Annotated in this window: 50 protein-coding genes; 24 read left to right on the top strand and 26 right to left on the bottom strand. The window is 61.7% G+C overall.

What is annotated here, in order from left to right:
- Window positions 1–207: 207 nt before the first annotated feature.
- On the bottom strand, window positions 208–1,047 hold the full coding sequence (locus PMI34_RS06505; RefSeq protein ID WP_008052543.1) for an AraC family transcriptional regulator: 840 nt from the start codon (window positions 1,045–1,047) through the stop codon (window positions 208–210).
- 97 nt (window positions 1,048–1,144) lie between these two features.
- On the opposite strand from PMI34_RS06505, the gene PMI34_RS06500 reads away from it, so the two are divergent.
- Window positions 1,145–2,062: a LysR family transcriptional regulator gene (locus PMI34_RS06500; protein WP_008052544.1), complete on the top strand. Its 918-nt coding sequence runs from the start codon at window positions 1,145–1,147 to the stop codon at window positions 2,060–2,062.
- Window positions 2,063–2,116: 54 nt separating this feature from the next.
- Here the strand turns inward: PMI34_RS06500 and PMI34_RS06495 are convergent, their stop codons facing one another.
- A complete protein-coding gene (locus PMI34_RS06495; protein WP_008052545.1) occupies window positions 2,117–3,031 on the bottom strand; it encodes a LysR family transcriptional regulator in 915 nt (304 codons plus the stop codon).
- Window positions 3,032–3,102: 71 nt separating this feature from the next.
- On the opposite strand from PMI34_RS06495, the gene PMI34_RS06490 reads away from it, so the two are divergent.
- Together PMI34_RS06490 and PMI34_RS06485 are read left to right on the top strand one after the other, a co-directional pair.
- Entirely contained in the window at window positions 3,103–4,143 is a 1,041-nt protein-coding gene (locus PMI34_RS06490) for an AraC family transcriptional regulator ligand-binding domain-containing protein (protein ID WP_008052546.1), read from the top strand.
- 122 nt (window positions 4,144–4,265) lie between these two features.
- Window positions 4,266–5,039 (top strand): carbohydrate deacetylase, encoded by a 774-nt coding sequence (locus tag PMI34_RS06485; RefSeq protein WP_008052547.1) that lies wholly within the window; start codon window positions 4,266–4,268, stop codon window positions 5,037–5,039.
- A 72-nt stretch (window positions 5,040–5,111) separates the two neighbouring features.
- On the opposite strand, the gene PMI34_RS06480 is transcribed toward PMI34_RS06485, so the two are convergent.
- The gene (locus PMI34_RS06480) at window positions 5,112–5,918 is read right to left on the bottom strand and encodes a class I SAM-dependent methyltransferase (RefSeq protein ID WP_008052548.1); all 807 of its coding nucleotides are present in this window, start codon (window positions 5,916–5,918) and stop codon (window positions 5,112–5,114) included.
- A 172-nt stretch (window positions 5,919–6,090) separates the two neighbouring features.
- Between PMI34_RS06480 and PMI34_RS06475 the strand changes: the two genes are divergently transcribed.
- The gene (locus PMI34_RS06475) at window positions 6,091–6,471 is read left to right on the top strand and encodes a hypothetical protein (RefSeq protein ID WP_008052549.1); all 381 of its coding nucleotides are present in this window, start codon (window positions 6,091–6,093) and stop codon (window positions 6,469–6,471) included.
- Window positions 6,472–6,511: 40 nt separating this feature from the next.
- Here PMI34_RS06475 and PMI34_RS06470 read toward each other — a convergent pair whose 3' ends face one another.
- From PMI34_RS06470 to PMI34_RS06455, 4 genes are all read right to left on the bottom strand, one after another.
- Window positions 6,512–7,945, bottom strand: a complete 1,434-nt coding sequence (locus PMI34_RS06470) for a sigma-54-dependent transcriptional regulator (protein ID WP_008052550.1) — start codon at window positions 7,943–7,945, stop codon at window positions 6,512–6,514.
- Complete coding sequence (locus PMI34_RS06465) at window positions 7,914–9,407, bottom strand: ATP-binding protein (protein WP_008052551.1); 1,494 nt, start codon at window positions 9,405–9,407, stop codon at window positions 7,914–7,916. Before PMI34_RS06465 ends, PMI34_RS06470 begins: the two co-directional genes overlap by 32 nt.
- A 144-nt stretch (window positions 9,408–9,551) precedes the next feature.
- On the bottom strand, window positions 9,552–10,625 hold the full coding sequence (locus PMI34_RS06460; protein WP_008052554.1) for an SCO family protein: 1,074 nt from the start codon (window positions 10,623–10,625) through the stop codon (window positions 9,552–9,554).
- Window positions 10,626–10,809: 184 nt separating this feature from the next.
- Window positions 10,810–12,255, bottom strand: coding sequence for a sensor histidine kinase (locus PMI34_RS06455; protein ID WP_008052555.1), 1,446 nt, complete (start codon window positions 12,253–12,255; stop codon window positions 10,810–10,812).
- A gap of 279 nt (window positions 12,256–12,534) precedes the next feature.
- Here PMI34_RS06455 and PMI34_RS06450 point away from each other — a divergent pair, with 279 nt between their 5' ends.
- Both PMI34_RS06450 and PMI34_RS06445 read left to right on the top strand, forming a co-directional pair.
- Window positions 12,535–13,881 carry a hypothetical protein gene (locus PMI34_RS06450; RefSeq protein WP_008052556.1) on the top strand — a complete coding sequence of 449 codons (1,347 nt, stop codon included), beginning with the start codon at window positions 12,535–12,537 and terminating at the stop codon, window positions 13,879–13,881.
- Window positions 13,882–13,916: 35 nt separating this feature from the next.
- Window positions 13,917–16,163 carry an Ig-like domain-containing protein gene (locus PMI34_RS06445; protein ID WP_008052557.1) on the top strand — a complete coding sequence of 749 codons (2,247 nt, stop codon included), beginning with the start codon at window positions 13,917–13,919 and terminating at the stop codon, window positions 16,161–16,163.
- A gap of 442 nt (window positions 16,164–16,605) precedes the next feature.
- Here the strand turns inward: PMI34_RS06445 and PMI34_RS06440 are convergent, their stop codons facing one another.
- Window positions 16,606–18,012, bottom strand: coding sequence for an FAD/NAD(P)-binding protein (locus PMI34_RS06440; protein ID WP_008052558.1), 1,407 nt, complete (start codon window positions 18,010–18,012; stop codon window positions 16,606–16,608).
- Window positions 18,013–18,026: 14 nt separating this feature from the next.
- Window positions 18,027–18,590 carry a helix-turn-helix domain-containing protein gene (locus PMI34_RS06435; RefSeq protein WP_008052559.1) on the bottom strand — a complete coding sequence of 188 codons (564 nt, stop codon included), beginning with the start codon at window positions 18,588–18,590 and terminating at the stop codon, window positions 18,027–18,029.
- Between the two features lie 21 nt (window positions 18,591–18,611).
- Between PMI34_RS06435 and PMI34_RS06430 the strand changes: the two genes are divergently transcribed.
- The 7 genes from PMI34_RS06430 to PMI34_RS06400 all read left to right on the top strand — a co-directional run bounded on the left by PMI34_RS06430 (window position 18,612) and on the right by PMI34_RS06400 (window position 25,946).
- Window positions 18,612–19,610, top strand: a complete 999-nt coding sequence (locus PMI34_RS06430; protein WP_081498108.1) for a DMT family transporter — start codon at window positions 18,612–18,614, stop codon at window positions 19,608–19,610.
- Window positions 19,611–19,882: 272 nt separating this feature from the next.
- On the top strand, window positions 19,883–22,801 hold the full coding sequence (locus PMI34_RS06425) for a monovalent cation/H+ antiporter subunit A (protein WP_008052562.1): 2,919 nt from the start codon (window positions 19,883–19,885) through the stop codon (window positions 22,799–22,801).
- Window positions 22,801–23,145, top strand: a complete 345-nt coding sequence (locus tag PMI34_RS06420) for a Na+/H+ antiporter subunit C (RefSeq protein WP_007986256.1) — start codon at window positions 22,801–22,803, stop codon at window positions 23,143–23,145. The genes PMI34_RS06425 and PMI34_RS06420 overlap by 1 nt, the downstream gene beginning before the upstream one ends.
- Complete coding sequence (locus tag PMI34_RS06415; RefSeq protein ID WP_008052564.1) at window positions 23,142–24,827, top strand: monovalent cation/H+ antiporter subunit D; 1,686 nt, start codon at window positions 23,142–23,144, stop codon at window positions 24,825–24,827. Before PMI34_RS06420 ends, PMI34_RS06415 begins: the two co-directional genes overlap by 4 nt.
- Entirely contained in the window at window positions 24,824–25,312 is a 489-nt protein-coding gene (locus tag PMI34_RS06410) for a Na+/H+ antiporter subunit E (protein WP_008052565.1), read from the top strand. The genes PMI34_RS06415 and PMI34_RS06410 overlap by 4 nt, the downstream gene beginning before the upstream one ends.
- A complete protein-coding gene (locus tag PMI34_RS06405; protein ID WP_007986253.1) occupies window positions 25,309–25,587 on the top strand; it encodes a K+/H+ antiporter subunit F in 279 nt (92 codons plus the stop codon). The genes PMI34_RS06410 and PMI34_RS06405 overlap by 4 nt, the downstream gene beginning before the upstream one ends.
- Window positions 25,584–25,946 (top strand): Na+/H+ antiporter subunit G, encoded by a 363-nt coding sequence (locus PMI34_RS06400; RefSeq protein WP_008052566.1) that lies wholly within the window; start codon window positions 25,584–25,586, stop codon window positions 25,944–25,946. Before PMI34_RS06405 ends, PMI34_RS06400 begins: the two co-directional genes overlap by 4 nt.
- A 156-nt stretch (window positions 25,947–26,102) precedes the next feature.
- Here the strand turns inward: PMI34_RS06400 and PMI34_RS06395 are convergent, their stop codons facing one another.
- The 4 genes from PMI34_RS06395 to PMI34_RS06380 form a co-directional block, all read right to left on the bottom strand.
- Window positions 26,103–26,540, bottom strand: a complete 438-nt coding sequence (locus PMI34_RS06395) for a DUF3995 domain-containing protein (RefSeq protein WP_008052567.1) — start codon at window positions 26,538–26,540, stop codon at window positions 26,103–26,105.
- 118 nt (window positions 26,541–26,658) lie between these two features.
- Entirely contained in the window at window positions 26,659–27,672 is a 1,014-nt protein-coding gene (locus tag PMI34_RS06390) for an ABC transporter substrate-binding protein (RefSeq protein WP_008052568.1), read from the bottom strand.
- Window positions 27,673–27,790: 118 nt separating this feature from the next.
- Window positions 27,791–27,994 (bottom strand): hypothetical protein, encoded by a 204-nt coding sequence (locus PMI34_RS06385; RefSeq protein ID WP_008052569.1) that lies wholly within the window; start codon window positions 27,992–27,994, stop codon window positions 27,791–27,793.
- Window positions 27,994–28,443, bottom strand: coding sequence for a hypothetical protein (locus PMI34_RS06380; protein WP_172435400.1), 450 nt, complete (start codon window positions 28,441–28,443; stop codon window positions 27,994–27,996). Before PMI34_RS06380 ends, PMI34_RS06385 begins: the two co-directional genes overlap by 1 nt.
- Window positions 28,444–28,878: 435 nt before the next feature.
- Here PMI34_RS06380 and PMI34_RS29395 point away from each other — a divergent pair, with 435 nt between their 5' ends.
- The 3 genes from PMI34_RS29395 to PMI34_RS06370 all read left to right on the top strand — a co-directional run bounded on the left by PMI34_RS29395 (window position 28,879) and on the right by PMI34_RS06370 (window position 29,883).
- Complete coding sequence (locus PMI34_RS29395) at window positions 28,879–29,127, top strand: hypothetical protein (protein WP_008052571.1); 249 nt, start codon at window positions 28,879–28,881, stop codon at window positions 29,125–29,127.
- A 159-nt stretch (window positions 29,128–29,286) separates the two neighbouring features.
- On the top strand, window positions 29,287–29,517 hold the full coding sequence (locus PMI34_RS06375) for a hypothetical protein (RefSeq protein WP_008052572.1): 231 nt from the start codon (window positions 29,287–29,289) through the stop codon (window positions 29,515–29,517).
- A 129-nt stretch (window positions 29,518–29,646) separates the two neighbouring features.
- Window positions 29,647–29,883 carry a DUF2789 domain-containing protein gene (locus PMI34_RS06370; protein ID WP_008052573.1) on the top strand — a complete coding sequence of 79 codons (237 nt, stop codon included), beginning with the start codon at window positions 29,647–29,649 and terminating at the stop codon, window positions 29,881–29,883.
- 26 nt (window positions 29,884–29,909) lie between these two features.
- Here the strand turns inward: PMI34_RS06370 and PMI34_RS0127460 are convergent, their stop codons facing one another.
- The 3 genes from PMI34_RS0127460 to PMI34_RS06360 form a co-directional block, all read right to left on the bottom strand.
- On the bottom strand, window positions 29,910–30,092 hold the full coding sequence (locus PMI34_RS0127460) for a hypothetical protein (RefSeq protein WP_032829815.1): 183 nt from the start codon (window positions 30,090–30,092) through the stop codon (window positions 29,910–29,912).
- A gap of 129 nt (window positions 30,093–30,221) precedes the next feature.
- Window positions 30,222–31,829 carry a methyl-accepting chemotaxis protein gene (locus PMI34_RS06365; RefSeq protein WP_008052575.1) on the bottom strand — a complete coding sequence of 536 codons (1,608 nt, stop codon included), beginning with the start codon at window positions 31,827–31,829 and terminating at the stop codon, window positions 30,222–30,224.
- Between the two features lie 235 nt (window positions 31,830–32,064).
- Entirely contained in the window at window positions 32,065–32,469 is a 405-nt protein-coding gene (locus PMI34_RS06360; protein ID WP_007935965.1) for a TraR/DksA family transcriptional regulator, read from the bottom strand.
- Between the two features lie 370 nt (window positions 32,470–32,839).
- Between PMI34_RS06360 and PMI34_RS06355 the strand changes: the two genes are divergently transcribed.
- The 3 genes from PMI34_RS06355 (at window position 32,840) to PMI34_RS06345 (ending at window position 35,712) form a co-directional block, all read left to right on the top strand.
- Window positions 32,840–33,445, top strand: a complete 606-nt coding sequence (locus tag PMI34_RS06355) for a glutathione S-transferase (RefSeq protein WP_008052576.1) — start codon at window positions 32,840–32,842, stop codon at window positions 33,443–33,445.
- Window positions 33,446–33,647: 202 nt separating this feature from the next.
- Entirely contained in the window at window positions 33,648–34,331 is a 684-nt protein-coding gene (locus PMI34_RS06350; protein ID WP_008052577.1) for a response regulator transcription factor, read from the top strand.
- Entirely contained in the window at window positions 34,309–35,712 is a 1,404-nt protein-coding gene (locus PMI34_RS06345) for a sensor histidine kinase (RefSeq protein ID WP_008052578.1), read from the top strand. The genes PMI34_RS06350 and PMI34_RS06345 overlap by 23 nt, the downstream gene beginning before the upstream one ends.
- Window positions 35,713–35,859: 147 nt before the next feature.
- Here PMI34_RS06345 and PMI34_RS06340 read toward each other — a convergent pair whose 3' ends face one another.
- The 3 genes from PMI34_RS06340 to PMI34_RS06330 are packed head-to-tail and all read right to left on the bottom strand — an operon-like array spanning window position 35,860 to window position 38,113.
- Window positions 35,860–36,270 carry an SRPBCC family protein gene (locus PMI34_RS06340; protein ID WP_008052579.1) on the bottom strand — a complete coding sequence of 137 codons (411 nt, stop codon included), beginning with the start codon at window positions 36,268–36,270 and terminating at the stop codon, window positions 35,860–35,862.
- Between the two features lie 26 nt (window positions 36,271–36,296).
- A complete protein-coding gene (locus PMI34_RS06335; RefSeq protein WP_008052580.1) occupies window positions 36,297–37,094 on the bottom strand; it encodes an SDR family NAD(P)-dependent oxidoreductase in 798 nt (265 codons plus the stop codon).
- Between the two features lie 2 nt (window positions 37,095–37,096).
- Window positions 37,097–38,113, bottom strand: coding sequence for an aldo/keto reductase (locus PMI34_RS06330; protein WP_008052581.1), 1,017 nt, complete (start codon window positions 38,111–38,113; stop codon window positions 37,097–37,099).
- 116 nt (window positions 38,114–38,229) lie between these two features.
- Here PMI34_RS06330 and PMI34_RS06325 point away from each other — a divergent pair, with 116 nt between their 5' ends.
- Window positions 38,230–39,189, top strand: a complete 960-nt coding sequence (locus PMI34_RS06325) for a LysR substrate-binding domain-containing protein (RefSeq protein ID WP_008052583.1) — start codon at window positions 38,230–38,232, stop codon at window positions 39,187–39,189.
- A gap of 429 nt (window positions 39,190–39,618) precedes the next feature.
- Window positions 39,619–39,969 (top strand): DUF6124 family protein, encoded by a 351-nt coding sequence (locus PMI34_RS06320; RefSeq protein ID WP_008052585.1) that lies wholly within the window; start codon window positions 39,619–39,621, stop codon window positions 39,967–39,969.
- A 68-nt stretch (window positions 39,970–40,037) separates the two neighbouring features.
- On the opposite strand, the gene PMI34_RS06315 is transcribed toward PMI34_RS06320, so the two are convergent.
- The gene (locus tag PMI34_RS06315) at window positions 40,038–40,634 is read right to left on the bottom strand and encodes a DinB family protein (RefSeq protein ID WP_008052587.1); all 597 of its coding nucleotides are present in this window, start codon (window positions 40,632–40,634) and stop codon (window positions 40,038–40,040) included.
- Window positions 40,635–40,706: 72 nt separating this feature from the next.
- Window positions 40,707–41,816 (bottom strand): NAD(P)/FAD-dependent oxidoreductase, encoded by a 1,110-nt coding sequence (locus PMI34_RS06310; RefSeq protein WP_008052589.1) that lies wholly within the window; start codon window positions 41,814–41,816, stop codon window positions 40,707–40,709.
- Between the two features lie 118 nt (window positions 41,817–41,934).
- Here PMI34_RS06310 and PMI34_RS06305 point away from each other — a divergent pair, with 118 nt between their 5' ends.
- The gene (locus PMI34_RS06305) at window positions 41,935–42,255 is read left to right on the top strand and encodes a DUF2388 domain-containing protein (RefSeq protein WP_008052591.1); all 321 of its coding nucleotides are present in this window, start codon (window positions 41,935–41,937) and stop codon (window positions 42,253–42,255) included.
- 53 nt (window positions 42,256–42,308) lie between these two features.
- Here PMI34_RS06305 and PMI34_RS06300 read toward each other — a convergent pair whose 3' ends face one another.
- A complete protein-coding gene (locus PMI34_RS06300) occupies window positions 42,309–43,241 on the bottom strand; it encodes a pyridoxal-phosphate dependent enzyme (protein WP_008052593.1) in 933 nt (310 codons plus the stop codon).
- Between the two features lie 103 nt (window positions 43,242–43,344).
- The gene (locus PMI34_RS06295; RefSeq protein ID WP_008052594.1) at window positions 43,345–44,136 is read right to left on the bottom strand and encodes an SDR family NAD(P)-dependent oxidoreductase; all 792 of its coding nucleotides are present in this window, start codon (window positions 44,134–44,136) and stop codon (window positions 43,345–43,347) included.
- A 124-nt stretch (window positions 44,137–44,260) separates the two neighbouring features.
- On the opposite strand from PMI34_RS06295, the gene PMI34_RS06290 reads away from it, so the two are divergent.
- Together PMI34_RS06290 and PMI34_RS06285 are read left to right on the top strand one after the other, a co-directional pair.
- Window positions 44,261–45,205, top strand: coding sequence for a GlxA family transcriptional regulator (locus PMI34_RS06290; RefSeq protein WP_008052596.1), 945 nt, complete (start codon window positions 44,261–44,263; stop codon window positions 45,203–45,205).
- A 72-nt stretch (window positions 45,206–45,277) separates the two neighbouring features.
- On the top strand, window positions 45,278–45,937 hold the full coding sequence (locus PMI34_RS06285; protein ID WP_008052598.1) for a methyltransferase family protein: 660 nt from the start codon (window positions 45,278–45,280) through the stop codon (window positions 45,935–45,937).
- 134 nt (window positions 45,938–46,071) lie between these two features.
- Here PMI34_RS06285 and PMI34_RS06280 read toward each other — a convergent pair whose 3' ends face one another.
- The 3 genes from PMI34_RS06280 to PMI34_RS06270 all read right to left on the bottom strand — a co-directional run bounded on the left by PMI34_RS06280 (window position 46,072) and on the right by PMI34_RS06270 (window position 48,930).
- Complete coding sequence (locus PMI34_RS06280) at window positions 46,072–46,737, bottom strand: HAD-IA family hydrolase (RefSeq protein WP_008052600.1); 666 nt, start codon at window positions 46,735–46,737, stop codon at window positions 46,072–46,074.
- 60 nt (window positions 46,738–46,797) lie between these two features.
- Complete coding sequence (locus PMI34_RS06275) at window positions 46,798–47,205, bottom strand: response regulator (protein ID WP_008052601.1); 408 nt, start codon at window positions 47,203–47,205, stop codon at window positions 46,798–46,800.
- Window positions 47,206–47,319: 114 nt separating this feature from the next.
- Window positions 47,320–48,930 carry a GMC family oxidoreductase gene (locus PMI34_RS06270; RefSeq protein ID WP_008052604.1) on the bottom strand — a complete coding sequence of 537 codons (1,611 nt, stop codon included), beginning with the start codon at window positions 48,928–48,930 and terminating at the stop codon, window positions 47,320–47,322.
- Window positions 48,931–49,064 lie beyond the last annotated feature (134 nt).

Raw genomic sequence — 49,064 nt, forward strand, 5'->3', positions numbered from 1 at the left:
CTGCAGCTCTTGATCTTGATCCACCCGCCCCCTCGGCAGGCCTCGTTCTGGTGTTTATTCGGGGACAGGCGCGCAATGCCCCCGGATGAATACCGCAGCGAAGGAACGCCGAGCCTAAGCGAGGGGCCGTACGTAAGGGCGATACCATAAGCAGCCGTTACCGCAGCAACGGATATGTACTCCATCACCAAAGCCCTGTACCCCGGACTACAAACCAAGGCGAAACTGCTTAGGCGTAATCCCGAACTGCTTGCGAAACGCCCGAATGAAATTACTCGGCTGCCGATACCCCAACCGCTCGGCAATCCGTTCGATCGGCTGATCCCCCGCCGTCAACCAGTGCCGCGCCATCTCCAGGCTGTCACTGCGAGTATTTTGCACCGCCGCAGTCTGCCAGTGCCGCAACATGCTCTGATGCAAAAACCCATTGGCCCCGAGCAGAGGCTCATCGAGACAAGCTGCCGGAAGACTCAGACACGGATGTGAACCCGCAAGCACCTCGACACCAGCGCTACGCAACCACTGCCCGGCAGCCTGTTGCGGCGTCAGTTGGACCGCGACGAACACCTCGGCCGGCGCTCGCCCCAAACGTCGGGCGATGTTGCGCACCAACGTCAGGGTCGCCGCATCAAGGCCGAAAAAATGCGGCTGCCGGTCAACGCTGCGCAAATGCAAGCGGGCCTGCCCGTCACCCTCCTCCAGTTCCGCCACTACGTAGTTGGTCACCCGTGGCAGAAAATCGGTGAAACACGTAAGGCTCGCGCGCAGGGTCGGGGCGGAGTCCAGCAGAATGTTCAACCCCCGCAGCGTGGTGGTCGCCATGCCGTTGACCAGATCACAGCCAAACGACGCCCCCGCGCCCGCACGTTCGCATTCACTCCACAGGCGTTCGACCAGGTGCACGGGCACATGCAGGTCCTGCCCTTCGAGCAATGACAGGCAAATGCCGGCCCGCTCCAGCAATTGGTCCTGGCACAGTCCGGATTGCCGGGCATGGCTGAGAATGGTGCGGGTGAAAGCGCTGGAAATGAACGGTTGACTGGTCATGGCAAGTTACGGCGAGAAGACAGGCGTGTACTTATGCCAGTCTCTATGCTATCGATCCAATGCATTAAAAGTATCCGCTGAATGCAGGAGACGCATGATGGACCTACGACAACTCCGCCACCTTGTCGCCCTGGCCGATTACCGCAACTTCGGCCGGGCCGCCGAGGCGATCAACCTCAGCCAACCCGCCTTCAGTCGCAGCATCCAGACCCTGGAGCGCGACCTCGACTGCGCATTGGTCGAACGCAGCAGCCGCGAATTCCGCCTGACTGGCCAGGGTGAACTGGTACTGCAACATGCCCGGCGCCTGCTCGCCGGCAGCCAGGCCTTGCACAACGAACTGACGCAATACAACGGCCTGACCGGTGGCGAGTTGCACTTCGGCTGCGGTCCGTACCCGGCCCAGGTGCTGGTGCCCGAGGCGCTGGCGGAATTCATCCAGGCCCATCCGGCGATCCGCATCAGTTTCCACCAGGGCGACTGGGAGCAACTGGCGATCTGGCTTCGCGAACAGCAGATCGAATTCCTCGTGGCCGACGCGCGGTACTTCACCGGCGACCCGCAATACCAGGTTCAGCTGTTGCGCCCTCGACGTGGGCGGTTCTTTTGCCGAGTCGGTCATCCCTTGGCGCAGCAACAGAACCTGTCCCTGCGCGCCCTGCTCGACTACGCGGTGGTCGGCACGCGAATACCGCCGATGATCCGCAAGATCCTCGCCGACGCGCAGGGCGAGGCGGACTTCGACCCGAGCGTGGAATGCGCGCAATTCGATGCGATCCGCCGCGTGGTGATGCGCTCCGACGCGGTGGGTATCGCCACCGTGGAGGCCTTGGCCGAACTGGTCGACCAGGGGCTGATCCGCCTGCTGGAATTCGCCGATGTGCCCAAGGAGGACCCCGGCCTGCAATTGCACTACGGCATCGTCAGCCGTGCCGGCCACTCCCTGACACCGGCCGCGCTGGCGATGGTCGATGCGGTGCTGACGGTTGACCGGCGTTTGCTGGCGTCGAATTAGATGCATCTGAACTGCACGCGATCCCTGTGGGAGCGGGCTTGCTCGCACAGGGTTTCACGCACGCCGTGCCAGTGCCTGCAATGCCCGGGGCTCACCGAGAGCGCGCAGCAGGCAGTGCATCGCCTCCTCGCGGCTTCGCTCGAAGCGATAGCGCGACTCGATGTACAGCGCCAGTTTCAACTCCACCGGTTCGTCCAGGGGCAGCGGCACCTGTTGCAGGCCCAGCACACTGGCGACCCGGCTTGGCAGGCTGATGCCGAACGGCTGGCGATCGGCGATCAGCTTTGCCGCCAGGGTGCTTTGGGTACTCATCGCCACATTCCGGCGCAGACCTTTCAAGCCAAGTTGCAAGTCCACCGGACTGAGCCCGTCGCGGCGGCTCGACACCTGGACCTGCGGCTGCTCCAGATACGCCTGCAGGGTGCGCGGCGGTTCCTTGAGCGCGGCGCCATAGGCGAACACGTAATGGTCGGCGGGCAACGCCTGTTTGTGCAGGCCGGCAAGTCCGGCCAGAGGCTGGTCCAGGTCGATCAGGATATCCAGCTTGCCGCTGGCCAGGTCCTGCAAAGCGTCGCGACGCCGGGGCTGGAAATATCGTACCTGCCAATCGGCGTGGGGCGATTCGAGCAAGGCATCGAGCAACACCGGTTGCAGGCAATCCAGACAACTGATGCGCAGCAGCGGATTGTTCTGCCGCGCGGCGGGAATCATGCGCAAGCCATCGCGCAACGACTCGAGCGCGGCACGCACGTAGTCGGCCAGACGATGGGCGACCAGTGTCGGCGTCACCCCCAGGCGACTCTTGATGAACAGCGGGTCGCCGCACAATTCCCGCAGGCGACGCAACGCATTGCTCATGGCCGGTTGCGACAGGCACATCACCTCGGCCGCACGGGTGACGCTGCGCTGCTGGTAAATCGCATCGAAGGCAAGCAACAGGTTCAAATCGAGCTGGCGTAAATCAAGCATGGTCTTGCTCCGGCAAATCGCTTAACGTCGGGCAGCCTAACCAGTGTTCGGGAACAAGCTGTGAGCCCTACATGACAAAAAGCGATCAGCAACTGCACGATCGATCGATACCCAATGCGTTCTATGCGCCGACCCTGCTGCCGGCCATCGAAGAGCTGCTGGCCCGTGGCGTGGACCGGGACAGTATCGAAAGCCTGTTTCGTCGCAGCCTGTTCGAGTTGCGTACGCCATTCCTGCGCATTCCGCTGTTCATGTCGCGGCGCTTCTGGGCGTTTGCCCTGGAGCAGACCGGCGACCCGCTGATCGGCCTGGCGGCTGGCCGGCGTTTCGTTTCCACCGCCACCAATGGCCTGACGTACCTGTTCGACGTGGCCGCCTCACTGGACAGCGCCTGCCAGTATTTCGTGCGCTTCTTTCCGTTTTTCAACGGGCACTTCCAGGCCCGGATCGTGCGCGGCGACGACAGCGTCGAATTGCACCTGCTCGACCGCGGCAGCGTGAAAACCAGCGCGGCGACCACCGATTACATCCTCATCAGCCTGTGCAGCATGTTGCGGCGCAAATTCCTCGCCAGCGGCCTGGAGCGTGATCCGATTCTGGGGGTCGGGCTGGCCGGTGCTTGCACGGCCAATGCGCAGGAACATCAACAAGCCTTTCGCGCACCGGTGCATTGGGGGCAGGCGCAGCACTCGATCCGCCTCGATCCACAGCTGTTCGTCATCCCGTTGACGCCGGGCAATCATGACCTGGAACACACGCTGGTCGAGCTGTTGGAGCAGACCCGACGCAACAGCGAACCGACCCTGCTGGAGCAAGTCTGCGACCATTTGATCGGCGACCTCGCCGAGGCCAACTGGCAGCAATTCTGCACCACCCAGCACTTGCTCGAGCGCACCGCCGCCCGACGCCTGAAGGCCTTGGGCTGGAGTTTTTCAGAGTTGCTCGACGAGTACCGCCGCTACCGGGCCGAAGACTTTTTGCAGGGGACAGACCTGGAACTGGTGGAGATTTCCGATCGCCTGGGCTACAGCGATGTGCAAAGTTTCAACCGAGCCTGCCTGCGGTGGCTGGGGTGCGCGCCAGGTGCCTGGCGAACCCGGCAAGGTCAATGAAAAACCACGCTCGTGCGCCACGGGTGCTTTGGGGTTTTGCATCCCCCCGGTTTCCAGCTACAAATGATGAGTGGATTGAGTGTCCAAAATCTTGGCAGCGGGAAACCTCAAGGAGGGTAAACATGCCTCGGCAAGTGATAGTCAACGCTGACGATTTCGGCCTCAGTGCCTGCGAAAACGCGGTGATCCTGGGCGCATTCCAGGCCGGGCTCATCAGCTCCGCCACCGCCATGGCCAACATGCCGGCGTTCGAAACGGCCTGCCTGCTGGCCCGGCATCCATTGCTCGAAGGCCGCATTGGCCTGCACTTCAACCTGACCTACGGCCGGCCGCTGAGCCAGAGCATTGTGCAGCGCCCGACGTTTTGCGACGGTGCCGGCGTGTTCGATCTCAACCTGTCCCGCACCCGTCTCTGGCTCGGGCGCCGGGATCGCCATGCCGTACTGGAAGAACTCGAAACCCAGTGGCAGCGCTGCCTGGACAACGGCCTGCGCCCCAGCCACCTGGACTCCCATCAACAGGTGCACACTATCTGGCCGATCGGCGAGATCGTCGCTCGCTTCGCCGCCCGCCAGGGGATACCGGTGCGCCTGGCGCGCAACCTGGGGCAAAACCTCAGCCTGCCCAGGCGCGTGTTCAAGGACCTGCTCAACCGTCGCCTGAGCAACCTCGCCGGTGCCACCGCCGACTACGTATGCACCCCGGTGGATCTGCGCAACGCCGAGCCGCCACCCGACGGACTACTGGAAATCGTCGCCCACCCGAACCAGCTCGGCGCCGACTTCGGCGATGCCTACCTGGAACCGGGAGAGTCCTTGAGCGCACTGCTGGAACAGCGTTTGCCGGGTGTGCCGCGGGTGGCCTATACCGCGGCTCGAGATGCTGTTCTGGAGTAACACCATCCCCTGTAGGAGCGAGCTTGCTCGCGATGGGGCCAGCAGGACCCGCACACCATTGAGTTCAGGACATCAACTCTTCACCACCACCCACGTAAAACACAGCGGCAACTGCGCCACCTGCTGTTGATAGCGGTCATAGCATTCTTCGCGGTTGGAGTGTGGGTACTCCTTGAAGTGACGGATCTGCAACCCTGCCGCAATGGCGGCGCTGAAGAGATCGCCCAGGGTGTGGACGAACCAGTAGGACGGCGCGGCCGGCTGTTCGACCTTGCCTTCGTAGACGATCGGTTCGTGCTGCACGAAAGGTTCGCGGCGGAAGTATGAGCTGGCCGGGTGATAAGGATCGGCGGCCTCGGGGTCGAACATTTCCAGGAACGGGTGGGTTTCGTACACCACCAGCGCCCCACCCGGCTTCAGCGTGCGCGCCACATGGCGGAAGAATTCGCCGATGTCCGGCATCCAGTTCAAGACCCCGATGGTGATCAGCGCCAGGTCAAAGCGCTCCTGCAATCGGGCAGGCAAGTGGTGGATGTCCGCTTCGATGAATTGCGGCGCATGGGGCGAGCGGGACGCCAGTTCACGTGCCTGCCCGAGAAAGGCTTCAGACTGGTCGACGCCCACCACGCTGCGCGCCCCCAGAGCGAACAGCGACAGGCTTTCGCGGCCGTTGTTGCAGCCCAGTTGCACCACGTCCCTGCCGTCGACACCTGTCTGGGTCAGCAAAGCGGTCAGGGTGTCGTCCAGACAGGAAAAATCCCCGTGTGCCACGTCCTTCAACAAGGCTTGCCATTCGCAGGAGTCTTTGTGGTGACGGGCGGAGTCATTCCAGGCCTCGCGGTTACTGGCGATGGCTTGTTCTTTTGTCGGCATTTCCATTGCACGTTCCAGGGTCCGGGTCGTCGATTTGACCCGCCGGAGTCTAGATCAACCTCATCCTGGCAGGTGTTGCGAACTTGTAATCCGCGTAGCACCAACGGCTGTCCACGGCGCCAGCTATAGTTAAAGACCTTGGGGGGAATGTGGTTAAACCGATCTAGCAGGTGTTGCCATGAAAAAGTCCGACCTGACGCTGTTGCTCGCCGTCTGCCTGGGTGCAACCGCTGTCGTCCACGCCGACGACATGCCAAACACCACCAACTACAGCAGCGAATTCAACTATTACGGCGCCGACCAACCCTTCGCGCACCCCGCACCACCGTCCATGAACATCATCCCGCCAGGCTCGTACATCCCGACCGCACCCGGGGAATTCATCCCGGTTTCCAGCGAGCACGTGTTCTCGGACTCGCGCCTGCCGACAGTGGCCGACGCCACGGTTCGGGTGTTTATCCGCTCCTACGATCCGGAGCGTGGCGTATACGTGAACCAGGAAGTCGAGAACCCCGGCTGCATGATGTCCTGCCTGAGGCAGGGCCCGGTGTTGCAGTGAGCCTAGGGGGCGCGGCAGGGAAACCCATTGAGAACGCCCCCTACCACTGGCGCTTGTCGGGACGGGTGAGACCGAGTTTTTCGATCCGGTAGCGCAACATGTCACGGCTCAGACCCAGCAGGCGTGCCGATTTGGTGACGTTCCAGTCGGTCTTGTCGAGCATCTTGCGCACCATGTCACGCTCCACTTCCGGCAGGTTCATGGATTCACCGCCGTTGTAGGACGTACGCGGTTCGCTGAAGTGTGGCGGCTCGTGATGAACAATCGCTGGATCATCCATCAGGCTCAGGCAGACGTTCAACTGATGGGCGGCGATGGTGTCGCTTTGCGCCAGCAATACGGTTTGCTCCAGCATGTTGCGCAATTCGCGCACGTTGCCCGGCCAGCTGTAACTGAGCAGCAAATCTTCGGCCTGGTCGCTGAAATGCAGGTTCGGTTTGCCGTAGCGTTTGCCGTGTAGCGCCAGGAAGTGCCGGGCCAGCAGCAGGATATCGGCGCCACGGACATACAGGCGCGGCACCTTGATGGAAATGATGCGCAGGCGGAAAAACAGGTCGCGACGGAACTTGCCTTGCTGGACCATCTGTTCGAGGTTGCAGTTGGTGGCGCTGATCACCCGCAGATTGACCTTGCGCTCCTTCACCGAACCGACCCGGCGAATGGTCCGGTCTTCCAGCAACTTCAGCAACTTGGCTTGCAGCAGCAGGTCCATTTCACCGATTTCATCGAGGAACAGCGTGCCGCCGTCGGCCGCTTCCACCAGCCCCATGCGACGATCCTTGGCGTCGGTGAAGGCGCCCTTCTCGTGGCCGAACAGTTCCGACTCCACCAGATTGGACGGGATCGAAGCACAGTTGAATTCAATGAACGGGCCTTTGGCGCGCGGGCCGTCGAAGTGCAAGGCCCGGGCCACCAGTTCCTTGCCGGTGCCTGTCTCGCCTTCCACCAGGACCGGCGGCAGATCGCTGTTGGCCATCCGCCGTTCGGCGTCGAGCAACTGACTGATGGTGCCCTTGAGGTACGCCATCGGTGCCGACTCGCCAATCAGTGCCTGCACCCCCGACTTCTGGGCTTCGCGCTCCTGGTAAAACGACAGCGTGCGCTCCATGCGGTCGGTGGCCAGGGCCTTGTCCAGCAACTGCTTGAGCTCTGGCAGGGCCACGGGTTTGGTGACGTAGTGAAAAGCCCCCTCTTTCATCGCCACCACGGCGTCTTCGACGTTGCCGTAACCGGTCATCATGATCACTTTCAGATCCGGCGCGCTGATGCGCAGCTTCTGGATCAGGTCGTGACCACTCATGCCCGGCAACGAGTTGTCGGTCAGTACCACGTCAGGCGCAAAAGAACCCAATTGCTCCAGTGCATCTTCGGCCGAGTGGCAAACGGTCACCTCGAAGCTCTTGCGCTCCAGGTAAGTCTGAATATTCTCAGCGAGAATTTCGTCATCCTCGACCAGCAGAATGCTGTGCTCCATATGCCCCTCCCGTTGCCACTTTGAAATTGAGACAAACGCGGGTTCCTTCCTGCTCCCGGCTGGTCAGTTCGACCGAACCGTCAAAACGCTCCATTATTCTTTTGACCAAGGCCAGGCCTACACCCAGTCCACCTTGTTTGGTGGTGAAAAACGGCTTGAAGACCATTTGCTGCTGTTGTTTGGACATGCCCTTGCCGGTGTCGGTCAATGTCATGCTCACGTCGCCGGACACCGAGGAATCGATCTCGATCGTCAGCACGCCCCCCTTGGGCATTGCTTCCAGTGCATTGGCGAACAGGCTATTGAGTATTTGCGTAAGCAGCACTTGTTGGCTGACAACCGGTGGCACGCTGACAGGGGAAAATCGCACTTCGACGTCCGATCGCTTGATCAGGGACTCGAAGGCACTCAGGGTGTCTTCGAGGGCCAGCACCAGGTCGACCGTTTCACAATCGTCATTCATCGGTCGCAACGACACCAGCAATTCACGGACCCAACGCGACATGCGGTCGACCTGATTGATGATGTCGCCGATGTTTTTCTGTGCGGTCTGGCTGGCGATGTCCTGGGCCAGTTCGGCGCTGGAGCGGATATTGGCCAGCGGGTTACGCAAGCTATGGGCCACCGCCGAGGACATCTCGCCAAGGGCGACAAAGGTCTCGTTGGCGATCAGTTGTTTCTGCTGGCTCTGCAACAGCGTCGCCGCCCGTCGCACGATCCAGAACAGCCCCAGGTAAATGGCCGCCCCGCCGATCAGCGTGGCCAGCCAGATCGCCTTGAAGCCACGCTGGATGCGCTCCACCAGATCCAGCGGCTCCTTATAGATTTCCACCATGGCGACCACTTTGCTTCTGTCGGCGTTGAACATCGGAATGTAGTTCTCGACGAACAAATACTCCGGTTCGCGCAGCAGGCGCTGCTCGGGACGCTCCTCATCGATTTCGTGGTAGCTGGTGGACACCGGCGATTTCATTTCGAAGGATTCGTCCAGCTCAAAGTCATCTTCGATGCGCACACCAATCAAATCGGTGTTGGTCGACCAGACCACGGTGCGGTCCAGGGCGTACACCGTCGCCAGCAGGATGTCCGGCAGATGCCTCACATGGTCGAGAAACTCAACCCGCGCGGCGGCCCGGGATTCGGGGCTGACGTCGGAGTCGGCATGGTCCATGCGCGGGTCGAGCATTTCACCCATGGTTCGGCCCGGGGCAATGCCGGCATGCCGGACTTCGGCCTCGCCAATGGACTGGATGAACTGCGCGGTCAGCATCGAATCACGCTCGATACTTTCATCGACCACAAAGCGCGTGGAGATGTAACCCAGCCCCAGCGCCACCGCGGCAATGATGAAAAAGCTTGCCAGGGAGAACCAGCGCAGCAAGTTGAACTGCGGCCGCCACCCCTTGCGTTGTAGTGCCGGGGCCTGCGGCGCAGCTACTTTTTGTTGTTCGAGTATCTGCATGGCTGTGTCCTGGGTGTTTGAAATCGAGCCTGTTCAGCCGCTTTCAGAACCAGTGTAGGTGGCATTGATAGCCATTGGCTGGCCCGCGTAATTTTTTTGACACTATTGCACCCGGGGTGTCTCGGGTTGCGCGACCGAATGATGTTATTGAGGCTCCTCGTTACCACTGACCAATGGCGCCGCCGGCGGATGCTGACGGTCGGTTTCTTCTTTCAGGAAATCGATGATGGACTGGGCGGAATGCGGATCCAGCCGCAAGTTGGGCATCGAGATCCTGTTGTAGCGCTCGAACAGTTCCATCGCGATCGGGTCCTTTTCCGCGAGCATGCGGTCAGGTTCGCGGATCCAGCGGTTGAGCCAGGCGGGATCGCGCTGATAGGTCACGCCGATCAGGTCCGGGCCGATGCTGCGCAGGCCGATGCCCTGCCCGTCCAGCGGACCGAGGCTGTGGCAAGACGCGCAGCGGGTGCGAAACAGCTCTTCGCCATTACTCGGCGGGCGAATTTCCGGTGCATCGACATAGCTTTCTTCCACACTGGGCTGTTTCCAGTTATGCAGGGTATTGGCCAGTTGATCGGCCAGAATCCAGGGATTTTCGAACGGCGAGGATTTCATCCAGCGGCCCGTTGCCTGGTTGCCGATGATCAGGCTCAGGTTGTGGTCCTTGTTGCGCCCGTTATCGACGCCTTCGATGAACAGCCCCAGTTTTTTGCGCAGGTCGGTGACATCGGCGAACTCCCCGGTGAGGAATTTCCACCCGGGCCCGACCTGAAAGCGTTGCGCATAGGCCTTGAGCACCTCGGGGGTATCACTCAAGGGGTCGATGCTGATGGAGTAGAAGAAAATGTCCTTGCCTACCCGATCCCCCAGCAGTTTCTGCACCTGGCGCAGACGCGCGGTTTCCAGGGGGCAGGAATCGCTGCACGAGGTGAAGATGAAGTTGATCACCACCACCTTGTCTTTGATCAGGTCATCGAAAAAATGCAGCTGCTGTCCGTCCTGATCGGTCAACAGGGTGTTGGGGAAATACTCGGCACCCCACGGGGTGACGGCTTCAACGACAGCGGATTCGGCAGTGGATGCCGGAGCAGGCGCGGGGGTCGACGTCGGCTGGCTGGCGACCAGCAACTGGCTGGCCAGCAAACCGGTCACCAGCATCAGCACCAAGTGCATGCCCAAGGCTCGTGAGCGTGGTGAATGCATCTCTTTTTTTTCCATCACCAGCCGCCTCGATGTGGTGAAGGGGGGTGATGGTGGGTTTGCAAGGACCTCGCCAATCATGTGTTTTTTTTATAAAACGTACTAACACTCGCCAAAACAATGATTTATCAAATCAATGTGCGATGACCGGGGAAATGGCCGGGGATTGATACCCGTTATTGGGGGTAGATCATCCCCGTTTTCAGGGGGCCAAAACAAACGACAGGCGCACAGTGGTGCCCTCGCCTTCACTGCTGTCGAGGGTCACCGCACCGCCAAATCGCTCCATGATTCGCTTGACCAGCACCAGCCCGACTCCCAGCCCGCCCTGCTTGGTGGTGAAGAACGGCCGGAAGGCCATGGTGCGCTGTTCTTCGCTCATGCCTTTGCCGGTATCGCTCACCCTCACGCTGACGCGCTGGGCATCGCGCGGTTCGATCCGGATGGTCAGGGTGCCGCCACCGTCCATGGCTTCCACCGCATTGGACAGCAAGCTGTTGAGGATCTGGGTCAGTTGCACATGCTGGCTCAGCACCATGGGCGTCTGGTCCGGCTCGAACACCACCTTGACCTTGGCCCTGCTGATCTGATGCTCGTAAGCCATCAGGCTGTCATGCAGGGCCGCCACCAGGTTCACCGGTTCCGCCTCGTCATTGAGCGGTCGCAGGGACTGGAGCAATTCGCGTACCCATGTCGACATGCGATCGACCTGACCAATGATGTCGTTGATGTTCCCGTGCGCCGGACCGCTGTCGAACTCTATCGCCAGCTCGGCGCTTGACCGGATGTTCGCCAACGGATTGCGCAGACTGTGGGCGACCGCCGAGGACACCTCCCCCAGCGCCACAAAGGTTTCGCTGGTGATCAATTGCTTCTGCTGCGTCGCCAGCAGGATCGCCGCCCGCCGCACGATCCAGTACAGCCCCAGGTAAATCAGACCGCCGCCCAGGGCGGTTGCCAGCCAGATCAGCACCAACCCGCGCTCCATGCGGTTGATCAGGTCCTGCGGCTCCTTGTAGATCTCGACCATCGCCGTGACGGTGTTGCCATCGGCGTCGAACAGGGGAATGTAGTTTTCGATGAAGGTGTATTTGGGTGGTTCCAGGAACTTCTGCTCCATGCGGGTTTTGTCCACATCGTGATAACTGGTCGACACGGAAATTTTCGAGTTGAATGCCCGGTCGAGGTCTTCATCGCCATGGATCGTAGTGCCCATCAAGGCCGGGTTGGTCGACCAGATCACCATGCGGTCGGGGGCATAGATGTTGGCCAGGATCACGTCCGGCAAATTTGCGATATGGTCGAGGAAATCATCGCGGGCACTGGCACGGGACAGCGGGTCGACGTCAGGAAAGTCCTTGTCTTTGCGTGGGTCGAGTAACTCGCCCATGGTCCGGACGTTGGGAATCGACACTTGGCGCGCCTCGGTCGAGGCAATCGCCTGTATGAATTGTGAGGTCAGTAGCGCATCGCGCTGCACGCTTTCGGTAATCACGAACCGCGAGGACACCGCCCCCAGCGCCACCGCCACCGTGCCGATCACCACCATGCTGATCAGCGAAAACCAGCGCAGCAGATTGAACGGCTCCTTGCGCGTGTTCAAGCGAACTTCGCTGTCGGTCGCAAGTACTTTGGCGATTGTGTTCATGGACACGGTTCCCGGAAACCCCCTATAGGTTTATAGCCCAGCCATGGCCGTTTGCCCGAACCCGGGGACTGCGATACCCCACCCGCCCCGCGGCCTGATCCCCCCCAAAGTAGGGGACTGCTGCCCGCGCCATAACTTCCTCTTCTGCCGCCGGTGACTGCATCAACGCCTTTACTGCAGGCTTCTCACGGGCGTTTTCGCCGATTGGTATGGAAGTTGCCGAACTCCCTGCCAACTGCCCATCCCCAAGGGGCAGGTACTTCGACAGAGGGAATACTCATGCACCCGTTACTGTGCAAAACCGCGACCGCCCTGGTTATGACCGCTCTAGCCCAAGGCATGGCCCAGGCAGCGCTGTTTGCCGTAGACCCCGGCCCCTACCTGCCAGCCAATGGCAATTTCGCCGCCTGGTATCAGGACAGCCACGGCCGAACCCTTGACCTGTGTTTATCAAAGGCTGTCAGTTCCCGTGTTGCCAGCGCGCCAGGCGCCCCGACCTACATGTGCTCGCTGATTCCTGATCCCGGCATTTTCGATGACACCCAACCGTTGGTCTTCCCGACCAATTTCCCCGACGAAGCGTTCTGGGCAACAGGCGAAACGACCATCGTCGATGCCGCCCGAGGTATCGACCTGACCTATGTCTCGGCGCTCGAAGCAGCCTTCAGTGGTGGGGATCCACTGGAGGGCGACCAGATCAGCTTCGCCCGTATCCGTGTTCGCATCGACGTGCCTACCGCCGGCACTTACGTCATCACCCACCCCTACGGCGTCGAAGTGTTCAACGTCGACACTCCCGGCCGGCGGGCGATCAACATGACCCGGGACATTGGCATCGGTGCGCCAAAAACCTACAACGGCGCGCTCAAGGGCGACGTCGGGCCGTTCCTGCGCAGCGTCAATGGCCCCTACACCGAGACCAACCCGGGCACTGGCCAGGCCGAACAATTCGTCGGCGATCCGAACCTCACCGAAGCCGTCACCGGCAGCCCGTTCAACACCAACTACGTGCGCATCGAAGGCCCCAATGGCCTGGACTTGCGCACCGACCTCTTCGCCGTATCCGGCAAGTTGTCGAATGTGGCCCGGCCGACCCCGGTGATCGCCGAGCGCAGCACCTACTCGCGACAGGCCGGCACCAGCGCCCCGGTGGCCCAGCAGGACGTGTTCGTGCTGGCCCCGCCGCCACCGGCCACCGTGACCCTGGACAGCAACAACCCGGTGCTGAACTTCACCGAGGCGAACACCACCGGCCACTGGTATGCGCAGTCGCCGAACAATCCGACGCTGCCGAGCACCTTGCAGGTGACCGCCGACAACCACCTGGCCATCGCCAGCAGCACGCCGACCACTTTGCCCATGCCGCTGACCGACCTGGTGACGATCTCTCGCGCCGAGTACAGCCTGAGCACCGGGCAAATCACCATCGTGGCCTCGACCAGCGATGAAACGTCGCCACCGGTGCTCACCGCCACCTCCGGCACCGGTATCGCCATCGGCGCCCTGAGTGGTGACGGCGCCGTGAAAAGCCTGGCCACCGGCATCTCGCCGATTCCGCCAGCCCAGGTTCGTGTGTCGTCCTCCAATGGCGGCAGCGATACCGAAGAAGTGGTCATCGTGCAATGAACGCCCACATGCCCGGATCCTCATCAGGAGGCATCATGAACAAATGGCCACGCCTGGCGCTCAACGCCCTGGGACTGACTCTATCGCTGACCGGCAGTGCTTTGGCGCAACTCGCCGCCGTCGATCCCGGCCCTTACACCTTTGCCACCGGGAAATTCCCGATCTGGTATCAGGACAATAATCAACTGTCGATGGAGCTGTGCCAGTCCCGCGCTGCCAGCTCGCGGGTGGCAGCCAGCGTGCCACCGGCCTACATGTGCACCCTGCTGCCGACACCGGGCATTTTCGACGACACCCTGCCGATGGTGTTCCCGGATAACTGGCCGGACGAAGCCTTCTGGTTCCTGGCCGAGACCAGCATCCCCAACAACACCGCCGGCTATGGCATGGACGCCTATGTCGCCGGGATCGAGGCTGCATTTGCCGGTGGCAACCCCCTCGATGGCGACCAGATCAGCTTCGCGCGGATTCGTATGCGGGTGAACATTCCCGTTGCCGGGACCTACACCATTACCCACCCCTATGGAGTGGAAACGGTCAACGTCACCACCCCCGGCCGTCGTGCGATCAACATCACCAGGGACGTCGGCATCGGCGCGCCGGGGGTTTTCAGCGGTGCGGTCAACGGTGCGATCGGGCCGTTCCTGCGCAGCGTCAATGGCCCCTACACCGAGGTGAACCCGGACACTGGCGCCGTCGAAACCTTCGTTGGCGACCCCAACCTCACCGAAGCCGTGACCGGCAGCCCCAACAACACCAATTTCGTGCGCATCCAGGGGCCGGCCGGGACCCTCCAGACCAACCTCTTCACCCTGTCCGGCAAGGTGCTCGACAACCGCGCGCAAACCGCGGTGGACATGACCCGGGCCACTTACCGCCGCATAGCCGGCACCGGCGGCAACAACACCCGGGTCGAAGTGTTTGCCAAAGCCGCCATCGGCTCGACCCTGTGCTTTCGCGAAAGCATTGCCCTGTTCCCCGGCCCGCCTGTGTCGCCCTGCCAGACCAACATGGTGGGCGACAACAACGGCGTGTTCTTCGCCCAGCATCTGCTGGCCAACGGGACGGTGCCGCCGGTCGTGGTGGTCACCGCCACCAATCCCGCCGGGACCACCCGCCCGACTGCGGTGTCGAGCAAGCTCTCGGACATGGTAAAAATCCAGACCGCCCGTTACAGCTGGAGTAACCACAGCCTGCTGATCGAGGCCACCTCCACGGACGAAGTGGTGGTCCCGGACATGGTCGCCCAGGGTTACGGGCGGCTGTCGAAAACCGGCATCCTGCAACGCCTGACGGTGGCTGACCTGACCCAGCCCCCTGCAACCGTGACGGTGAAATCCGCCGCCGGCGGCAGTGACACCGAGCCCGTTGTCGTCGTGGGCACGGCGCCGGACAACGGCCAGAATCAGCGACCACTGGCGGTTGCCGACGCTGGCAGCACCAGCTTCGGTGTGCCGCTCACCCTCAATGTGCTGGCCAACGACAGCGACCCGGACGGCAATACGCCACTGAGTATCACGGCGCTGACTCCACCCGCCGCAGGCCAGGGCACCGTGGCATTGGCCGTCAACAACGTGGTCTATACCCCTCCGGCGGTTGTCACTGCACCGTTGACCGCGACCTTCACCTACAAGGCTCAAGACGCCAAAGGCCTGGCCTCGGCCAATCCGGCCACCGTGACCATCACGGTGGCACCTAACCGGCCTCCGGTGGCCGTCGCCGACAGCATTGCTACCCAGGGCGTGCCGGTCACGATCAACGTGCTGGCCAACGATACGGATCCGGAAGGCAACGTGCCGCTGGCTGTCGCCAGCGTCACTCCACCGGCAGCAGGCCGGGGCACGGTGGCAATCAACGGTACGGCGGTGACCTACACCCCACCGGCTGTGATCCTGACGCCATTCACCACGACCTTCACCTACATCGCCCGGGACAGCTTCGGCGCCCTGTCAACGTCGCCGGCCACGGTCACGGTGCAGGTTTCGCCACGGCCTGTTGCGGAAACCTTCGCAGTGACCAGCGCAACGGTGAGCACCCGCTCCAATAACCGCTTCACCTGGAACTTTGCCGGCACCTCATCGGTGACCACCGGCAACACCATCACCATCAAGGTCACCACGCCGACCGGACTGGTCACCCTGGGCACCACCACCGTCCCGGCGAATGGACGCTGGAAGTTGACGGTGAACAACACCACCACGGTGGTTCCGTCGGCGAACCCGACCGCCACGATCACCTCGTCCCAAGGCTCCGTGCGGACGGTGCCGGTGATCGCCAACTGAGCCCTCGCCCCATCAGCCACGTTGGTTGATGGGGCCGGCTTCAACCCTATGGAAAACCGCGGCCTCGGGTGGGGGACGCGGTTTTTTGCCGGGTGCATTGATGGATGCAATCCAGCGGTGGTCTGGCTGCCATCACTGGAGCGGTGCCCGACCAAGCTCAATCCAATGGGCTGGGACAACTGCACGTGAATGGTTGGCTCGCAAGCCGCCATTGTCGGAACGCCGCCCGGAGCAAGTTCGCTCCCACAGGTACTCAGTTCATCTGAAAGATTTCGATCGGCTGGCAGGCCGCCTTCGCGGGCAAGCCCGCTCCCACAGGTACTCAGTACATCTGAAAGGTTTCGGTCGGCTGGCAGGCAGCCTTCGCGGGCAAGCCCGCTCCCACAGGGGTTCGGCGTACACAAACGCTTCTCACCACTCAACAGGCCGAGCAAATGGACGACTAGCGCACCAGTCGCTCGGCCAGCGCCTTGGCCTGGCTCACCACGTCCGAGACGGCCGTACTTTCCCACCACATGCCGCGCAACGGCGGGCCTATGGCAAACAGCCGGCTGGCGGGCTGCCCCTCTGCGCTCAGGACCGCGCCATCGACCTCTGCGGCGATGCCCAGGGCCAACGGCCCCGGTCGGACCAGGCCACGGGCGAGCAGTTGCCGGGGCAACGGCCGCGCGACCCGGCGCCAGTCATATTCGATACCACTGGAGTTGATCAGGGCGCCAGCGCTGACGACACAGGTGTGTGCCTCACCGCGTCGCCGAAGGCGGATACTGACGCCGTCGCCCGCCGAACGCTCAAGTCCCTCGAACGAGGCGGCGTGAATACGTAACCGCCCTTCTTCATACAAACGCTCCACCAGTTCGGCACTCAGGGGTGACGAGCGGTGGTGATGGCTTTCCCACCACGGCCGCACATGCCGCACGAACTGTCGACGCTGCACGTCCGTCGCCTGTTGCCACAAGCGACCGATGTGTGGCCGCACCGTGTTCAGTGGCGCCTGCCAGTCGATACCCTGGGCGATGGCGTCCCGACAGTGCCGACGCAGTTCGCGCATCAACTGGCGAGGTGTGCGGATGCGCTGATCCTGCGCGAGAAAATCCACCCAGGCCGGTGGCTGGCGACGTACATGGGGCCGCAGGCCATGGCGGGAAAACACTTCGATGGGCCCGCGATGCCCGGCCTGATCCAGGGACACCACGGCGTCGACCATGGTCAGGCCCGAGCCGATGATCATGACCGTCGATTGCGGGTCGAGCCGCTGCATGGCCGCCACGTCCCACGGATCAAGGGCTGCAGCGTTCAAGCCGCAGGATCGGGTTTGTGGCGTGCACGCGGCGGGAAACATCCCGGTGGCCAAGACCGCAAAAGCGCCCTGCAAGCTTCGGCCATCACTCAAGGTCAACCGCACGGCGTCTGCATCGGCTTGCAAGTCGACCACTTCGGCCTGCACATGCTCGACCGTCGAACCGTTCAATGCGCCCAGCGCCTGCGCGTCTGCCAGGCGCTGGCGGGCGTACAGGCCGAAAATTCCCCGTGGCGGAAACAGTTCGCCGACCGGCACCTGCTGCTGATCCGATTCCGGCCAGCCGCCCGCTTCGATGTACTTGGTCAGCCATTGGGTAAAGTCGTCGGCGTTGTCCGGGTCGACACTCACCCGCGCCGCATTGCCATTGAGCGTATGGCCCAGTTCCACCGCGCTGTAGGCTACGCCCCGCCCCAACTCGGCCCGGGGCTCGATCACCAGCACCCGGCACCGGCCCGGCCGGCGCATCAACTGCGCCGCCAGCATCGCGCCACTGAGGCCACCACCGACAATCAGGATGTCGGCGTCATTGGTCAAGCTATGGCCCATCGTTCACTCCCTGTTTAGATCACCACATTACGCACAAACTTCGCCGCCACCGCCCCGTCGTTGCGATAACAGTGCGGCTGGTTGCTGGCGAACATGAAGAATTCACCCGCCGCGATACTCTGCGGCTGGTCGCCTAGCATAACGGTCAGGCAGCCTTCGAAGACATAAATCTGCTCGCTCCAGCCATCGGCGTCCGGCTCCGACGGATACACCTCGCCCGGTTGCAGGCACCATTCCCACTGCTCGACTTCGCGGCTGGCCTGGGCCTTGGAGAGCAACACCGCCCTGCTGCCGGGAATCGTGCCGGTCCAGGCAAGCTCGTTGATACGGCTGGGATCCCGGGCGTCGGGCGCCTGGATCAAATCACTGAAGGCAACGTCGAGGGCTTCGGCGACGCGGTCGAGGGTGGTCAGGCTGACGTTCTTTTCCCCCGCCTCGATCGCTACCAGCATTCGACGGCTGACACCGGACTTTTCCGCCAGCGCCGTCTGGCTCAAGTCGGCGGCATGACGCAATCGGCGGACATTTTGACTGACGTGCTGGAGGACCGATGCCCGTTGGGTAGAATCTTTGTGCACTATATTGCTCACTGAGTAGGGTTGGGCAGTATACTGCGCAACATTCGACGCATTGTGCGTCCCCCTCCAGTAGCGTGCAAGGTCATGACGTCGATGAACTCCCCAAAGGCTTCCTCCCGCTTTACAAGGTTCAGCAAGGCCGAATGTGTGCTGGTGCTGATCACCATGGTCTGGGGCGGTACCTTCCTGCTGGTACAGCATGCGATGACCGTCAGCGGCCCGATGTTTTTCGTCGGCCTGCGCTTTGCCGCCGCCGCTTGCATCGTCGCCCTGTTTTCCTGGCGTCACCTGCGCGACCTGACCCTGTTCGAACTCAAGGCCGGGGCGTTCATCGGCGTGGCCATCATGCTCGGTTACGGCTTGCAGACGGTCGGGTTGCAGAGTATTCCCAGCAGCCAATCGGCATTCATTACCGCGCTGTATGTCCCGTTTGTGCCGTTGCTGCAATGGCTGGTGCTGGGGCGGCGTCCGGGGTTGATGCCGAGCATCGGCATCATGCTGGCCTTTACCGGCTTGATGCTACTGTCCGGGCCGTCCGGTGCGTCGTTCAATTTCAGCCCCGGTGAAATCGCCACCTTGATCAGCGCCGTGGCCATTGCGGCGGAGATCATCCTGATCAGCACCTATGCCGGCCAGGTCGATGTGCGCCGGGTGACGGTGGTGCAACTGGCCGTCACTTCGGCGCTGTCGTTCCTGATGGTGGTGCCGACCAACGAGGCCATACCGGACTTCTCCTGGTTGCTGCTGTGCAGCGCGCTGGGTCTTGGGGCGGCAAGCGCGGCGATTCAGGTGGCGATGAACTGGGCGCAGAAAAGCGTGTCACCGACCCGCGCCACATTGATCTATGCCGGCGAGCCGGTATGGGCCGGGATTGTCGGGCGCATTGCCGGGGAGCGCTTGCCGGCCATTGCCCTGGTCGGGGCCGGGTTGATTGTGGCGGCGGTGATCGTCAGTGAGCTGAAGACCAAGGGTAAGGCTGCTGCGGTAGAAGAAGAGCTGGAGCGGGAAACACAGGGTTGAACCGCTAATTCAGCGGTGCATGATCGATTGCTTTCGCGGGCAAGCCCGCTCCCACAGGGTTCTGCGGTGTGCACACCGTTTTGTGTACATCCACAAACTCTGTGGGAGCGGGCTTGCCCGCGATGGCGTCCGAGAGGTTAAACCCAACCCTCTGAAACAAGGATAAACAGGGCTTTTCCGTCTACCGTGTAGGATTCTGCGACAGCTTGGCGTTTGGTGATCCAGGAGCTGGCACGTATGATGCTTCACAAACTTCCGCAGATTAGAAGCCTATGTCCCTGATAGTTCTACTGCTTCTGCCTTTCATAGGCAGCTGTTTGGCGGCCGTGTTGCCGCACAATGCCCGTAACGCCGAATCCCTGCTGGCTGGCCTGATCGCCCTGATCGGTACCGTTCAGGTCGCCTTCCTGTACCCGCGGATCGCCCATGGCGGCGTCATTCGCGAAGAGTTTTCATGGCTGCCCAGCCTGGGCCTGGACTTCGTCCTGCGCATGGACGGTTTCGCCTGGCTGTTCTCCATGCTGGTGCTGGGCATCGGCACCCTGGTTTCGCTGTACGCCCGCTACTACATGTCGCCGAACGATCCGGTGCCGCGATTCTTCGCGTTTTTCCTGGCCTTCATGGGCGCCATGCTTGGGCTGGTAATCTCCGGCAACCTGATCCAGATCGTTTTTTTCTGGGAGCTGACCAGCCTCTTCTCGTTCCTGCTGATCGGCTACTGGCACCATCGCGCCGATGCCCGGCGCGGTGCCTACATGGCGCTGATGGTGACCGGTGCGGGCGGTTTGTGCCTGCTGGCGGGGGTCATGCTGCTCGGCCATGTAGTCGGCAGCTATGACCTGGACAAGGTCCTGGCCGCCGGCGACCTGATTCGTGCCCATGCCCTCTACCCGATCCTGTTGCCCCTGATCCTGATCGGCGCACTGAGCAAAAGTGCGCAATTTCCCTTTCACTTCTGGCTACCCCACGCCATGGCCGCGCCGACGCCCGTGTCGGCGTATTTGCATTCGGCGACCATGGTCAAGGCCGGGGTCTTCCTGCTCGCGCGGCTATGGCCCTCGCTGTCGGGCAGTGAAGAATGGTTCTACATCGTCAGTGGCGCCGGTGCCTGCACCCTGTTGCTCGGGGCGTATTGCGCGATGTTCCAGAACGACCTCAAGGGATTGCTGGCCTACTCGACCATCAGCCATCTGGGCCTGATCACCCTGTTGCTCGGCTTGAACAGCCCGCTGGCCGCCGTCGCCGCGGTGTTCCACATTCTCAACCACGCGACGTTCAAGGCCTCGTTGTTCATGGCCGCCGGGATCATCGACCACGAAAGCGGCACCCGCGATATCCGCAAACTCAGCGGCCTGTACAAGCTGATGCCGTTTACCGCCACCCTGGCCATGGTCGCCAGCGCCTCGATGGCCGGCGTGCCGTTGCTCAACGGTTTCCTTTCCAAAGAGATGTTTTTCGCCGAAACCGTGTTCATCAATGCCACGCGCTGGGTCGAACTGAGCCTGCCGATCGTGGCAACGATTGCCGGTACCTTCAGCGTGGCTTACTCCCTGCGTTTCACCGTGGATGTGTTCTTCGGCCCGCCCGCGACCGACCTGCCCCACACGCCCCACGAGCCACCGCGCTGGATGCGCGCGCCGGTCGAATTGCTGGTGTTCGCCTGCCTGCTGGTGGGGATCTTCCCCGCCCAGATAGTCGGCCCGCTGCTCGCGGCGGCGGCGCAACCGGTGGTTGGCGGCACGCTGCCCGAGTACAGCCTGGCCATCTGGCATGGCCTGAACGCGCCGATGATCATGAGCCTGATCGCCTTGTCCTGCGGCTCCGTGCTCTACCTGCTGCTGCGCAATCAATTCAAGCGCGGGCGTTTCGACCGCCCGCCCGTCATCGGGCGCCTGGACGGCAAGCACCTGTTCGAATACGCGCTGGTCGCCATCATGCGCCTGGCCCGTCGCCTGGAACCGCGGATCGGCACCAAACGCCTGCAAATGCAGTTGTTCCTGTTGGTACTCGCCGCCGTGCTGGCCGGGCTGATTCCCATGTTGCACAGCAGTCTTCACTGGGGTGACCGGCCGAAAATCCCGGGGTCGATCGTCTTCGTCACCTTGTGGTTGCTGGCCATCGCCTGCGCCCTTGGCGCGGCCTATCAGGCCAAGTACCACCGGCTCGCGGCCCTGACCATGGTCAGCGTCTGCGGCCTGATGACCTGCGTCACCTTCGTCTGGTTTTCCGCGCCGGACCTGGCCCTGACACAACTGGCGGTCGAAGTGGTGACCACGGTGCTGATCCTGCTCGGCCTGCGCTGGCTGCCACGCCGGATCGAAGAAGTCTCGCCTTTGCCCGGCAGCTTGCGTCGGGCGCGGGTACGGCGTGTCCGCGACTTGCTGCTGTCGACCTCGGTCGGTGTCGGCATGGCATTGCTGGCCTACGCCATGCTGACGCGCCAGACCCCCAACGATATTTCCTCCTTCTACCTCAGTCGCGCCTTGCCCGAAGGCGGCGGCAGCAACGTGGTCAACGTGATGCTGGTGGACTTCCGTGGTTTCGACACCCTCGGTGAAATCACCGTGCTGGTGGCGGTGGCCCTGACCGTGTACGCCCTGCTACGCCGCTTCCGTCCGCCGAAAGAAAGCCTGCAACTGCCGGCCCAGCAACGCTTGCTCGCACCGGATGTGGTCACCGACCTGGTCAACCCGCGTCACGCCAGCGACACCGCGCTCGGTTTCATGATGGTACCGGCGGTGCTGGTGCGCCTGCTGTTGCCGGTGGCGCTGGTGGTGTCGTTCTACCTGTTCATGCGCGGGCACAATCAACCGGGCGGCGGCTTTGTCGCCGGGCTGGTGATGTCGGTGGCGTTCATCCTGCAATACATGGTCGCCGGCACGCAGTGGGTCGAGGCGCAAATGAGCCTGCGGCCACTGCGCTGGATGGGTACGGGACTGATGATTGCCACCGCCACGGGGCTGGGTGCGATGCTGGTCGGCTATCCATTCCTGACCACCCACACCTGGCATTTCTCGTTGCCGCTGCTGGGTGACATTCACCTGGCCAGCGCGCTGTTCTTCGACATCGGTGTGTACGGCGTGGTGGTCGGCTCGACCCTGTTGATCCTCACCGCCCTTGCCCACCAATCGGTGCGCGGCCACAAAACCGCTGCCCAGCCCAAATCCGTTACCGCCAAGGGAGCCGTCTGATGGAAGAAGTCATCGCAATCGCCATCGGCGTGCTGGCCGCGTCCGGCGTCTGGCTGATCCTGCGCCCACGGACGTTCCAGGTGGTCATGGGCCTGTGCCTGCTGTCCTATGGCGTCAATCTGTTCATCTTCAGCATGGGCAGCCTGTTCATCGGCAAGGAACCGATCATCAAGGACGGCGTGCCGCAGGATCTTCTGCACTACACCGACCCATTGCCGCAGGCACTGGTGCTGACGGCTATCGTCATCAGCTTCGCCATGACCGCGCTGTTCCTGGTGGTGCTGCTGGCCTCCCGGGGCCTGACCGGCACCGACCATGTGGATGGCCGGGAGCCCAAAGAATGATGGCGATGACTCACCTGATCGTCGCGCCCATTCTGCTGCCGCTGCTGACTGCCGCAATCATGCTGATGCTTGGCGAAAAGCACCGGCCGCTCAAGGCCAGGATCAATCTGTTCTCCAGCCTGCTCGGGCTGGGCATTGCCGTGGCGTTGTTGCAATGGACACAAACCACCGGCGTGCCCGGCTCCATCGGCGTGTATCTGCCGAGCAACTGGCAAGTGCCGTTCGGCCTGGTGCTGGTGGTCGATCGCCTGTCGGCGCTGATGCTGGTGCTGACCGGCATTATCGGCGTCAGCGCCCTGCTGTTTGCCATGGCCCGTTGGGACAGCGCAGGTTCGAGTTTTCACGCGCTGTTCCAGATCCAGTTGATGGGCCTTTACGGTGCGTTCCTCACCGCCGACCTGTTCAACCTGTTCGTGTTCTTCGAAGTGCTGCTGGCCGCGTCCTACGGCTTGATGCTCCACGGCTCGGGCCGGGCGCGGGTGTCGTCGGGGCTGCATTACATCTCGATCAACTTGTTGGCCTCGTCGCTGTTCCTGATTGGCGCGGCGCTGATCTATGGGGTCACCGGCACACTGAACATGGCCGACCTGGCGGTAAAAATCCCGCTGGTGACCGAAGCTGATCGCGGCTTGCTTCACGCCGGCGCGGGGATCCTGGCCGTCGCGTTCCTGGCCAAGGCCGGCATGTGGCCGCTGAACTTCTGGCTGGTGCCGGCGTACTCCTCGGCCAGCGCGCCGGTGGCGGCAATGTTCGCGATCATGACCAAGGTCGGCGTCTACACCTTGCTGCGCCTGTGGACGCTGCTGTTCTCCGCCCAGGCCGGGGCATCGGCGTTCTTTGCCGGCGACTGGCTGATCTACGGCGGCATGGCGACCATCGTCTGCGCCGCCATTGCGATCCTCGCCGCGCAACGCCTGGAACGCATGGCCAGCCTGAGCATCCTGGTATCGGCGGGCATTCTGTTGTCGACCATCGGTTTCGCCCAGCCGAACCTGGTCGGCGCGGCGCTGTTCTATCTGTTCAGCTCGACCCTGGCGTTGAGCGCGCTGTTCCTGCTGGCCGAGCTGATCGAACGCTCGCGTTCGGCCAACGAAATCCAGCTCGAAGATGAAACCGAACTGCTGCCCCGCCCACTGGAATCCCTGCATCCACCCAAAGGCACCAACCTCGACGACGACCAGAAAGCCGTGGTCGGCCAGGTGATTCCCTGGACCATGGCGTTTCTCGGACTGAGCTTCATCGCCTGCGCCTTGCTGATCATCGGTATGCCGCCGCTCTCCGGTTTTATCGGCAAACTCGGGTTGATCGGTGCCCTGCTCAATCCGCTCGGCCTGGGCAACAGCGGCGACACACCGGTTTCCAACGCCGCGTGGGGCCTGTTGGTGTTGTTGATTGTGTCCGGGCTGGCGTCGCTGATCGCCTTCTCGCGCCTGGGCATCCAGCGCTTCTGGACGCCAGCGGAACGGCCATCGCCCCTGTTGCGACGCCTTGAATGCATACCGATCTTCGCCCTGCTGGGCCTGAGCATTGCGCTGACCTTCAAGGCCGACCCGTTGCTGCGCTACACCCAGGCCGCCGCCGATGCCTTGTACAACCCCCAGCAATACGTGATGGCGGTGCTCGACACGCGCGTCGTACCGAACCCGTCGGCCGCAGCGGCCCCGCAGGAGGTGCAACCATGAAGCACCTGTTTCCGGCACCCTTGCTGTCGCTGGCCTTGTGGTTGCTGTGGCTGTTGCTGAACCTGTCGACAAGCCCCGGCAATTTGCTGCTGGGTGCCGTGCTGGGGTTCTGGGCGCCATTGATGATGCGCAGGCTGCGTCCGCTGCCGGTGCGTATCCGTCGCCCCTGGGTAATCCTGCGCCTGGTCCTTCTGGTCGGGCGCGATGTGCTGGTGTCCAACCTCGCCGTGGCCTGGAGCGTGCTCAATGCCGGTCGCCGCCCGCCCCGCTCGCAATTCATCAAGGTGCCGCTGGACCTGCGTGACGCCAACGGCCTGGCCGCGCTGTCGATGATCACTACGGTGGTGCCGGGTACGGTCTGGTCGGAGCTGGCACTGGATCGCAGCATTCTGCTGTTGCACGTCTTCGACCTGGAGGACGAGGCGCTGTTCATCCAGCACTTCAAGGCGACCTACGAACGTCCGCTGATGGAGATCTTCGAATGAGCCCCTTGCTGTCGAACGCGATCCTGCTGAGTCTGTTCTTCTTTTCCCTGGCGATGATCCTGACCCTGATCCGCCTGTTCAAGGGGCCGTCGGCCCAGGACCGGGTTCTGGCGCTGGACTATCTGTACATCGTCGCGATGCTGATGATGCTGGCGCTGGGTATTCGTTATGCCAGTGACACTTACTTCGAGGCGGCGCTGCTGATCGCACTGTTCGGTTTCGTCGGCTCGTTCGCCCTGGCGAAATTCCTGCTGCGCGGTGAGGTGATCGAATGAATACGCCAATGTCGATGTGGGTGGAAATCCCGGTGGCGATCCTGCTGGTGCTCGGCAGCCTGTTTGCGTTGATCGGCGCCACGGGCCTGCTGCGCATGAAGGACTACTTCCAGCGCATGCACCCACCGGCCCTGGCCTCGACGCTCGGGACCTGGTGCGTGGCGCTGGCTTCGATCATCTATTTTTCGGCGCTCAAGTCCGCGCCGGTCTTGCACGCCTGGCTGATTCCGATCCTGCTGGCGATTACCGTGCCGGTGACGACACTGCTGCTGGCCCGGGCGGCGCTGTTTCGCAAACGCATGGCCGGGGATGATGTGCCGGCCGAGGTGAGCAGCCGGCGGACCGAGAGCGGCAGTTAGACCAAGGATTTTTAGTGCCTGGACCGGCCTCTTCGCGGGCAAGCCCGCTCCCACAAGGGTGGGTGTCTAACTCAAAAGGTGTGTACACACCAGACACTGTGGGAGCGGGCTTGCCCGCGAAGAGGCCAGTACTGTCACTACAGAAATGTCGATCAATCAAATCCAGGCCACCGCCAACAACCCCGCCCCCAGCACCACACACAACGGCGAATAAACCCAGGTGTCGAGCCGGGCGAACTTCGAGCCTTTGACCTCCTTGAAAAACCCCACCAGCTCCGAATCGCCAATGGCCCGGGCGAACAGCAAAATCGCGATCGTGCTGATCACCCACTGCAACGACCGGTGATGCAAGGGTGGCAGGCACCAACCCACCCGCAAGCACACCAGCATGGCAATCAACAGCAACAGTCCGGCCACCACCAGCGTGATCCAGCCTCGCGGCTTGAACGCCGGCCTCAGTTGCGCACTGCCCTCCTGCGGTACTTGCGGGACCGCCGCCACCGCCGCCCACTCGCCACCCAACGCCCAATAAACATGCACCAGACTGATCACGGTGAAGATCGTCACCAGCGACTGAGCCAACAACAGGGTCATGGTTCAGAAATCCTTGAAAGGGATATGAACCGAACATTGTAGGAGCTACCGCAGGCTGCGATGTCGTGATTTTGCTTTTTCATGACAAAGATCAAAAGATCCCGACCTGCGGCAGCGCCTACAGGGCGGCGGAGACTTTATCCGCCACGTCCTTGGGCAACCAGGCCCGCCAGACGTCGGGATGGGCCTTCATGAACGCCTCTGCCGCCTGGCGCGGTGGCGTATGTTTCTCGCTCATCTCGGCCAGCGCCTTGTTCAGCGGATCGATCGGAAAATCGACCTTGGCAAAGAACTCGGCAATGTGCGGATATTGCTTCTGGAAGGGGGCGGACACACCGATCGACAGCTTGGAGGCCAGGGAACGGGTCGGCTGTGGATTGGGGTTGTCGGCGTCGGTCAGGGTCTTCCAGGCTTCGGCGTCGAACGGCGGCTCTTCCAGTTGAATCAGCTTGAAGCGGCCAAGCAACGGCGTGGGCGACCAGTAGTAAAACAGCACCGGCTTGCCACGATGAATTGACGAGCTGATCTCTGCATCCAGTGCCGCGCCCGACCCGCTGCGGAAATTCACGTAGCTGTCGTCCAGCCCATACGCCTTGAGCTTCTGCTTGTTGACCACTTCCGAGGTCCAGCCGATAGGGCTGTTGAGAAAACGTCCTTTTGTCGGGGCTTCCGGGTCCTTGAACACGTCTTTGTAACGCGGCAGGTCGCTGACGCTGCGCAAGTCCGGCGCCAGCGGCTTGATGCCCTTGGCCGGGTCGCCCTTGATCACATATTCCGGCACCCACCAGCCTTCGGTAGCACCCTTGACCGTGTCGCCGAGGCTGACGACCTTGCCTTCGGCTTCCGCCTTGACCCAGACCGGGCTGCGACCGGCCCACTCTTCGCCAATGACCTGGATGTCATTGTTGGCCAGCGCGGTTTCCAGGGTGATGGTGGTGCCCGGCAAGGTGTCGGTCGGCAGCCCGTAGCCCTTCTCGACTATGATGCGCAGGACATCGGTAATCAGGCTGCCGCTTTCCCAGTTCAGGTCGGCGAAGTGGATCGGTGCCTGGGCGGCAGACGCCGGGGCGGGTGTCGCCAGCAAACCGAAAGTGGCCAGGACCGCAGCCAGCAACCGTCGAAATCCGTTCATGCTTTTGCACCTCGTGCTGTTCACAGCAATAGCAGGATGGCCTGGCGGTAGACCGCGAAGCCTCTGAATACTCAGTCCAATGACTGTAGTAGAGGTTGCTGCTTTCGAGGTGCGCGGGTCAGTTTTCGCAAGTTTCCTGCAAACGCATCAGCTCTCGCCTGACCATGCTGGCGTATGGCGCCGGTTGCAGTTGGGAAAGCCGTGACGCCACCCAGTTCAGCCAGGCTCCTTGCAGAATGGTCTTCTGCCCGAACAACCGCCGCGCTTCGTCTTGAGCGCTGGCCAGGTTCTGTTCGTGGAAATCGGCGCGGGTCAGGGTCATCACTCGCTGGCCTTGAAGGTCACCAACTCGCCCTTGCGCCATTTGGCCGCCTTGGCGGTCACGGCCTTGAGGGTCTTGGTCAGGCCTTCCTGCAACTGTTGATGGGCGGCGAACACCATCACCACGCTGTGCCCTTCCTTGAACACGATCCCCTGACCGTCGGCCGTGGTCACGAAGGCGTAGTCGCCAATTCCGTAAACCGTCAGCTTGATGTCGCGGAACCTGATGTCCAGCTTGCCGCCTTCGCGACTGGGCAGCACGGACGCGCTGAAATGATCGCCGACCTTGAGCTTGAGACCGGGCTTGTCGTCCACCACCAGGGCTGATTCGGTGTCGATTTCGGCAATGTAAATGCCTTCAGCGTTCTGTTCGGTGATGTAAACGAAACGTGACTGAAACTGCTTGACCAGCTTTGCGCGCAAATCACCCAGCACGAACAAAGCATGCATATCGAGATTACTTACTGCCAAGGAAACATCCCCACATCTGAATAATGGTGCCGTGCGCGAAAAATGAACGCACAGCCAAAAAAGCGGCAATGCCGAAGGTGTAGCCAAAGAACCCGGGTTGAAAGTCCTGAATGAGCAGTGCACTCATTCATCACGAAGCTTGAGAAGACTACTGGAACGTCACTCGCGTCGTCCTGACTGGTATTCGTCACAGGCTGAAGGAAAACACCCTTCCTGCTGCCAGAAAATTATGGACTATCAACTTCAGGGAAAAATCTCATCGAGAAAAAAACTTTTCCTACATATCGTCCGCAAAAAATTGCTTTAGATAAACATCATTCACCCACCAGTGAGGGTGATTCTAGAGCAGCGATGCTCTTGGCGACTAGCCAAAACGACGTACATACGTCGGTAAAACAATGAAAAGGACTTCATATGTGCACGCTGACACACTTTGCCTATCCCTTGGTGCCTGACTCGAAAACAGCACAGAACCCGCCCCCGGCAGGGCCCGGCCTCCATGAACCAGCGCCCGATGCTCCGACCCGCCCGCGATTTCAGGTGGTAATGGCGGGCATTGCCTTCTTTCACATCAAGGATATTTCTACAGGCAGTGTAAGAGGTTTCCGAGCCAATCATAACGAAGCCTGTGCCCTCGCCCGGCTCCTTGAGTCACACGGTTGACATGCCCACCGCGCTCGCTTCCATCGACGTTTCGTCTGCCCGCCGACTTATCTCAGCCGTCGACGGGCAACTACTGCCATACTGCCCGCCCAATAAAACGGATCCGCAAAAATCGGGTGCGTTGACAACAACAATGTATTACCAAGGGAAGTCTGCAACGTGACGGAATTTGATATCGGCGAGTTTTTTATCCGGGGTGAAGCCAGAGAAGTCGAGGGTGAATTTCAGGCCGTGATTGTCATGCGCGCCAAACCACCGCTCAAGACCGTGACGTATCACCAGGTCGAAAAGGATCGCTGGTTCAAAACCCCGGATGTCGCCGCCATCGCGGCCCAGGAATCGGCCAGGGAACTGAAGGCCGCGGTCGATGCGGGCGCATTGAATGCCTGATGGTCGGGTTGGCAGTCTATGCTCATTGTTGCACTTGAACATCGCGATCGAACTCCACCGCTGCCGCGCCCTCGAATCCTGGGTGCGCCTCGTCCCTCGACCCGACTGATGACCTGCAAGGAGATGAAGATGGAATCACCGACCCACGACTTGAAAGGCCTGTTCGACCAACTCGGCCTGGACTCCAGCCAGAAAGCGATCGACGACTTCATTGCCGGCCATTCCCTGGCTGACGACAAGAAACTCATCGACGCCGAGTTCTGGTCACCGCAACAGGCCGGCTTCCTCAAGGAACAACTTCGCGAAGACGCAGACTGGGCGCGGGTGGTCGACGACCTGAACCTGCGCATGCACCAGACCCACTGACAACCTCAATGCAGGCTGCCAGGACTTCAGGCGCTCAATTGCGCCTGCCAGGCAGCCTTGCACTCTTGCGCTTCTTCGCGACTGGAGAACGCCGTGCCCCGGCGCTCGCCATTGAGCAACACGACCCAGCAAACCTTGCGCCCCATGGAGCGAAGATTGGCGGGTACCCCGCTGCCGATCATGACCGCGACATCAACTTTGCCTTGAATGCTGCCTCCCCGAACTTAATTAGCTACCTAATTAGTAGGCATGTTAATTAGTTTCTCGCCGAGGAAACAGCAAATCCCTGCACAGCTTAATTGCAGAACTTGCAACAATCATTCGGCAGACCGGATTTTTCAGCGCGGCTTTTCCGGTTTGTAGCCCAGGCGAAAACCACCCCAATGCCGGCCCTTGAGCATGATCGGCACCGAAAGATCGTGCATCAGCTCGCCGGTATCACGGGTATAGGTTTGCAGCAGCACGGCCTTCTGATGGCTGCCGCAGCGGATCCCGGCGCGGTCAGCGAACTTGCGTTTGGTCCGGTTCTGCAAGGCATCGACCTGCGCATCTCCCGTCAACGGCTGGCTGAACACCTTGTTATGGGTCGGCACATAACCCTGTTGGGTGCAGGCGATGGCGAACACCAATCCTTCGTGACGCGGTAACAACGGCTCTTGTATCGCTGGCAAAACCTGATCGGTGTAGCGGTCGAAACGCGTCTGGTACTTGGCCGGGCTGGTATCGGGGATGACCTGGTAATTGCGGTCGAACAGATCGTCGAGACTGATTCGACCGGCATCGATATCCGCTTCGAAACGCGCTGCAATCTGGCTCGCGGCGTCCCGGGCCAGGTCATAGATTCGCTGGTGATAGTCATCCAGCCCCACTTCGGCAAGACGCTCGCTGATGGTTTCGGCCTGCCCTTCCATTTGCACCGCCGCCAGGGCCAGGCGCTGAGTCTGCTGGTCGCTGACCACCAGATCGCTGCGCATCTGCTCGATGGCGTGAAACAGGCTGTCGAGTTGTACGCGGTTGGTGTCTGCCCCTTGGGCGATCTCTCCGACCTGGGATTCGACGCTGGCCGCCAGACGGGCAATGTTCTCCAGGTGCTGCCCCGTCCGCTCTACCTGCTCGACACCAGAGTCCAGGTCGCTGGACAGTTGGCGGATCTGCTCCACTACCTGCGCCGTTCGGTGCTGGATGTCGGCCACCATTTCGCCCACCTCCCCCGTGGCGGTCGCCGTGCGTGCGGCGAGCCCGCGAACCTCGTCGGCCACCACGGCAAACCCGCGACCGTGCTCCCCCGCCCGCGCCGCTTCTATCGCGGCGTTCAACGCCAGCAGGTTGGTCTGGCTGGCGATGGACTGAATCACCAGGGTCACCCGCTGGATATCATCGCTGCGCAGGCTCAAGGCTTCGATCAGTTCACGGCTGTTGCTGGCGCGCTGGCTGAGCTGATGCATGCGCGCGATGGACTCGATCAATTCCGTACGCCCGATCACTCCGCTTTGATGGGCTTCGCTGGCGGCACTGAGCGCCTGGCGACTGAGGGTCGAGGTGGCCTGTTCGGTGGTGATCATGACCTCGGCATTGCTGACGATCTGTGCCGCCGCCGTGAGCTGCGATTGCAGTTTGTCCGCCAGTTGCCGAACCGAAAACGCCACGCCGGCGGCCGACAGTGCGTTATGGCTGGTGGTGCAGGAAAGATCGCGAGTCAACTCGCCGATGGCATCGGGGTTGGCGGGGGCAGCAGCCTGCGGGGTCGCGCGCGAGCGCAGGCGAGGCAGCCAGACAATCAATACGGCCAGGGGCAGGCCAAAGTAGAGCGACCATCCGCCCAGCGTCATGCCACATAACAACAGCATCAGGGCGATGCTTTGCAGCGTTGGCGTCAACCAGCGGTTTTTCGGCAACAGCACGGGTGCGGGCACTGCCGCAACCAGAGACCCGTCTCTCGTCATCATCGTTACCCCGTAAAACTTCTAATTGTTGTCTTCGCATTAAACGCCACCATAAAGCCATTATCCATGAGCCTTTAGTCGCGAACGTTGCAGCAGATCAATAGAAGAACCGGGAAATCGAAGACGGCAGAAAACAAAGATCGCAGCCTGCGGCAGCGCCCTACTTCAATTGCGTAGGAACTGCCGCAGGCTGCGATCTTTTCAAAGGCAGTCCATCTTGATGGACTGCCTCGCGGAATCAGGCCTGACGCTGGTGCTTGTCGATTTGCTCGTGACGTTCCTGAGCTTCGATGCAGTACTTGGTGGTCGGGCTGATCAGCAGGCGCTTGAGGCCAATCGGCTCGCCGCTGTCGTCGCACCAGCCGAAGCTGTCTTCCTTGATGCGCTCAAGGGCTTGTTCCAACTGAGGCAGCATGCGCTGGTCGCGATCGATCGCGTTCACCAGCCAGGTGCGCTCTTCTTCGACCGAAGCCGCGTCTGCCGGATCGGCCGGGGTGTCCAGACTTTCGATGGCGATGCGGTTCTGTTCGATGCGCTCATGGGTTTCGACTTTCATGTTCTGCAACAGCTCGGAGAAAAAAGCATGTTGCTCGGCATTCATGTAGTCATCCGCCGGCATGGCCAGCAACTTGTCCTTTGTCATTGATATCTCTATAAAAAAACGTGCATTAAGGCGAATTAGGGAGCGTTCCGGCAGACCTGGGCAGGCCATCGGAAAGGCGCCGTTTGTTCCAAGCGCCACCCGGCACTCAATTTACGAGGGGCGGCAGTCTACGGCCGACTTGAGGCCTCAGCAACCGAAAAGACTGCGAATTTGTCCGACAAAGCCCGGAAAATGCTCTAAGGCAGGCTTTGAGGCGGTAATCGGAGTGCGTTTATAGCAAGAAATTCAATCGAGCGGCTGTATATAGAAGACAAACGGCTGGCACCGGGCATTATTCACGGTCATTTGCAGGGCCGCGAACCTCAGCTAAGGTTGTCCCTCCCGAAATGGCCATATAAAGGAAAGGACCATGAAGCTGATCGGTATGCTGGACTCGCCCTATGTCAGGCGCGCCGCCATTTCTGCCAAATGCCTGGGAATCGCGCTGGAACACCGATCGGTCTCGGTGTTCCGCCACTTCGAACAATTCCGTCAGATCAACCCGGTGGTCAAGGCGCCCACCCTGGTGCTGGATGACGGTGAGGTGTTGATGGACTCGACACTGATCATCGACTACCTGGAAACCCTGGCCGGCAACAGCCTGTTGCCCGTCGAGCCGAGTCAGCGTCTGCGCGCGTTGCGCCTGATCGGCCTGGCCCTGGCCGCCAGCGAAAAATCCGTGCAGCTTTACTACGAACGCAATCTGCGGCCGCAGGAGATTCAATTCGAACCCTGGGTGCAGCGGGTCGAAGGACAATTGACGGCGGCCTATTCGGCGCTTGAGCGGGATCTGGAAAAGCAGCCGCTGAAAACTGACGGTTCGATTGAGCAGGATGGCATTACCCTCGCCGTGGCCTGGAGTTTTACCAATCTGGTGGTACCGGATCAGGTGAATGCGGTGCAGTTTCCGCGGATTGCTGCGTTCACGGCGTATGCCGAAGGGCTTGATGTGTTTGTGAGTACACCGATCGATTAAAAAAAGGTTGCCTGATCTGGCCCCATCGCGAGCAAGCTCGCTCCCACAGGGGATTGCGTTCCCTTGTAGCAGCGACTTTGTTCAGCGGGTTTTATGCATTGACCGAAGCCCGGAATTTCCATGAACTTTTATTTAGAAAGCCTGCGGTCATTTCTTGGCAAAATGCCGCACAACGTTGTGAACATTTAATCAGGCCAGCCCTATGACCCGCATCTTGACCATCGAAGACGACGCCGTGACCGCCCGGGAGATTGTCGCCGAACTGAGTAGCCACGGCCTCGAGGTCGACTGGGTCGACAATGGCCGCGAAGGGCTGGAGCGTGCAGTCAGCGGCAACTACGACCTGATCACCCTCGACCGCATGCTGCCCGAGCTCGATGGCCTGGCGATCGTTACCACCCTGCGGACCATGGGCGTGGCCACACCGATCCTGATGATCAGCGCCCTGTCCGACGTCGATGAGCGCGTGCGCGGCCTGCGCGCCGGCGGCGACGACTACCTGACCAAACCCTTCGCCACCGATGAAATGGCCGCCCGGGTCGAAGTCCTGCTGCGTCGGCAGAACACCGTCACCGCCGAGGCCACCACGTTGCGGGTGGCGGATCTGGAACTGAACCTGATCAGCCACGAAGCCAGCCGCGACGGTCAACTGCTGACGCTATTGCCCACCGAATACAAACTGCTGGAATTCCTGATGCGCAATACCGGGCAAATCCTCTCGCGGATGATGATTTTCGAGGAAGTCTGGGGTTACCACTTCGACCCCGGCACCAACCTGATCGACGTACACATCGGCCGTCTGCGCAAGAAGATCGACCCGCCCGGCAATGCCCCACTGATTCGGACCGTGCGAGGCTCGGGTTATGTCATTGCCGAACCCGTCTAAAGGCTGGCGCTCTTCCAGCAGCCGTCTGCTGGCGCTCTACAGTTCGCTGTTCGTGATCTGGAGCGGGATCCTCATGGGGGTCATGTACTACGAGGTTTCCGCTTACCTGGACAACCTGGCCAAGCATTCGCTGATGCAACGCCAGCACCTGTTTTCGCGTTTCTCCGACGAGCAACTGGTGGACGCCCTCGCCGTCAGCATGACCTTCGACATCCGCGGCATCGACGCCTACGGCCTGTTCGATGTCCAACACCGTTACCTCAGCGGGGCCCTGCGTGACATTCCGGACGGTTTGCCGCTCGATGGCAAGATCCACATGCTGCGCGACTGCGATGCCTCCGACGACAGCGACGAGCAGACTCTGCCCGCCGACAGTTGCGACGCCGTGGCGACCCGCACCCTCGACGGCCGCTGGCTGGTGCTGGTGCGCGACAACGGTTCGTTGTTCGCCGTGACCCGGATCATCCTTCACGCCTTGTTCTGGGGTATGACCCTGACCATCGTGCCGGGCATTGTCGGCTGGTATTTGCTGCGCCGGCGTCCATTGCGGCGCATTCGCGGGATTCAGGCCAGCGCCGAAGCCATCGTCGCCGGCGATCTGAGCCGGCGCTTGCCACTGTCCAATCGGCGTGACGAACTGGACATGCTCGCCGCCATCGTCAACGCCATGCTCGAACGCATCGAGCGCTTGATGAACGAGGTCAAGGGCGTGTGCGACAACATCGCCCATGACCTGCGCACGCCCCTGACCCGTCTGCGCGCGCAGCTTTACCGCATGCAACAGCAAGCCGGCGAAGGCTCGCCGCAGGCCATGCAACTGGACCTGGTGCTGGCCGAGGCCGATACGCTGATGGCGCGTTTCCGTGGCTTGCTGCGGATCTCCGAACTGGAAGACCGCCAGCGTCGCTCAGGTTTCGTGCAAATGGACCCGGTGGCGCTGCTGCAAGAGCTGCATGAGTTCTACCTGCCCCTGGCGGAAGACGACGGCCTGGTGTTCCAGTTGCACCTGCCTGCGTCATTGCCGCCCCTCAATGGCGACCGGGCGCTGATGTTCGAAGCGGTGGCGAACCTGCTCAGCAACTCGATCAAATTCACCCCGCCCGGCGGCGCGGTGATCCTGCGCGGGGTCAATGATGGCGGGCACACGCGAATCGAAGTGCTCGATTCCGGTCCGGGCATTCCCGAAGCGGAACGTGAAGCGGTGTTCCAGCGCTTCTATCGCGCCGAGGCGGGCAATCATAAAAGCGGCTTCGGGCTGGGGCTGTCCATCGTCGCGGCGATTGTCAGCCTGCACGGGTTTACCCTGGAAGTGGGCAGCAGCGAACTGGGCGGCGCGCGGCTGGTGCTTGATTGTCGGGAGAGTTTGATTCCACCGGCCTGACAAACTCTTACAAACAATGATCAACCCCTGTGGGAGCGAGCTTGCTCGCGATGACAGTGTATCAGGTAAAAATATATCGCCTGACACTCCGCAATCGCGAGCAAGCTCGCTCCCACAGGGGATTGGGGGTGTTTTCCGCTGGGTGAATCAGGCCGGGTAATTGGCCCGCAGCGCTTCTAGTCCGCCCTGATAGATGCCGGTAAACAACGCCTCCACTTCCTCGTTGCTCACGCCCACCGGTTCGAACCTCCCGGACCAGGTCACTCGCGCGCCCTCGCCTTGGGCTTGAACCTTGATCGTCGACAGATAATCGGTCGCCGGAAACGGTGCCTGTAAAATCGAGTAGCTGTAGGTTTGAGCCGCGTTATCGAACGCTTGCAGGCGTTCGATCACCACTGCGCCGTCCGCCGTTTGCAGGCTGCGCACGCGCCCGCCTTCACTCAGTTCGCTCTTGGGAATGAACGGCAGCCAGTCCGGCAGTGAGTTGAAACCGCCAATCAATTGCCAGACCTGATCGGCCGAAGCCGGGATGTCGATGAAGGCTGATGCAGTTGCCATGAAATACGCTCTCCAATCAATAAGGTTCAGATGGCCAGGCTGTCGACGACACCGCCGTCGACCCGCAAGGCAGCACCGGTGGTGGCCGAGGATAACGGCGAAGCGATGTAGGCCACCAGATTGGCGACTTCCTCGACATCCGCCACGCGCTGGATGATCGACGTCGGCCGGGCCTTGCGCACGAACGCATCGGCTTCGTCCCGGGCGCTGCGTCCGGATTCGGCCATGGCGTCCTTGAGCATGTCTTCCAGGCCATCGGTAAAGGTCGGGCCGGGCAGGATCGCATTGACCGTCACGCCGGTGCCGGCCAGGCGTTTGGCCAGGCCATGGGACACCGCCAGGTTGGCGCTTTTGGTCACGCCATAGTTGATCATGTCCGCCGGGGTCGCCACGCCGGATTCCGAAGACAGGAAGATCACCCGCCCCCAGCCCTGCTTGACCATGTCCGGCGTGTAATGCCGGGACAGGCGCACGCCGGAGATCACGTTGACCTCGTAGAAGCGTGTCCACTCACTGTCCGGTGCGTCGAAGAAATCCACGGTATTGAAGATCCCGAGGTTGTTCACCAGGATGTCCGCCCGAGGTTCGGCGGCGAACAATATTTCGGCGCCTTCGGCGGTGCCCAGGTCGGCGGTCACCCCACGCAATTGCGCGGCAGGAACACGCTGGCGAATGCTCACCATTGCCTGCTCGACCTTGGCCGTGTCGCGGCCGATCACCACCACCGTGGCGCCCGCCTCGGCCAGTGCCTGGCTGATGCCCAGACCAATGCCGGCGGTGCTGCCGCTGACGATTGCCAGTTTTCCACTCAAATCAATCTTCATGCTCAAGCTCCAATGAGGGGCAAGGGTGCGTGCTCGGAAACCAGTTTTGCCTCACGCATCGCCTGCCAGAATGCTGCGGGGATCACCGCCGATAACGCGGCCACATCTTCGGCGATCCGCTCCGGACGGCTGGAACCGGGAATTACCGCGGCCACTGCCGGGTTAGCCAACGAGAATTGCAATGCCGCGGCTTTGACATCGACACCGTGGGCCGCCGCAATGCGTTTGATCTGCTCGACCTTGTTGATGATCGCCGGGCTGGCCTTCTGGTATTCGAAGTGCGCACCACCGGCGAGGATGCCCGAGCTGTACGGGCCACCGACCACGATTTCGACGTTCTGCGCCAGGGCCGCGTCCATCAATCGCTGCAAGGCACGATCATGGTCGAGAAGAGTGTAGCGACCCGCCAGCAGAAAACCGTCCGGCTGCGCTTCGCTCAGATCAAGGGTCAGCTCGCACGGCTCGACCTTGTTCACCCCCAGCCCCCACCCCTTGATCACACCCTCTTCGCGCAAACGGGTCAGCACTTTGAAGGCACCGGTACGGGCCTGGTTGAAGTACTCCAGCCACTGATCGCCGTAGAAATCCTGGGCGATATCGTGCACCCAGACGATGTCCAGGCGATCGGTTTGCAGGCGCGTGAGGCTGTCCTCGATCGAACGCATCGTTGCATCGGCGCTGTAGTCGTTGACGATCCTGTTCGGCCGGCCGTACTCGAACACCCCGCTCTTCTCGCCCAGGTCACGGGCGGTGGCATCTTCGACTTCATCGAGGATCACCCGGCCGACCTTGCTGCTCAGTACATAGTCGTCACGGTTGTAGCGCGACAGTGCGCTGCCAAGGCGAATCTCCGACAGACCCGAACCGTAGAACGGCGCGGTATCGAAGTAACGCACGCCGGCATCCCAGGCGGCATGGACAGTCGCCTGTGCTTCTTGTTCCGGGATGGCGCGGAACATATTGCCCAGCGGCGCGGTGCCGAAACCCAGCGAGCCGGGCAGTTTGTCTTTCAAGCTCATGGATGATTCCTCGTCAGTAGTCAGGGGTCAGTGATGACCGTTGAGCAGATGCTAGATTGCGAGGATCTGACCGTCCAAGACATAATGTGCAGCACTTGAGTCCCTACAGGTCTAACATGATCGACATCCGCCAATTGCGCTACTTCGTCGCCGTCGCCGAGGAAGAACACGTCGGGCGCGCCGCCGAACGCCTGCACATTTCCCAGTCGCCCCTTAGCCGGCAGATAGCCCAGCTCGAAGAACGCCTGGGCCTGACCCTGTTCGAGCGCAGCCAGCAACGCATCCGCCTGACCCGCGACGGCCAGACCTTCCTCGCCGAAACCCGCGCCCTGTTGACCCACGCCAATCGCCTGGAATCTCTCGGCAAGCGTCTGGGGCGCGGCGAAGAAGGCGGCCTGTGCATTGGCTACATCGAAAATGCCATGCACGCCGGCGTGCTGCCCAATGCCTTGCGCGTGCTGCGGGTCGACCGGCCGAACGTACACGTGGCGCTGTACAACCTCAGCTCGGCCGAACAACTCGAAGGCTTGCGCCAGCGAAGTCTGGATATTGCCCTGGTGAGCGAACCACCGACCGAAGACGACCCGGACCTGCTGGGATTCCAGGTGCTGGACGACCCGATGCTGCTGGCCCTGCCCGAGCACCATCGGCTGGCGCAGCAGACTGTGCTGACCCCGGCCGACCTCGCCGACCAGGAATGGATCGGCGTGCAGCACCGACAGAACGCCAGCTGCCACGACGACTTCGTCAGCGCCTGTATCCGCGCCGGTTTCACGCCGGACATCCGCATGGAGGCCACCGAGCCCTTCACCGCGCTTGGGTTGGTGGCGTCGGGGCTGGGTATCGCGATGATCCAGAAAGGCCTGAGCCGCAATGCACCGCCGGGCGTGGTGCTGCGGGAAGTGCCGTGGATTTGCTTCACCACGCCTTTGTGGGCGGCGTGGCACCGAATCAATCTGCGGCCGCTGGTGGAGACATTCAGGAAGGTGCTGACGGAGCCTGAATCCAGCACACAACACTGTGGGAGCGGGCTTGCCCGCGATTGCGATCTACCTGCCAACAAAACCGTCGGCTGACACTCCGCCATCGCGGGCAAGCCCGCTCCCACAGGTTTCGTGCTCAGCCCAATGCCATGTTTTTGTCGTGACATCCGCACATTAAACATCGACTGACCGCCCTTGTTTAACGGCTGTCAGCGTAACTTGATGAAAGCTACAGCGCCTTGCGTCATTGCCTACGGTTACGCCAGAATCCGCCGGCTTACGCGCCTTGAGTCCGGGCTTTATCGTTAGCCGGTCGCTGAAAAACAGCGATCGGGTTTGGTAGCCCGGAGTACTGCGCGTAGCACCACTTCAAGCAGTTGCTGCTTTTATGGTCGTCATGCGCAGGGCCTCTTCGGGGGCGCCGGTTCCAGTACTCCGGTCTACCAACCTGTGCATGGCCACCGCCCTTCGTTTGGTAGCGAAAGTGATGGCTCCAATTTTTACAGTACTGGAGTTCTATCGATGATCAAACCAACACCCAACCCGCCAGAAACCGATCCAGCCTCCCCCTACGAAAGCCCCGACTCCAAGCAATTCCACGAAGCCGCCGAATGCGCCCTCAATCACCACCTCAACCCCGCCGCCAACATCATGGCCACGCCCCACAAACCGTCCACGATGTTCACCATCAACCCCGACATCGACACCGAGACCCTGTTGGCCCATGCCTGCGAATCACTGGCCTCGGCCAATGTGATGACCAATGATCTGGCGGGCTCGCATCGCAACACGCTGCTGGGCATTGCTCAGGTCATCATGCTGGGTGAGTTGGCAGTGAACCGGGCGCTGGATCGAATTGATCCGCCTGAGTAAAGCGCCGAACGTGTGGGAGCGAGCCTGCTCGCGATGGCGGCAGCATATCCAACATCCATGGAACGGGGTCAACGATAACGATCCGGCAGAACGCTGGTTGCGCTCGAAAATTGCACAGCACATGGCGGCGCCACTATCGGGGCATTGATCGACTGCAGGACCATCGGTTCAGATTCGCGCAGATACACCGGCATGTCGGTCACCGGTGGCATGGCCGGAATCTCGAAGTACATCTGCACCACCCAGCCACGGTGATAGCTGGCGTGGTTGACCACGTGCATCAGCATCGCGCCGGCGCTCATGGTGCCGCTTTCGCCCGAGACAAAGGTGAATTCCAGGAGCTTGTCCAGGGAGGCGTCGGTTTGCCGGGCGCTCCAGTCGCAGTACCAGCGATCGATGGCTTTTTGCGCCATGCGCAGTTCGGACAGATCGGCGTGCAGCAGGTCGTGTGAGGTCTTGAAGCCATGTCCCCGGCCTTCAAGGTGCGCTTGCCAGATGCAATCGACCACGTAGACATGATTGAGGGTGCCGATCATGTTTTTGAACACCGACACCCGTTCTTTTTTGACTTCGCCCGGAGGGAGCGCCGCGAGGCTGTCAAAGAGGCGCTGATTGGCCCAGCGTTTGTAATCGGCCAGCAGGCAGGCAGTGCGTACGGTGATCATCAGAGTTCTCCGATGGCGGTAAGCGCACTCCCTAGCATAGACCCGATGGCCGCAAAGCAGTGCCGGCCCTGATCATCGGTCGTCCAGGCATTTCACTACGAGTTCGGCGAGCGCCAGGCAACTGGTCAATCCCGGTGATTCGATGCCGAACAGGTTGACCAGCCCCGGCACCCCATGTTCGGCGCGAGCGCTGATGAGAAAGTCGGCGGCCGGTTCAGTCGGCCCGCTGATTTTCGGGCGAATGCCGCTGTAGGCCGGTTGCAGGCTGTTGTCCGGTAGACCCGGCCAATAGCGGCGGATCGCCTGATAGAACCCCTCGGCCCGGTGGGGTTCGACGCGGTAATCGATGTGTTCGACCCATTCGACATCCGGCCCGAAGCGCGCCTGCCCGCCCAGATCCAGGGTCACGTGTACACCCAGTCCGGCGCTCTCCGGGGCCGGATACACCAGGTGGCGAAACGGCGCCCGACCGCTGAGACTGAAATAGCTGCCCTTGCACAGATGCGCCCGGGGAATGAATGGCCCCGGCAAACCGACGATGCTGCTCGCCACCTCGGGCGCGGACAGCCCCGCGCAGTTGATCAATTCGCGGCAGCACAGCGTCATGGGTTGACTGCCACCGATGTGCAGCTCGAAACCCCGTTCGATGCAACGGGCCGACAGCAGCGGCGTGTGCAAGGCCAGCGTGGCGCCGAATCTCTGGGAATCGCCCTGGAGCGCCAGCATCAGCCCATGGGAGTCGACGATACCGGTAGACGGCGACCACAGCGCCGCGACGCAGGACAACGCCGGTTCAAGCTCCCGGGCCTGCGGGCCATCCAGCCATTGCAGGTCATCGACACCATTGAGATGCCCCTGCTGCAACAGACGCTGCAAAGCCGAGCGCTGCTGCTCATCGGTGGCCACGATCAGCTTGCCCACGCGCCGGCAATCGACACCGTGCGTATCGCAATACGCATAGAGACGCTGCTTGCCCTCCACGCACAACCGCGCCTTGAGGCTGCCGCCCGGGTAATAGATGCCGGCGTGAATCACTTCTGAATTACGCGAACTGATGCCCGTGCCGATACCCCCGCCGGCCTCGACCACCAGCACTTCCCGCCCGCTCATGGCCAAGGCCCTGGCCACCGCCAGCCCGACCACGCCAGCCCCGATCACCACACTTTGAATATCGATGCTCAACGACCCAGCCTCCCACTCACCCCGTTCCTCGCCAATGCCAGGGAACTCTCGGCGACCGCCACGCATCCTAAACTATGTGGTACTTCCCTTATGCTTCATGCTGTCGGAGGACACCGTCATGCGCCGCATATTTATCATTTCTTCCCTGGTACTTTGTTTACCCTTCGGCTCGGCTCTGGCCAAAGTGGATGCGGGTGACGTCGCCACTTCCGCCGGGGTTTCCGCCTCGCTGTACTCGACGTTCAAAGACGACAAACTCATGATTCCCGCCCGGGATGACGCTTCCAGCTTCGTCGCCAGCGGCGGTGCGATCCGTGGTGCTTATCTGGAGGCGCTGTTGAAAAAGGTCCGCCAGGATAATCCCGCCCTCAACAACGCAAGCGACGAAGACCTGGCCCGCGCCATTCTCGTCCGGGAAGGCGTTGCCACCGATCACTGAAGATCGTCATCGCCAGCGGTGGGGCTTGTGACAGCGCGATAGCGTTTGCGGCCCTACCCGGCGTGCGTGCCAGTGGACAAGCGTGCCCAGCCGGCCACGAGTTGCGCATTGATACTCACCCCGCCGCACACCACGATCACCACGTCATTGGCGTCGGCAATCGCCGGGTGATCCAGGTAGGCAATCGCCAACGAAACCCCGCACGCAGGTTCGACCAACTGACGCAAATCATTGGCGTAACGCACCACGCCCATAATCGCCTCATCATCACTGAGCACCACGCATTCATGGGAGAAATCGCCGATGTGCCTGACCGGCCAGGCGGCCACTTGCGCGGCGCCCAGGGACGTGGCGACCGTGTCGATTTTCGGTAGTTTGACCGGGTGCCCGGCCGCCACCGCCGCGGCGAACGACGCCGCGCCTTCGGTTTCGCAGGCTACGATGCGGCAATCGGTGTGCCGATGACGAATCAGTCCGGTGAGCAGCCCCGCCAGCAAGCCACCGCCGCCCACCGATGTCACCAGCACATCCACTGGCGGGCAGTCTTCAAGGATTTCATCGACCATGGTGCTGTGCCCTTCCCACAACACCGGGTGGTCGAAGGCCGGCACGAATTCACTGCGTGGGTCCTGGGCGAGTTCCCGTGCCCGTTGATTGGCGTCGTCCCAGACCTTGCCGTGCACGATCACCTCGGCACCGGTATTGCTGATCCGCGTCCGGGTGCTTTGCGGGGTGGTGTGTGGCACCACGATACATGCCTTGAGCCCCAGGCATGCAGCGGCCATGGCCGTGGCCAGTCCCGCGTTACCGCCGGAGGGGCAGACCACCTTGCGCTTGCCCTGCTGCGCCGCCCGGCTGCACAGCAACCCGATGCCGCGTATTTTGAACGAGCCGCCAGGTTGCAGGTTTTCCAGTTTCAGCCAGATACGGCGGGACGGGGTCGAGAGGCCAGGGTGCAGGATCAAAGGCGTGCGGATGTGAAGCATACAGGCTCCTGTTTCACGCCACCGGCTCGCCGAACAGGTCAACGAGCCAGCGGTGAACGGTCCCCTCATGCAAGTCTAGTTCACCCGGTCCGGGGTGACCGTCTCAGCGATAACGCGGCGCCGCCACGCAATTGCCAAACAACCCGGACAGCGTCTTGCGCTGGGCTTCGTAACGGTCCCACTGGCTGCCATCGTGCAACCCGGGAATGGTCACCACTTCGCCGGCCACCAGGCCAACGAGCGCGGCATCGACCATGTCTTCGGCGGACATCACGATTTCCTTCGGCAGGTTTTCCACCGGGTTGCCGGCCTCGCTCCAGAAATCGGTGGCGGTCGCACCCGGCAACACCGCCTGGATGCGTATGCCTTTGTCCGCCAATTCATGCTGCATCGACTGACTCAGGCTCAAGACGAACGCCTTGGTCCCGCCGTACACGCCGTTGAGGATTTCCGGGGCGATGGCGACGATGGAGGCGATGTTGATCACCGTGCCGGTGCCCCGGGCGACGAAGCCGGGTACGGCGGCATAGGCCAGGCGCATCAACGCCGTCACGTTGAGGTTGATCATCGCTTCCATGTCGTCCACGGGACTGGCGAGCAACGGCATGACGCCACCGACCCCGGCATTGTTGACCAACAGGGTGATGCTGGCGTCGCTGCGCAGGATCTGTTCGACCCGCAGCGAATCCGCCTTGATCGTCAGGTCGGCGGCAACCACTTCCACGGTGCGCCCGGTTTCGTCGCTCAAATGACTGGCCAGGGTATTGAGTCTGGCCCGGCTGCGGGCCACCAGGATCAGGTCGTAACCCTGCCGGGCGAGGCGATCGGCATACACCGCACCAATGCCCGAAGAAGCGCCGGTAATCAGTGCAGTGCCTTTGGATGAAAGCGCCATGGTGCAATTCCTCTACGGTGAGGCGAGAGATTCGCCGGGTGCAGACCGTTATAAAGGGACTTTCGACTGTCTCAAATGACGTTTAAAGTACGTTTTTAGGACACAACCGTTTGAGGGCAGATCCATGATCAGCGTGGCGTTCGTGGTTTTCGAGGGTTTCCAGTCCATGGCGCTGGCCGCCATGCCGGTGTTCGAATACGCCAATTTCAGTGCCGCAGAGGCGCTGTATGACGTGCGCGTGCTGTCCGAAAACGGACACAACCTGCGGGCCTCCGGCGGCTTGAGCGTCGGCACGGAGGCATTCGACGGGCGCGTATTCGACACGGTGATCGTGGTCGGTGGCGACGCCATCGTCGAACAGGCGCCCGAGGCCGTGCTGGATTACCTGCGGGCCAGCATCAACACGGCACGCCGTACGGCGTCGATCTGTTCCGGGGCGTTCGTCATGGCCCAGGCTGGCCTGCTCGACGGGCGGCGGGCCACCACCCACTGGGCCTACGCCCGGGAACTGCAAGCGCGGTTTCCGGCGATCAAGGTCGAAGCCGATCGCATCTATGTGATCGACGGTTCGATCTGGACCTCCGCCGGCATGACAGCGGGTATCGACCTCGCCCTGGCCATGGTCGAAAAGGATCACGGCGCCGAGCTGGCCCGGGCGGTGGCACAGAAACTGGTGATGTACCACCGCCGCGCTGGCGGCCAGTCGCAGCACTCGGCGCTGCTGGAACTGGAGCCTAAATCCGATCGTATTCAAACCGTGCTCGGCTACGCCCGGGAACACCTCGCGCAGCCCCTTTCAGTAGAGCAACTGGCGCAAGTGGCCAACCTCAGCCCCCGGCAATTCAGCCGGGCGTTTCGCGCTGAAACCGGGCAATCGCCGGCCAAGGCCATCGAAAACCTGCGCCTCGAAGCGGCGCGACAGATGCTCGAACGCGGACGCCTGACGCTTGACCAGATCGCCATGGAAACCGGGTTCACAGACCGCCGACGCATGCGCGAAACGTTCCTGCGGGCGTTCGGGCAACCACCACAGGTGATTCGGCGCAATGCGCGAGCAGAGGTGCTTTGATCGCTCCCCGGCCCAGCGAGGGAATCATCAGTCTCTACACTGAACATACCGGAGGTTACTTTTGGAGGCGCCATGAAAATCTCGGCCAAACTGGCGTTTTTCGCCGTCGTCAGCACCCTCGCCTACCTCGCCCTGGCGATCTGGGGACTGGGTGGTTTCGCGGCTTACTTCAGCCACGGTTCACTGGTCGTCGTGGCCATGGCCACCCTGATCATGACCGTCGTCTCACTGTTCACCGAAGGCAACCTGAGTTCGGGGGTACGCGAAGACCGGGCCAATCGCTGGGTCCTCCCGGCTTTCGGCGTGATCGGTGTGCTCAGCGGCTTTCTGCCGGCCTATACCGACCGTATCGATTTCTGGACTTTCGGTGGTGAGGGCGTGCGCTGGCTCGGGGCGCTGTTGTTCATCGTGGGCGGCGCGCTACGGTTGTGGCCGGTGTTTGTGCTGGGCAAGCGCTTCAGCGGGCTGGTGGCCATCCAGCCGGGGCATCGACTGGTCACCGAAGGGATTTACCGCAACCTGCGCAACCCCAGTTATCTGGGGATGATGGTCATCGCCGTGGGCTGGGCGCTGGCGTTTCGTTCGGGGATCGGGTTGCTGCTGGCAGCACTGACCCTGATTCCGCTGATTGCCCGGATTCATTCGGAAGAAGCTTTGCTGAAGGCGCAGTTCGGCAGCGAATACGAGGCCTATTGCGCCCGCACCTGGCGGCTGATCCCTAAAATTTACTGAATCAGACACAAAAACCTGTGGGAGCGGGCTTGCCCGCGAAAGCGATCGTTCAGTCCCATCGATGCTGGATGTGCCGACGCCATCGCGGGCAAGTCGGATCGCCGCACCGCCGCTCCCACAGGGATTGCTGTTGTTTACAAAGACCTCAATCGAATCGAACCACCGGCATCCACCAAAACCCGCACCGACTCATAACTTGCCAACGTCCCATGCAACGTCTCGATCGGCTGCTCATGGGTCGCCGTGACAATCATCAAATCCGCCCCCGCCGCCTCGGCCGCCAGAATCCCCACTGTGGCGTCTTCAAAAATCAGACATTGCGCAGGCTCGACACCCAGGCGCCGGGCCGCGAGGCGGTAACACGCGGGGTCTGGTTTGCCGACGATCACATCCTCGGCGGTAATCATGACGGCAGGCTCGGGAATCCCCGCTGCCGCCATTCGCCGCAACGCCAGCTCCCGCGGGGCGGAAGTGACGATGGCCCATTGGCTGGCCGGCAAGGACCGCAGGAATTTCGCCGCGCCAGCCACTTCCAAAACCCCTTCGACGTCGATGACTTCCGCTTCGGTAATCCACGCGGCTTCGGCCTCGGCATCCACCCCGGGCAAGCCCAGGCGCCTGATGGTGTCGATGGCGCGGGCACCGTGAATGGTCGGCAGGAAGCTGTCGACATCGACACCATGGCGCACGGCCCAGGTGGTCCAAACCCGCTCGGCGGCGGCAATGGAGGTCAGGACGGTGCCATCCATGTCGAACAGAAAGGCACGGTAAGTCGAGTTGAAAACAGGGTGATCGGACAAGGAAAAGAACCTCGCGGGTGCCGGACGGATTTGCCCGGCAATGTAGCATCTGCGCGCAGGTCAGTTGAGTCGTTTGGACTTGAAGGTCTGTCCCACGCAATCGAGCAGCCCGCCAATCATCCAGGGTTTTTTGATGAAGGAGACCGCGTGCCGCACACCTGCGCTTTCAGGGGTTTCGAAACCGGACATGATCATGATCGGCTTGTCCGGCCAGCGATCGCCGAACTGGTTGGCCAGGTCCGCGCCGCTGAGCGTGCCGGGCATGGTGATGTCTGTCAGCAGCATGCCCACCTGCGGCGCATGCTGTTCCAGATAGATGGCTGCCGCGTCCGCACTGATTTTCGGCTCGACGACAAAGCCTTCCTCCTGAAGAATCTCACAGAGAAACTCCAGGATCAGCGGGTCGTCTTCAACCACCAGAATCAACCCGCCAGGAAGATCTCCGCCCGCTGTCGGTACTCGACTCATGACCGTGCCGCTCCCTGATTGCCTCAATGATTTCGCGGGTTCTAGCCCGCCACTTAAAGTTATGAGCAGCGCAGACCGCGGAAATTCATTTTTGATACAGCCAGGCGACCGGCATCAAGCGTCCTGCAGGATCAGGTCGGCCCCCTTCTCCGCCACCATCAGCACGGCGGCGTGGGTGTTGCCCGACGTCACGTTGGGGAAAATCGACGCATCGACGATGCGTAAACCGTCCAGCCCGTGGACCTTGAGGCGCTTGTCCACCACCGACTTGTGTTCGTCCGGGCCCATGGCGCAAGAACCACACAGGTGGTAGATCGAGCCACTGTTTTCGCGGAAGTACTGCAACATCTGCTCGTCGGTTTCGACCATCGGTCCCGGCAACACTTCTTCGACAGTGATGCCCTTGAGCGCCGGTGCCTGCATGATCTTGCGCATCAGGCGGCTGCCCTGGATCACCTCGTCGATGTCCTTCTGGGTGCTCAGGTAATTGGGGTCGATCAGCGCCGCATCCCGCGGGTTTTTCGAAGCGATTTCGATGTGCCCGCGACTGGTCGGCCGGCATGGGTTGAAGCACAGCAGGAAGCCTGAGTACGGCTCGGGCTTGAGGCTGGCCTTGTTGTTTTTCGGGATCTGGTACGACAGCGGGTTGAAGTACAACTGCAGGTTAGGGTTGGTCTGCTGCTCGTCGCCACGGAAGAACCCGCCGGCCTGGTTGACGCTCATCGCCAGCGCGCCCTTGCGGGTGAACAGGTACTTCAGGCCCAGCTTGAACTGGCCGAACAACGAACTGAGCTGGTCGTTGAGTGTCGGGATGTTGGCCTTGTAGTAGTAACTGGCGCACAGGTGATCCTGCAGGTTCTGTCCCACCGCCGGCAGGTGCTTGACCAGCGGGATGTTGTGCCTGGCCAGCAGCGCCTGATCGGCCACGCCGGACAGTTGCAGAATCTTCGGTGTGTCCACGGCACCGGCGCAGAGGATCACTTCCTTGTTGGCGCTGAAGGTTCGCACCACGCCGTGCTGGGTGATGGAGATCCCGGTAGCGCGCTGCCGGTCGTCGAACAGCACCCGGTCCACCAGGGCAAAATGCTCGACCGTCAGGTTCGGCCGGCTCAATGCCGGATGCAAATGGGCGAAGCTGCTAGAGCAACGCTGGCCGTCGCGGGTGTTGACGTCGTAGATGCCCGCACCTTCGAATTTCGGCCCGTTGAAGTCGTCGCTGATGGGGTAGCCCAGTTCGTCGCAACCCTTGAGGAACACATCGCAGATCGGATGGGTCTGGCCCTTCATCGGGGTGATGCTGATCGGGCCGCTGCCGCCGTGGTAATCGCTGTCACCCAGCGGGTGGTTTTCCAGTTTGCGGAAGTACGGCAGCACGTCCTTGAAACCCCAGCCGTCGTTGCCGTTGGCCGCCCAGTCATCGAAATCGTGGGCCTGGCCGCGTACGTAGATCATCGCATTGATCGAACCCGAGCCACCCTGCACCTTGCCGCGCGGGGCGTAGATTTCGCGGTTGCCCAACTGCTTCTGCGGCTGGCTGTAGTACATCCAGTTGAAGGTCGGGTTGTAATACATTTTGGCGAAGCCGACCGGGATCTTGAACCACAGGGAACTGTCTTTCCCGCCCGCTTCCAGCAGCAGCACCGTGTGTTTCCCGGAGGCCGAGAGGCGATTGGCCAGAACGCAGCCTGCTGCGCCGGCGCCAGCGATGATGTAGTCGTATGTCATGCACGGTTACCGCGTAAGTCGTTGTACAAAAAAACCGCGCCTCCCCCTGTAGGAGCTGTCGAGTGCAACGAGGCTGCGATCTTTTGATTTTTCAAAAGCAAGATCAAAAGATCGCAGCCTGCGGCAGCTCCTAC

It is taken from the genome of Pseudomonas sp. GM74, assembly GCF_000282455.1.
In the GTDB taxonomy this organism is placed as follows: Bacteria; Pseudomonadota; Gammaproteobacteria; order Pseudomonadales; family Pseudomonadaceae; genus Aquipseudomonas.

Excerpts from the sequence above, each read along its gene's own strand:
- PMI34_RS06505 (WP_008052543.1), bottom strand. The coding sequence starts at position 1,047 with ATGACCAGTCAACCGTTCATTTCCAGCGCTTTCACCCGCACCATTCTC.
- PMI34_RS06500 (WP_008052544.1), top strand. The coding sequence starts at position 1,145 with ATGGACCTACGACAACTCCGCCACCTTGTCGCCCTGGCCGATTACCGC.
- PMI34_RS06495 (WP_008052545.1), bottom strand. The coding sequence starts at position 3,031 with ATGCTTGATTTACGCCAGCTCGATTTGAACCTGTTGCTTGCCTTCGAT.
- PMI34_RS06490 (WP_008052546.1), top strand. The coding sequence starts at position 3,103 with ATGACAAAAAGCGATCAGCAACTGCACGATCGATCGATACCCAATGCG.
- PMI34_RS06485 (WP_008052547.1), top strand. The coding sequence starts at position 4,266 with ATGCCTCGGCAAGTGATAGTCAACGCTGACGATTTCGGCCTCAGTGCC.
- PMI34_RS06480 (WP_008052548.1), bottom strand. The coding sequence starts at position 5,918 with ATGGAAATGCCGACAAAAGAACAAGCCATCGCCAGTAACCGCGAGGCC.
- PMI34_RS06475 (WP_008052549.1), top strand. The coding sequence starts at position 6,091 with ATGAAAAAGTCCGACCTGACGCTGTTGCTCGCCGTCTGCCTGGGTGCA.
- PMI34_RS06470 (WP_008052550.1), bottom strand. The coding sequence starts at position 7,945 with ATGGAGCACAGCATTCTGCTGGTCGAGGATGACGAAATTCTCGCTGAG.
- PMI34_RS06465 (WP_008052551.1), bottom strand. The coding sequence starts at position 9,407 with ATGCAGATACTCGAACAACAAAAAGTAGCTGCGCCGCAGGCCCCGGCA.
- PMI34_RS06460 (WP_008052554.1), bottom strand. The coding sequence starts at position 10,625 with ATGGAAAAAAAAGAGATGCATTCACCACGCTCACGAGCCTTGGGCATG.
- PMI34_RS06455 (WP_008052555.1), bottom strand. The coding sequence starts at position 12,255 with ATGAACACAATCGCCAAAGTACTTGCGACCGACAGCGAAGTTCGCTTG.
- PMI34_RS06450 (WP_008052556.1), top strand. The coding sequence starts at position 12,535 with ATGCACCCGTTACTGTGCAAAACCGCGACCGCCCTGGTTATGACCGCT.
- PMI34_RS06445 (WP_008052557.1), top strand. The coding sequence starts at position 13,917 with ATGAACAAATGGCCACGCCTGGCGCTCAACGCCCTGGGACTGACTCTA.
- PMI34_RS06440 (WP_008052558.1), bottom strand. The coding sequence starts at position 18,012 with ATGGGCCATAGCTTGACCAATGACGCCGACATCCTGATTGTCGGTGGT.
- PMI34_RS06425 (WP_008052562.1), top strand. The coding sequence starts at position 19,883 with ATGTCCCTGATAGTTCTACTGCTTCTGCCTTTCATAGGCAGCTGTTTG.
- PMI34_RS06420 (WP_007986256.1), top strand. The coding sequence starts at position 22,801 with ATGGAAGAAGTCATCGCAATCGCCATCGGCGTGCTGGCCGCGTCCGGC.
- PMI34_RS06415 (WP_008052564.1), top strand. The coding sequence starts at position 23,142 with ATGATGGCGATGACTCACCTGATCGTCGCGCCCATTCTGCTGCCGCTG.
- PMI34_RS06410 (WP_008052565.1), top strand. The coding sequence starts at position 24,824 with ATGAAGCACCTGTTTCCGGCACCCTTGCTGTCGCTGGCCTTGTGGTTG.
- PMI34_RS06405 (WP_007986253.1), top strand. The coding sequence starts at position 25,309 with ATGAGCCCCTTGCTGTCGAACGCGATCCTGCTGAGTCTGTTCTTCTTT.
- PMI34_RS06400 (WP_008052566.1), top strand. The coding sequence starts at position 25,584 with ATGAATACGCCAATGTCGATGTGGGTGGAAATCCCGGTGGCGATCCTG.
- PMI34_RS06395 (WP_008052567.1), bottom strand. The coding sequence starts at position 26,540 with ATGACCCTGTTGTTGGCTCAGTCGCTGGTGACGATCTTCACCGTGATC.
- PMI34_RS06390 (WP_008052568.1), bottom strand. The coding sequence starts at position 27,672 with ATGAACGGATTTCGACGGTTGCTGGCTGCGGTCCTGGCCACTTTCGGT.
- PMI34_RS06385 (WP_008052569.1), bottom strand. The coding sequence starts at position 27,994 with ATGACCCTGACCCGCGCCGATTTCCACGAACAGAACCTGGCCAGCGCT.
- PMI34_RS06380 (WP_172435400.1), bottom strand. The coding sequence starts at position 28,443 with ATGCATGCTTTGTTCGTGCTGGGTGATTTGCGCGCAAAGCTGGTCAAG.
- PMI34_RS29395 (WP_008052571.1), top strand. The coding sequence starts at position 28,879 with ATGTGCACGCTGACACACTTTGCCTATCCCTTGGTGCCTGACTCGAAA.
- PMI34_RS06370 (WP_008052573.1), top strand. The coding sequence starts at position 29,647 with ATGGAATCACCGACCCACGACTTGAAAGGCCTGTTCGACCAACTCGGC.
- PMI34_RS06365 (WP_008052575.1), bottom strand. The coding sequence starts at position 31,829 with ATGATGACGAGAGACGGGTCTCTGGTTGCGGCAGTGCCCGCACCCGTG.
- PMI34_RS06360 (WP_007935965.1), bottom strand. The coding sequence starts at position 32,469 with ATGACAAAGGACAAGTTGCTGGCCATGCCGGCGGATGACTACATGAAT.
- PMI34_RS06355 (WP_008052576.1), top strand. The coding sequence starts at position 32,840 with ATGAAGCTGATCGGTATGCTGGACTCGCCCTATGTCAGGCGCGCCGCC.
- PMI34_RS06350 (WP_008052577.1), top strand. The coding sequence starts at position 33,648 with ATGACCCGCATCTTGACCATCGAAGACGACGCCGTGACCGCCCGGGAG.
- PMI34_RS06345 (WP_008052578.1), top strand. The coding sequence starts at position 34,309 with ATGTCATTGCCGAACCCGTCTAAAGGCTGGCGCTCTTCCAGCAGCCGT.
- PMI34_RS06340 (WP_008052579.1), bottom strand. The coding sequence starts at position 36,270 with ATGGCAACTGCATCAGCCTTCATCGACATCCCGGCTTCGGCCGATCAG.
- PMI34_RS06335 (WP_008052580.1), bottom strand. The coding sequence starts at position 37,094 with ATGAAGATTGATTTGAGTGGAAAACTGGCAATCGTCAGCGGCAGCACC.
- PMI34_RS06330 (WP_008052581.1), bottom strand. The coding sequence starts at position 38,113 with ATGAGCTTGAAAGACAAACTGCCCGGCTCGCTGGGTTTCGGCACCGCG.
- PMI34_RS06325 (WP_008052583.1), top strand. The coding sequence starts at position 38,230 with ATGATCGACATCCGCCAATTGCGCTACTTCGTCGCCGTCGCCGAGGAA.
- PMI34_RS06320 (WP_008052585.1), top strand. The coding sequence starts at position 39,619 with ATGATCAAACCAACACCCAACCCGCCAGAAACCGATCCAGCCTCCCCC.
- PMI34_RS06315 (WP_008052587.1), bottom strand. The coding sequence starts at position 40,634 with ATGATCACCGTACGCACTGCCTGCCTGCTGGCCGATTACAAACGCTGG.
- PMI34_RS06305 (WP_008052591.1), top strand. The coding sequence starts at position 41,935 with ATGCGCCGCATATTTATCATTTCTTCCCTGGTACTTTGTTTACCCTTC.
- PMI34_RS06300 (WP_008052593.1), bottom strand. The coding sequence starts at position 43,241 with ATGCTTCACATCCGCACGCCTTTGATCCTGCACCCTGGCCTCTCGACC.
- PMI34_RS06295 (WP_008052594.1), bottom strand. The coding sequence starts at position 44,136 with ATGGCGCTTTCATCCAAAGGCACTGCACTGATTACCGGCGCTTCTTCG.
- PMI34_RS06290 (WP_008052596.1), top strand. The coding sequence starts at position 44,261 with ATGATCAGCGTGGCGTTCGTGGTTTTCGAGGGTTTCCAGTCCATGGCG.
- PMI34_RS06285 (WP_008052598.1), top strand. The coding sequence starts at position 45,278 with ATGAAAATCTCGGCCAAACTGGCGTTTTTCGCCGTCGTCAGCACCCTC.
- PMI34_RS06275 (WP_008052601.1), bottom strand. The coding sequence starts at position 47,205 with ATGAGTCGAGTACCGACAGCGGGCGGAGATCTTCCTGGCGGGTTGATT.
- PMI34_RS06270 (WP_008052604.1), bottom strand. The coding sequence starts at position 48,930 with ATGACATACGACTACATCATCGCTGGCGCCGGCGCAGCAGGCTGCGTT.